This is a genomic window from Aeromicrobium piscarium, assembly GCF_007421815.1.
In the GTDB taxonomy this organism is placed as follows: domain Bacteria; phylum Actinomycetota; class Actinomycetes; order Propionibacteriales; family Nocardioidaceae; genus Aeromicrobium; species Aeromicrobium piscarium.
Genome location: NZ_VLNT01000008.1, coordinates 1 through 46,943 on the forward strand (window position 1 = coordinate 1; position 46,943 = coordinate 46,943).

Sequence of the window (46,943 nt, forward strand, 5' to 3'; positions counted from 1 at the left end):
TCGTCTGGTGAGTGCACACGAGCCCCGCAGCGGATCGACCGACAGATCCCGTTAAAGACCCTCAGTCAGTCAGTCGCTGAGTCAGGACGACCGCTGCGGGGCTCACCCACATCATCACTGTCAGTCGTCGAGGTCGGTGGTGTCGGTGTCGGCGAAACGATGACCGGACAGGACGGCCGAGCGGGCGATCGCCACGCCGCCCACCACCGACGTGGCCAGCTGCAGCCCGATCGCGATGATCACCTTGATGAGATCGTCCAGGCTCGGGTCCACCAGAGCAGTGCCGCCCACGACGAACGCGACACCGAGGCCCGCCGCCGTCGCCACCGCCGAGATCCGCATGTACACATCACGCAGCCGCAGCAGCCCCACCCCGGCGATCACGAAGATGACGGCGCCGATCACCACCAAGCTCTGCCCGAGCCACTCGTACCAGCTCATCGCCGCCCCCTGACCATCACACGCGCCAGCGACACCGCCGACAGGAACGCCACCAGCGTGGCCACGAGCACGAGATCGTAGGTGCCCATCCGGCCGAGCCGGGTGCCCAGCAAGGCCAGTTCGGCGATGAGTCCGAAGCTCAGCAGGTCGGCTCCCACCGCTCGGTCCGCCGGGGTCGGCCCGATGACGATACGCACGATCGACAGCGCGATCGCGACCGCGACGCCCACCATGGCGATCTCGATTCCGGTCATGCCGTCACCGCCTGGACCGAGATGTGCTCGCTCATGCCGGGACCTCCCCGTGCCGGGTCAGCGCGCGCAACATGCGCGCCTCCATGTCCCGCAGGTTCTCGACGGCCGTCGGGTTGTCGGCGTCGTACATCGAATGCACCAGCAGGTCGCGCCCGCCCTCGCGCTCCACTACGCCGATCGTCAGGGTGCCGGGCGTGAGGGTGATGAGCGCGCCGATCGCCGCCACCTGGAAGTCCGTCTGCGATTGGCACGGCATCCGCACAACCCGAGGTGTCGCCTGACGGCCCGGAGTCGCGATGTCGCGCAGCACCTGACCCGCACTCACGAACACCTGGCCGACGTACCAGATCACGAACCATCCGAATCTCAACGGCCAGGTCATCGCAGCACCTCCGCCACATAAGTCGAGGTGTCGAGCAGGCCGCCCGCCGCCACCTCGGTCAGGCCGAGCAGCCCCTGGGCGCCGAGGCCGAGGACCACCGTGACCGCCGCCGTCAGCACCGCCGGGGCGGCGAGCCACCAGCCGATCCGCCGCTCGCGCCCTTCCCCCTCGGGCAGCGGCGACACGAAGACGTTGTTCCAGATCTTCAGCATCGACTGCAGGGTCACGAGGCTGACGACGATCGCGATCACGGCGACGGCGATCTGCCCCGCGTCGATCGACGCGATGATGAGCGTCAGCTTGGCGACGAAGCCGGAGAACGGCGGCAGCCCGGCCAGCGACAGCGCGGCGATCGCGAAGGCCGCCGCGACGACCGGCTCACGGCGGCCGATACCGCTCAGCTCGCCGATCCTGTTGGTGCCGTAAGTGTCCTCCACCGCCCCCGTCGACAGGAACAGCGAAGCCTTCACGACCATGTGGTGGAGCAGATAGAACAGGCCCGCCGCGAGCCCCGCGGCCGTGAACAGCCCGACGCCGACGAGGATGTAGCCGATCTGGCTGACCATGTGGAAGGCGAGGATCGATCGGGTGGTGTGCTCCCCCACGGCTCCGAGCACGCCGACCGCCATCGTCAGCGCGAAGATCGTCAACCCGATCGGGAGCCACCGCTGGTCACCGTCGAAGAGCACCGCGTACAGGCGGTAGATCGCGTAGATCGCGACCTTGGTGTGCAGCCCCGAGAACAGCGCCGTGACGGCCGGCGACGTGGAGGGGTATGCCCTCGCGAGCCACCCGTGCGTGGGGATCGTGGCGGCCTTCATCATCAGCGCCGCCAGCGCGACACCGGCTCCGACGGCGACCCGGCCGTCCTCGGCGGCGGCACCGGCCAGCTCGCCGAGGTTCACCGTCCCGGCGGTCCCGTAGATCAGTCCGACCCCGGCCAGGAACAGCGTGGAGACGAAGAGATTGAAGGTCACATACAGCCGCGATCCGGTCACCGAGCGCAGCGTGCCGCGCCCCCGCCCTGCCAGCACGAGCAGCCCGTACGAGGGCAGCAGCATGACCTCGATGAAGACGAACAGATTGAAGATGTCGGCCGTCAGCAGCGCCCCGTTGACACCCGCGGTGAGGGCGAGCACGAGCGGTGCGAACAGCCGCACTCGGCCGATCCCGGAGGCCACGGCGTACCAGGAGCACATCAGCGTGAGGAAGCCGGTGAACAGCAGCATGAGCGCCGCGAGCATGTCCCCGGCGAAGGGGATGGCGATGCCCGGCACCCACGCTCCGACGCCGTGCGCGAGGACCTCGCCGTCTCGTGTCGCAGCGACGAGGGAGCCCGCGGCCGTCAGCTGCGCGGCGAGCACGGCGAACAGCAGAACCAGGGGCCAGCGGCGCCGGTCGCCGGCGAAGGCCGTCACCCCCGCCGCCAGCAGCGGGACGCCGACGAAGAGCGGCAGAAGCTCCGGGGTCATCCGTCAGCCTCCTCGTCGTCGTCGCTCTCGCCGCGGCCGGTGACCGCCAGCGTGAGCAGGTACATCGTGATCGCGAAGGCGATGACGATGGCCGTGAGCACGAAGGCCTGTGGCAGCGGGTCGGCCGTGACGGAGCCGAGCAGGCCCGAGCCGAGCGGCTCACCGCGCCGCTCCGAGCCGCCGGCGCTGAAGAGCAGCAGGTTCACCGCGTGACTCAGCAGCACGAAGCCGAGGACCACGCGCAAGAAGGTGCGCTGGAGCATCAGGTAGACGGCACCGCCGATGAGGAGGCCGACCGAGAGCGCGAGCATCATCGGGCCTCACCCGCCGTCCCTGCACCAGCCCGGGGCACCCCGAGCTGGTTGAGCGCTCCGAGGATCACCCCGAACACCGCCAGGTAGACGCCGAGGTCGAACACCAGCGCGGTGGTGAAGTGATAGCCCAGGACATCGGCGTGCAGCGGCTTGAGGAAGGATCCCTCGGCCAGCCCGAGGAATCCGGTGATCGCCGCGACGGCGATCCCGGCGCCGGCGATCGGTAGATACGGCAACCTCGACCGCGCGGCCTCGTCGGTGGGTGCGGCGAGGTAGTGCATCGCGAGCGCCGCGGCGCCGATGAGGGCCGCGATGAACCCGCCGCCGGGCGCGTTGTGGCCACGGAGCAGCGCGTAGACCGATCCGATGAGCATGAGCGGCACCAGCACGCGGCCGAGCACCTTGATGAAGACCATGTTCGGCTCCGCGGGGACGAGCAGGCGGTTGTCCGGGGGCGTCTCCGGGCGGGTGACCTGGCGGCGCGCCTGCAGCAGCGCGGTGATCGACAGCGCCGCGATCGCGAGCACCACCAGCTCGCCGAAGGTGTCGAGGGCGCGGAAGTCGACGAGGATCGTGTTGACGACATTGCCCCCACCGGTCTCGGCCTCGGCGTTGCGGACGAACCACTCTCCGGCCGGCGACAGATCGGGCCGGCCGGTGAGTACGAGGGTCGCCATCGTCGCCACCGCGCCCGCAGCCACGGCCGGCACCGCTCGCCGCGCCCGCGAGCGCACCGGCACCCGTGGGAAGCGCTCCGGCAGGTGACGGAGGGCGAGGACCATGATGACCACCGTCAGGATCTCGACGAGCAGCTGCGTCAGCGCCACATCGGAGGCGCCCAGCGCGAAGAACCACGTGGCGACGCAGAAACCCGCGACGCCCACGCTGATCACCGCGCCGAGCGGCGTGCGCGCGGCGACCGCGGCGCCGACGCCCGCGAGCAGGAAGGCCGTCAGCACCACATCGGCGGCCTCGAAGTCCGTGGCCGCCACAGACGGGTCGAGCGCGACGAAGGCGGCGATGCCCAGGGCTCCGATGGTGGCGATGGGGACTGCCAGGTGGAACGCGGGAGCATCGGTGCGGGTGAGATCGCCGACGCGTCGGCCTGTGTCGATCGTCCACCGCTGCAGCGCATCCGCCGCAGCGACCCCGCTTCCGGGGAACAGGCGCCGGTCGAGCAACCGGTCGAGCGGCCGGCGCAGCACGATCAACAGGAGGCCCAAGCCGATGGCGAGCACCGAGAGACCGAGCGCCGGAGTGAGACCGTGCCACAACGCGAGGTGCACGGCTCCCGTCCCACCGGCAGCGGTCACGGCTCGGCCCATGATGCCGTCGAGCGTGCCTGGCACGAGGCCCAGCCCGACGGCGGCGAGGGCCGTCAGTGCCACCGCTCCGAGCATCGGGCCGGTACCTGCCGACGGTGTGAGCTCGGTGGGGCGGCCGGGCAGGGTCCACACCAGCATCCGGCCGCAGTAGGCGACCGTGATCGCCGCCGAGAGCGCCACGGCGATCGCGAGCCACCAACCGCGGCCGTCGAGCACGCCTTCGAGCACTGACTCCTTGCTCACGAACCCGAGGGTGGGCGGCAATCCGGCCATCGCCGCCGCGGCCAGCGCGATCATCGCCGAGGCGACCGGCATGCTGCGCGCGAGCCCGCTCACCTCGTGGATCTCCCGGGTCCCCGCGCGTTTCTCCAGCAGACCGACGTACATGAAACCGGCCGACTTGAAGCAGGCGTGCGCGATCACATGGACGAGGGCGGCGGTGAGCGCGGCGGTGGTGCCGATCCCGATCGTCAAGGTCAGCAGGCCCAGATGGCTCACGGTCGAGTACGCGAGCAGCGCCTTGAGGTCGGTGCGCTGCAGGGCGAAGACGGCACCCATGACCGAGGTGATCAGGCCGATCGCGATGAGCAGCACCGGCCACACGGAGGCGTGCGAGGCGGCATCGGCGAAACGCAGCAGCAGGTAGATGCCGGCCTTGACCATCGCCGCGGCGTGCAGATAGGCGCTGACCGGCGCGGGGGCCACCATCGCGTCCGGCAGCCAGGCGTGGAAGGGGAACTGCGCCGACTTGGTCATCGCCGCGACCGCGACGAGCACCGCGACGGTCGCAGCGAAGCCCGGCCGCTCGGCCCACGCGGGATCGGCGAGGGCCACGCTCAGCCGTGTGGTGCCGGTGACCACCACGATCGTCGTGACAGCTGCGAGCAGGGCGAGCCCGCCCGCCACCGTGATCAGCAGCGTGCGCGTCGCCGCCGGCGCTGCCTCCGGGCCCGAGCGCAGGATGAGCAGATACGAGCACAGCGTCGTCAGCTCCCAGCTCACGAACAGGAGCACCAGGTCGTCGGCGAGCACGAGGGTCGTCATCGCAGCGGCGAAACCGACCATCAGGGTGTAATACCCGGCGGTCGCCTTACCGCGCAGGTAGGAGGTCGAGTACGCGACCACCACCGCGCCGATGAGCAGCACCAGCAGGACGAAGACCAGCGACAGGCCGTCGAGCCGCAACCGCAACGCGACGTCGAGCGAGGGAATCCACGGGACCGACTCGACGACAGTGCCATCTCGGCCGAGGGCCATCGCGAGGGCGGCGAGGCCCAGGAGTCCGGCGGCGAGAGGCCAGCCGGCCCGTGCGCCGAGGCCACGTGCCAGCACCGGCGCCAAGGCGGTCAGCGCCCAGCCTCCGGCGAGCAGGCCGATCAGGGTCATAGGTGGACTTTCCGGGGTCGACGACACGATCGCCGACCAGACTTCCCGGCACACCTGACGAGCACCCTACCGCGCCCCCGGTGGCGCCCGTCACCCTCCCCACCGAGAGCTCGTCTGCCGTGGCCTCGCCCCAGCGCGGCTACACCCTTGATGCGCTGGCTCCATTGCGTCGGCCGCGGACGGCCTTGAGCTACTCGACCACCGAAGGTCGGGAGAACTCGGTGGTTGAGTAGCGGCCGCGAGCTCTGCGAGCCGGCCGCGTATCGAAACCACCACCCCATGCGTGGCCTCGCTCCAGCCTCGGGGCGAGTGGGCTTTCGGTCAGTCGATCCGGAGGACGACCAGGGTGGTGTCGTCGTCGAGGGTGCCCGGGACCGCCTCGACGAGGGCGTCGGCCCACTGCGGCAATGGCGCGGTCCGCGGACCGCCCTCGCTGGCCTGACGCAGGATCTCCAGGGACTCGTCGATCGGCACCTGTCGTCGCTCGACGAGGCCGTCGGTGAACATCAGGACGATGTCCTCGGAGCCCAGCTGCAACCGCGTCGACACGCCGCCGTCGACGCCGATCCCCAGCAACGGGCGCGGCTCGACATCGATCTGCCGGGCGACCCCGCCGTGGACGCGGATGGGTCCCGGATGCCCCGCGCTCGCCAACTCCAGTGTGAGGTCGCGGGCATCGAAGATCGCGATGAGTGCCGTGGCGGTGCGGCCGGGCACGAGCGATCCCATCAGCCGGTCCAGCTTGTCGAGCGCTACGGCCGGAGAACCCGCATCGTCGAGATAGGCCCGCAGCGCCGTGCGGATCTGCGCCATCGCCGTCGCGGCGGTGAAACCATGGCCCGCGACATCGCCGATGACGAATGCGGTGCGGCCGTCCCGCAAGACGATCTCGTCCCACCAGTCGCCGCCGAGCTGCTGTCCTTCAGCGGGACGGTAGCGCGCGAACACGCTCAGGCCCTCGACCTCGGGAGCCTCGTCGAGGACGATCGTGCGCTGCAGGGACTCCGCGATCGCGATCTGCTCCCTGGAGCGCCTCACGATCTTGGCCTCCAACAGCTGCCGGAGCCGGTCGGCCGTCTCGAGATGCCACGCGCTCCACGACGCGCTGCGCCCGCGCACCGCGCCGCGCCACTTCTCGAAAGACTTGCGTGGACTCAGCCGGACCTCGGGGTTCTCGGCGAGCGCGAGCTCCTTGTTGCGCGGATCGCCTCCCCAGGTGACGACCTCGACGAGCTCGTTGCGGGTGAACAGCAGCCAGCCGCCCGCCATGGTCACCAGCAGGGCGCCGGCAGGGGCGTCCTCCACCTCGGCCAGCTCCGGAGCGAGTCGCGCGAGCCGGCTGCTGGCCTGGACGAGCCCATCGTCATCGCGGCGCGTCAAGGCGACGACCCGCTTCAGCAGGGCTTCGTCGCGGGAGATGTCGCCGACCGCATGCAGACCGGAGTCGTCCCAGAGCGCCGCTCCATCGGCGCCCACGAGCTCCAACAGCGCGGGATCGTCGATCAACGCCTCCAGAGGCGGGCGCCCGTCGGCGGCCAGGCGGGCGGTGATGCCCGCGAGCACGGCCTGTAGATAGAGCTCCTCGACACGCGAATCGGATCGCTCGCGCTCGTCGATCAGCTGCGAGGCGGTCTGCCCGAGGAACTCGGCCATCGACCGGACGTCGTGGGGCACATGGTGCGGACCGGAGTAGTGGTGGCACGCCACCAGCCCCCACAGCTCGCCGTCGCGGACCATCGAGACCGACATGGAGGCCGTGACCCCCATATTGCTCAGGTACTCCAGGTGGATCGGGGAGACGCTGCGCAGCGCCGAGAAGCTCAGGTCCAGGGGCGCGCCGGTACCGGGATCCAGCACCGGATCGAGAGCGACCGGCGCGTAGCCGATATCGGCGATGAGCCGCGTCCAGTTGGCTGTATAGAGGCGCCGGGCCTGCGCGGGGATGTCCGTGGCCGGATAGTGCAGGCCGAGGAAGGTGTTGAGATCATCGCGCTTCTGCTCCGCGACGACCTCGCCGTTCCACTCCTCGTCGAACCGATAGACCATCACGCGATCGAATCCGGTGAGCTCGCGCACCTCGATCGCGAGCCGGTCGCAGAGCTCAGCGATGGTCTGAGTCTCCGTCAGTCGGCTCATCGCGGCACGCGCCGAGCGGTAGGTGACGCGCCGTTGCGTCACGAAGTCCTCGGGCTCGATCTCCACGACGATCCGCTCGCCGGAACGGTGCAGGACGAGGTCGACGAGCACGCCGAGCAGGGTGCCGCGACGGACATCGTCCGGCAGCACCAGGTGGATCGGCTCGGTGAGATCCTCCTCGTCGATGGCGGCGACCACGGAGGCGGCGGCGACGGTGCCGATCGCGTGGGCAAGCTCGCGGCCGATCAGCTCCTCGACGGGCACACCGAGGGCGGACTGGACATTCTGGGAAGCCACGACGATCCGGAAGTCGAGATCGAGCGCGAGGAGCACGCCGTGCGGCTGGATGGCACCGGGGATGTGGATCGGCTCGCGGTCACAGGTGGTCAGCGTCGCCGTCTCGTAGGCCGGAGTGTGAGCAGCGGGTGGTTGTTCGGGCACCACGACGTACAGTCCTCAACTTTCATCGTCGGAAACCGCCTGACTGCTCAACCGGTCCCGACGATGGTATCGCCTGGTACCGACACATGGACGCGTTGACCCTCGGCGTCGAACAGGGCGAGGATCTCGACCGGTTCGCGATCGGCCGCGGAAAACCAGTGCGGAGTGCGGGTGTCGAACTCCGCCGGCTCACCGGGCTCGAGGATCATGTCGCGGTCGCCCAGCACGAGCCGGAGCCGTCCGCTGAGGACGTAGAGCCATTCGTAGCCGGGGTGTGCCCGCGGCTGCGGAGTGGCGGGAACGTCTCGTCCCTGGATGATCTGCTTGTAGGCCATGACCCCGGTCGCCCCGCGGCTGAGCGGGAGGATGATCCGCCCGTCGCGGCGGATGGGGCGCACGTGCACGCGTGGGTCACCCGTCGCGGGAGCACCTACCAGCTCGTCGAGGGGGATCGCGTACTCGCTCGACAACGGGAGCAGCAGTTCCAGGGTCGGCTTGCGCTGCCCCGATTCCAGCCGGGAGAGGGTGCTGACGGAGATGCCGGTGGCGTCGGCGACATCAGCCAGGGTTCGATGCCTGCCCCGACGCACCGCCCGGAGGCGCTCACCCACCCCGGAAAGGGCCGCATCGATGGAGTCCATGCCCTCAGTTTGCCACAACGGCAAACACGCTTGCTGGAAGTCGTCGGGGGGAGCAGGGTGGTGCCATGACTGATTCCTATGACGTCGCCGTCATCGGCGGCGGCCCCGCCGGTATCGGTGCCGCGACCGCCCTCGGACGTTCCCGACGCTCCGTCCTCGTGATCGACGCCGGCCACCCCCGCAACGCGCCCGCCGAGCACGCCCACAATGTCTTCACCCGCGAGGGCACTCCCCCTCGCGAGCTTCTCGCCCTCGGCCGCCAGGACACCGCTCCCTACGACGTGACCTATGTCGACGGCAGTGTCACCGCGGCGCGCCCTGTCGACGACGGCCTGTCGATCACCGTCGCCTCGGGCGAGGAGTTCATCGTGCGCCGGCTGATTCTCGCGACCGGCGTCACCGACGAGCTCCCGGCCGTTCCGGGGCTCGCCGACCACTGGGGCACCCAGGTGCTCCATTGCCCGTACTGCCACGGCTGGGAGGTCCGCGACCAACGCATCGTGGTGCTGGCCACCACCCCCATGGCCGCACACCAGGCCTTCCTCTTCGGCCATCTCGCCGGCGAGCTCACCGTCGTGGGTCCGTCGGTGGACGAGATCGAGGCGGACACCCGGCGGCAGCTGGAGGCGCTCGGATATCGCCTGGTCTCGACCCCCGTCGACCACATCGAGTCCGAGAACGGACGACTGGTGGGGGTCGCGCTGACGGACGGGAGCGTCCTGCCTGCCGATGCCGTCACGGTCGCACCCCGATCGGTGGCACGAGCCGATGTCTTCATCGGTCTCGGCGGCGAGCTGGAGGAGCACCCGATGGGCGGGTTGATCATCCCGAGCGACCCGCTGACGGGCCGTACCCCGGTGGATCGCGTCTGGGTCGCGGGCAATGCCCGGGATCTCTCCGCGATCGTCGGGCAGTCGCACAACGACGGCGTACGCGTGGGAGCCGGGGTCAACGCGGACCTGGTGATGGCGGACGCTGCCCGCGCCGCCGGATAGTCCGGCGCCAGGAATCGGTCGCCCCGCGGGAGCGGTACGTGGTCAACCTCGAACGGCAGCGATGAGGTTCACCACGTACCGCCGCCGAGAGTGAGACGTTGATGGCCTACCGCCACGGTGGGAGAGAGGTCTCACCTGGACTCTTTTCACCGGAGTGGGAGAATCGGTGACCATGGGGACTCAGCAGCCGACATCGACACCCGCCGGTGAGGCCGGCGGGGGTGTCGCCGCGCTGCTGCGACGTGCCCAGGAGGTCGCCGATCAGCTGCGCCGCGACGCCGAGGCCGAGGCCGAACGCGCCACCGAGGAGGCGCACCGCCTCGAAGCCGAGGCCCAGCAGCTGCACGCCGCCGCGCAGGAGGCCCACGACGAGGCCGCAAGCGCGCTCAATCGCGCCCGCGGCCAGTGGGACGAAGCATCCAAGGACGCTCACGAGCTCCTGCTCGAAGCCAGCGACCAAGCCAGCGTGATGATCAGCACGGCCGAACAGCAACGCGATGAGCTGCTCGGCGAGGCCCGGGCGGCCGCCGAGACCGAAAGGGCCGAAGCACGCGCCCTCCTCGACCGTCACAGCGAAGAGGCCCGCACCACCCTCGAATCCGCGCGCGCCGAAGCCGAACGACTCCTCACCGAGGCCACCGACCGGGCTGCCGAGCAGGACACGGCCACCGAGAACCTCGTCGCCACCCGCGAGGCGGAGGCCCAGGCCGCCGCGGACACCATCACCGACGAGGCCACGCGGCGAGCCACCGAACTCGTCGAGCAGGCCACCGCCGAGGCGACGCAGCTGCGCGAGACCGCCCAGGCCGATACCGAGAAGCAACGAGCCCAGGCCGCCCAGGAGCTCGCCGACGCACGCGACCAGGCGACCACTCTCGTCGACGAGGCCCGCGCGGAGGCCGACCGGCTCGTCACAGAGGCCGGGGAGCAGATGACCTGGGCGCGCGAGACCGTCGCCTCGCTCCTGCAGACCGCCGAGCTCGAGGTGCAGCGGATCCGGCTGAGCGGCCACCGCGACGCCGCGGCGGTCGTCCGACGCACCCGCGCGCAGACGCTCGAGGTCGTCCGGCGGCTGCGCCTGCGCCTCGCCGGCCAGATCGCCGATGCCGACCATCAGGCCCAGGAGCTCGCGGACGCCGGCCTCGCGGTGCAGCGCGAGGCCGAGCAGCGCGCCGCCTCACTGACCGCCGAGGCGGAACGCCACGCCGCCACGGTGCGACGCGAGGCCGATGACTACGCCGCCGCCTCCCGGGAGCGCGCCGACCGCCGGCTCGGCGAGGCCGAGTCGGGAGCCAAGATGCTGCGGACCCGGGTCGCCGAAGAGGTCGTCCGCAAGCAGCGCGAGGCACACGACGAAGTACAGACACGCCGCGAGGAGGCCCATCGCCTGCTCGCATCGGCCCGCCAGGAGGCCGACGAGCTGCGCAGCGCCGCCCGCACGATGCTCGACGAGGCCCGTGACGAGGTCACCAGCCTGCGCCAGCGTCGCGATCAGATCACGTCCGAGCTCGGTCAGCTGTCCGGTGTCATCACCGCGCTGAGCGTGCCGGAGCATCCCACCACGACCCCTGAGGAAGACGCCCATGACGCCTGATTCCCCTTCCGACTTCCGCATGGTCCTGCGCGGCTACGAGCCTTCGCAGGTCGACGCCCGGCTCCAGTCGCTCGCCGACGAGGCCGCGATCGCTCGCCGGCGGATCAACGAGCTCACCGCCTATCTGGAGAAGCTCGAGGCGGAGCGGGAGTCCGAGCGCACCGCCAGCGAGCTGCCCCAGGAACCGCCGAGCTTCGAGCACCTGGGCGCTCGCGTGGGCCAGATCCTCGCCCTCGCCGAGGAGGAGGCGAGTGAGCTGAAGGAACGCGTCGGCAGCGAGCTCGACGCGCGCCAGGCCGAGATCGAGGGCTCCGCGCAGCAGATCCGCGACGAGGCCGATCTCTACGCCGAGAAGCGCCGGGCCGATGTGGACGCCGAGGTGGCCCGACTCCTCGAGGACGCCCGCCGCACCGCCGACGACCGGATCGATGCCGCCGACCGCGAGGCCGCCGGACGCCTCCAGGAGGCCGAGGCGATCTACGAGAGCCAGCGCGCCAAGGCAGCCAAGGCGGCGGCCGACTTCGAGAAGACCCTCGCTGAGCGCCGCGAGGCCGTCGAGGCGGACTTCCAGCAGCAGATGGCCGAGGCCGAGCGTCGCAGCGCGGAGCTGGAGTCGCGGCTGGAGAAGCGCCAGGCCGAGGCCGATGCCGAGTACCAGGATCGGCTCCGCGAGGCCAACCGGCTCCTCACCGAGGCTCAGCAGCGCGCCGAGCAGATCGTCGGCGAGGCGAAGACGACGGCCGCCAAGGTGCGGTCGGAGTCCGAGCGCGAGCTGGCGGCGGCATCGCAGCGCCGGGATGCCATCAACGCTCAGCTGTCCAATGTGCGGCAGATGCTCGCGACCCTGACCGGCGGCAATGTCCAGTTCGCCGACCCGTTCGCGGACGCGGAGGAGGTCGAGACCGAGGGAGTCGTCGACGGCGAGACCGACTCCGCGGAGTCCGACGAGACCTCGCAGATCGAGCCGGTCGAGGACGAGGACGCGACCGAGCGCACGCGCGTCATCGACCTCGGCGGCGACGACAAGTCCTGAGCCGCCGAGCGGTGACTTACGCACGTCTCAGCCCCGGGAGCGGTGACTTACGCACGCCTCAACTGTCTTGAGGGGTGCGTAGGTCACCGCTCCCGCTCACGGTCGGGTCAGAGCCGCACCAAGGTCCAGATCGCCACGAGGCCGAGCACGACGATGCAGGCTCGCAGCACGGCCGGCGGGAGTCGGCGACCGACGCGCGCGCCGATCCAGCCACCGACGAGGGAGCCGGCGGCGATCAGCCCGACGGCCGTCCAGTCGATGGGGTGCCTGCCGCCGGTGGACGCCACGATGACATAGGTGGTCGCGGCGACGCTGTTGACGGCCATCACGAGGATGTTCTTGAGCGCGTTGTGACGCTGCAGCGTGTCCGGGAGCAGGAGTCCCAGGATCCCCACCAGCAGGATGCCCTGTGCGGCGGCGAAGTAGCCGCCGTAGACGCCGCAGAGGGCGATCAGCGGGAGCAGGAGCGCCGCGCGCCCCAGGCCGATCTCCCGTTCCCCTGGTGGGCGAGGACCACGGCTCCGCACATAGCGCTGGAGCATCGGCTGGGCCACGACCAGCACGAGGGCCAGGACCAGCAGCCACGGCACGATGGAGACGAACGCGTCCTCGGGCAGGTGGAGCAGCAGCCAGGCTCCGCCCAGCGCGCCGGCGAGGGAGGCCGGCAGGAACAGCGCGACGCGGCGCCCTTGTCCGGCGAGCTCACGACGGTAGCCGAACGAGCCGGAGATATTGCCCGGGATGAGGCCGACCGCATTGCTCATCGTCGCGGTGACCGGGGGGACGCCGAAGGCGACGAGCGTGGGGAAGGTGATGAGGGTCCCCGATCCGACGATCGTGTTGATGACCCCGGCGCCGACTCCCGCGAACAGGACCAGCACCATCTCCACGACGCTCACCGGACGGCACCGATGATCGTGGCGGACCTCCGCCCCTCCCCATGCGTCACCGCAACAGCGTATCTGCCGCGCTTCCTCACCCGATGAGAGCGGTGATCGCTGAGACGGCGCTCGTCGGCTCGGCATGCTCGACGACCTCGCCGGGCGGCCACGGGGACGGTGCACGGCGCACGACCACCACCGCGGCGCCGCGTTCGGCGGCGACCTCGAGTTTCGGCCACGTGTACGAGCCGCCGGAGTCCTTCGTGACGACGACATCGATGTCGTGCTCGCGCATCAACGCGCGTTCGCCGTCGAGGGTGTACGGTCCGCGGCTCGGCAGAACCGTCCAGCCGGACGGCACCTGATGGTCGGGCTCGTCAACCACGCGGACCAGCGCCGCGCGGTCGGCGAGCGGGCCGAGGAAATGGCCGAGGTGGCGGCGGCCGATCGTGAGCATCGGTCGCCGACCCAGTGATGCGGCGGTCGATGCCGCCTCGTCGTGGTCGGCGACCCAGTGCCAGGTCCCCGCCCCCGGGGCGTCGCTCCATCCGGGACGGGCGAGGCGCACATACGGCAGGTCCTCCGCACGCGCTGCCGCGTAGCCGTTGCGGGTGATCTGCTCCGCGAACGGATGGGTCGCGTCGAGGACGGCCGCGATGCTCTCAGTGCGCAGGTAGGCGCGCAGGCCGTCGACTCCCCCGAAGCCGCCGACCCGCACCGGGCCCACCGGCAGGCGAGGCCTCGCGACCCGTCCCGCGAGCGAGGAGAGGAAGGGTGTCCCGGCCTCGTCGAGCAGTCGGGCCGCCTCCCGCGCCTCACTCGTCCCGCCCAGCACCAGAACCGTCATGCCGTGCCTCGCTCACTCATGCCAGGGTCCGCATCCGTCCCGGTCCGGACGTGGCCAGATCGAGGAGGGCATCGAGGTCGAGATGGGACTCGGCGAGGTCGGCGAGCAGGTCGATGCGAGCCTCACGCGCCGTCGCGAAGGAGACGTCCGATGACGGGAGTTCGCGCCCGGCCCTGCCGGCGACCTCGGTCAGCAGCGCTCGGCGGAATCCGTCGGACTCCAGGCTGCCGTGCCACATCGTGCCCCAGGCGGATCCCGCGTGGGCGCCGCCGAGGAACTCCTCGCCGCCCTGCACGGTGACCCGCCCGTGATGGATCTCGTACCCGGACACCTCGTGACCGAGAGCCTCTCCCACCGGGAGCCGCAGGACCTTCTCGGCCTCGAACCGCGTCTCGACATCGAGCAGTCCGAGTCCCTCGACTCGTGCCCCAGGGTCGCCTTCGACACCGGCCTCGTCGGTGATCGACCGCCCGAGCATCTGGAAGCCCCCGCAGATCCCGAGCACCGCTCCCCCACGGCGAGCATGGCTGACGATGGGCGTGTCGAGGCCGCGGGCGCGGAGCCAGGCCAGGTCGCCGATGGTCGTGCGGGTGCCGGGCAGGACGATGAGGTCGGCATCGTCGAGACCCTGTGCATCGCTCACGAAACGCACGTCCACACCGGGTTCGAGGGCGAGCGCGTCGACATCGGTGAAGTTGCTGACCCGCGGGAGGCGGACGACGGCGACCCGCAAAGGATCGGAGCTGCGCTGATCGCGACGGCTCTCCAGGTCCAGGGCATCCTCGGAGTCCAGCCACAGTCCGGCGTCCCACGGCAGCGTGCCGTAGACGCGGCGGCCCGTGCGCTCCTCGATGGCGTCCAGGCCCGGGCGCAGCAGACGCTCGTCGCCGCGGAACTTGTTGACCACGAAACCGGCGACGAGGGCCTGGTCGGCGGCGTCGAGCAGCGCGACGGTGCCGTAGAAGGCCGCGAACACGCCACCGCGGTCGATATCGCCGACCACCACGACGGGCATCCGGGCGTGCTGAGCGAGGCCCATGTTGACGTAGTCGCTGGCGCGCAGGTTGATCTCGGTGGGGCTGCCCGCACCCTCGGCGATCACGAGGTCGTAGCGGCTCGCGAGGTCGTCGAAGGCATCGTGGGCGAGGGTGGCCAGGTGGCGCCGGCCCCGGGCGAAGTCCATCGAGGAGATGGTGCCGGCGGGCTTGCCCATCGCCACAACATGGCTGCGGCGGTCGCTGCCGGGTTTGAGCAGCACGGGATTCATGGCGGGCTCGGGGCGGGCCCGGGCGGCGAGCGCCTGGATCCACTGCGCGCGGCCGATCTCGGCGGTCGTGCCCGCCTCGTCGGCGCACACCATCGAGTTATTGGACATGTTCTGCGCCTTGTACGGCGCAACCCGGATGCCGCGCCGGGCATAGGCGCGGCAGAGTGCGGTGGTGACGACCGACTTGCCCGCGTCCGAGGTCGTCCCCGCGACCAGCAGTCGCGCGCTCATCGCATTCCACCCCCTCCCGCAAGGAACGGAAGATGTGATTCCGCGGTTGCCAGAGCGACCACCGAATCACATCCTCCGTTGCCCGCGTCTAACCTCATGAGGGTTTCCGCAGGAGGGCGAGGTCCATGATCCAGCCGGCCTCGTCCTTGACCCGGTCGCGGGCAGCGCGGATGTCGGGAAGCACCTCGGCGACCGTCCCGTGGGCGAGCGCCTCGTGAGCGGTTCCGAGGTTGGCGCCCCACCAGACCGTCCAGTCGCTCAGCGCGGCGAAGGAGTCGATCGAGGACAGCAGCATCGCGGCGATATTGCCCTCGCCGCGTTCGACGGCCTCGGACAGCTTGCGGCCGGTGGTCAGGTGCAGCGGCCGGCCGATCTCGTGCAGCACGATGGCGTGCCGGGCGGCGAGCAGTTGCAGACTCGAGACGCCGGGGATCACGTCGACATCGAGGGATCGGTCCGCCGCCACGCGATCGAGGATACGCAGAGTGGAGTCGTAGAAGGCGGGGTCGCCCCAGACGAGGATCGCGACATCGCCATCGGCCTCATCGAGAGCGATGGCGAAGCGCTCGGCTCGTGCGGCGTGCCAGTCAGCGACGGCTCGCTGGTAGGCGGCCTCGTCGCCGGCCACCCGAGCGCTGCGGTCCCGTTCAGGGTCTCGGACGGTGAGCATCGGCGGCGGGTCGGGGACGTGGCGCGCGATGATCGCCTCACGGGCGGCGACGAGCGGGTCGTCCTCGCGTTTCTCGACGACGAGATAGGCCGAGACCGATCGCAGCGTTTCAACCGCCTCGACCGTCAGCTGATCGACGCCCCCCGGCCCGATCCCCACGACCCGCACCCTCATCGCACACCCCCGGTCGCGACGGACGCGAGATGTGCTTCGGTGGTCGTCATAGCAACCACAGAGTCACATCCTGCGTCTCGTCCCCGCGCTTCGGTCACTGGCGGTCCTCGAGCTCACCCTCGACCTCGAGGTAGACGGACTGGAGGGCGGCGAGGGTGTCCGGATCGGGCTCAGCCCACAGACCCCGATCAGCGGCCTCGTGCAGGCGCTCGACGATGCCGCGCAGGGCCCACGGATTCGACTGCCGCATGAACTCCTGGGTCTGCTCGTCCAGCACATAGGACTGCGCGAGCTGCTCGTACATCCAGTCGTGCACCACACCGGTGGTCGCATCGAAGCCGTAGAGATAGTCGACGGTCGCCGCGAGCTCGAAGGCGCCCTTATAGCCGTGCCGCTGCATCGCGCCGATCCACCGCGGATTGACCACGCGCGAGCGGAACACCCGACTGGTCTCTTCCGACAGCGTACGAGTCTTGACCGCATCAGGCGTGGTCGAGTCGCCCACATAGGCCTTGGGGTCCTTGCCCGTCAGCGCGCGCACCGTGGCGACCATGCCGCCGTGGTACTGGAAGTAATCGTCGGAGTCGGCGATGTCGTGCTCGCGCGTATCGATGTTCTTGGCCGCGACCTGGATGCGCCGGTAGTTGGCGCGCATGTCATCCGCAGCGGGGGCCCCGTCGAGGTCGCGGCCGTAGGCGAAGCCGCCCCAGGCGGTGTAGACCTCGGCGAGATCGTTGTCATCGCGCCAGTTGCCCGCCTCGATGGTCTGCAGGATGCCCGCACCATAGGACCCCGGCTTGGAGCCGAAGATGCGGGTGCGGGCGCGGCGCTCGTCGCCGTGCTCGATCAGATCGGCCGCGGTGTGGGCGCGGACGTAGTTCTGATCGGCGGGCTCGTCGAGCTCGGCGACGAGGGCGACCGCGTCGTCGAGCATCGCGATGACATGCGGGAAGGCGTCGCGGAAGAAGCCCGAGATCCGCACGGTCACGTCGATGCGCGGACGTCCCAGCTCCTCCAGCGGCACGATGTCGAGGCCGTTGACGCGGCGCGAGGCCCCGTCCCAGGACGGGCGCACGCCGAGCAACGCCAGCACCTCGGCGATATCGTCGCCGCTCGTGCGCATCGCCGACGTGCCCCACACCGACAAACCGACCGAGGTGGGGTACTCCCCCGTCTCGTCGAGGTGTCGCTGGACCAGCGAGTCGGCCATCGCCACGCCGGTCTCGTAGGCGAGTCGCGAGGGCACGGCGCGCGGGTCGACGGTGTAGAAATTGCGTCCGGTCGGCAGCACGTTGACGAGACCGCGCAGCGGCGATCCCGACGGGCCGGCGGGGATGAACCCGCCGTCGAGGGCGTGCAGGACCGCGTCGAGCTCGTCGGTGGTCTTGGCCAGCCGCGGCACGACCTGCGTGGCGGCGAACTCCAGCACGCGCACCACCTCGGGATCATCGTGCAGTCCGGTGGCCGCCGAGGCATCCCAGCCCGCCTCCTCCATCGCAAGGACGAGCTCACGGGCGCGTTGCTCGATCTCGTCGACAGCCCCCAGCTCGTCGGCACCTTCCTTCAGCCCGAGTGCGGCACGGAGCCCGGGGACAGCACCGGTCTCACCACCCCAGACCTGTGAGGCGCGCAGGATGGCCAGCACGAGGTTGACACGCGCTTCGCCGCCGGGGGCCTGGCCGAGCACGTGCAGACCGTCGCGGATCTGCGCGTCCTTGACCTCGCACAGCCAACCGTCGACGTGCAGCAGGAAGTCGTCGAACTCCTCGTCACCCGGCCGTTCGTCCAGACCGAGGTCGCGGTGCATCTCGGCCGCGTGCATGAGGGTCCAGATCTCGGCGCGGATGGCAGGCAGCTTGGCGGGGTCCATCGCCTGGATATTGGCGTACTCGTCGAGCAGCTGCTCCAGCCGGGCGATATCACCATAGGACTCGGCGCGCGCCATCGGCGGGATCAGATGGTCGACGATCGTGGCGTGGGCGCGGCGCTTGGCCTGCGCGCCCTCGCCCGGATCGTTGACGAGGAAGGGGTAGATGAGCGGCATGCTGCCGATCGCGGCATCCGTGGCGCACGAGGCCGAGAGCGCGGCGTTCTTGCCCGGCAGCCACTCCATCGACCCGTGCTTGCCCAGGTGGACCACCGCGTGCGCACCGAAGCCGCGCTCGAGCCAGCGGTAGGCGGCGAGATAGTGGTGGCTCGGCGCGAGATCGGGGTCGTGGTAGATCGCGACCGGGTTCTCTCCGAAGCCGCGGGGCGGCTGGATGAGGATGACGATATTGCCACTGGTGATCGTGGCCAGCACGATCTCCTGACGATCGTTGACGAAGAGCGTGCCCGGTGCGGCACCCCACGCCTCGGTGACCTCGTCGACCAGTTCGGCAGGCAGGTCGGCGATCCACTGCTCATAGTCGGCGGCCGGGATGCGCACGTGGCTCTCGGTGAGCTGACCCGAGGTCAACCACTCCTCGTCCTGGCCGCCCGCGTCGATGAGCGCGTGGATGAGGGTGTCGCCCGCCTCGGTGTCATCGTCCATGTCGAGCACGCGAGTGATGGTCGGGTCGTCGCCCAGGTCGTAGCCGGCGTCGCGCAGACGCCGCAGCAACCGCACCGTCGAGACCGGGGTGTCGAGGCCGACGGCGTTGCCGACGCGGCTGTGCTTGGTCGGGTACGCCGACAGCATCAGCGCGAGCTTGCGCTCGGCGGGCGGGGTGCGGCGCAGGCGCGCGTGATTGACGGCGATGCCGGCGACGCGGCGGCAGCGCTCCTCGTCGGCGACGTAGCGCGGCAGGCCGTCGGCGTCGATCTCCTTGAAGGAGAACGGCGCGGTGATGATGCGGCCGTCGAACTCGGGGATGGCGACCTGGTTGGCCGAGTCCAGCGGGGTCACGCCGTCGTCATTGGCCTCCCATTCAGCGCGGCTGGAGGTGAGGCACAGGCCCTGTAGGACCGGGATGTCGAGGGCAGCGATGCGCTCGACATCCCAGGTCTCATCGTCGCCGCCCGCACTCACGGCGCCGGGCACCTGGCCACCCGCCGCGAGGACGGTCACGATGAGCGCATCGAGGGTGCCGAGCGCCGCATAGAGGTCATCGGGGGCCGAACGCAGCGAGGAGGAGAAGACCGGCCTGCCCACGGCCTCGCCGGTGGCGTCGATCGCATCGGCGAGCACATGGGCGAACTCCGTATTGCCGCTCGCCTCGTGCGCGCGGTAGTAGAGGATGCCGATGCGCGGGAGGTCCGCGGGACGTTCGGGGCGCTCGCTCCACCCCCACGTCGGCAGGACGGCGGGCGGCTCGAAGCCCTCGCCGGTCAGCAGGATCGTGTCGGAGAGAAAGGCGTGGAGCTGGGCGAGGTTGGCCGGACCGCCCTCGGCGAGGTAGCGATGTGCCTCGGCGGCCACACCCATCGGGACGGTGGAGTGCTCCATGAGCTCGGCGCTCGGCTGCTGCTCGCCGCCGAGGACGACGATCGGGACGGTGGCCTCGCGCACCGCCGTCGGCACGTCGTCGGGCGATCCGAGGATGCGGGCGACGACGAGATCGGCCTCGCCCACGAGCGCCGCGATCTGCTCGTCGGTCAACCGCACCGGGTTGGCGAAGCGGTAGTCGGCACCACTTGCGCGCGCGGAGAGCAGATCGGTGTCGGATGTGGACAGCAACGCGATGCGCGTCATGCTTCCTCCTCGGGGTTCTCGCCCCTATCAGTCGGAATCGTCGCGTTCAGTGTCTGGCTCGGCCTCGCGGACGATGCCCGCGCGGCCTCACAGTGGCGGAACCGCCCCGGTCTCGCACCGGGTTCCTGAGATCGCGTCGACGTGAGTGCGCCCAGCGTATCCGGGCGGCGCGCGCCCCGGTCCGAGGGGCGGCCCGCGTGCTGAGCGAGGGTGTGGATAACGATCTCGACACGACGTAGAATGCAATTAATGTTGCATTCGTGAGGATCACGGCCAGCGCACGACGGCACGACATCGCCGATGAGGACATCCTTCACGCCCTTCGTCACCTCCTTCGGGTATACGAGGGCAGAGACGAGGTCCTGTTGGTGATCGGTGCCGCCCGCGATGGTCGGATCATCGAGGTGGGGATCGCGGACTCGATCCGCGAGCGGTTCACGCGATGCGAGCACGGCCGAAGTTCTGGCCCTGAGACGACCGAAGGGAGCATGACCATGACGGCACGGATACGGCTCAGTGACCAGGAAGCCCTCGACAGGATCGAGGAGATCGATCCTGCCACCGCCCCGATGCGCGATATCTCGGCGACGGAACCGATCAGAGCAGCGGTCGCGGGCCGCGCCGCGGCCGAGCGAGCGGTCACCGATGCAGTGCACGATGCCCGGGCCCGAGGGGTCACCTGGGTGGAGATCGCCGCCGCCCTCGGCGTCAGCCACCAAGGTGCCCGCCAACGGTACGGAACTCGCTGATCCCCTCCTGGGACCTGGGGGCGGTGGATTATCACGCACCGCCGCACCTCGAGTGCGGGATGGTTCACGGCTCGGGGCCGGTCAATGGTCGGGCGCGGTCTCGCGGGCGAGGTCGATGATGTGTGCGGCGCTGACCGCGGCCCCGTCGAGATCTCGGATGCGGTCCGCGAGGACCCGTGCCGCCTGCCGCATCCCCTCGTCGTGCAGGCGGCGTTCGACGAGCCCGGGCAGACGCCGACGGCGCACATCGGAGGTCGAGAACCGCAGGGCATTGCCGAAGCGGGCGCACTCGTCGAGGTTGAAGCGCTGCTCCGGCTGCAGACCGATCCCGGCGAACGGAGCTCCCGACGCGCAGGCGGTCTGTACCGTCCCCTCCCCGCCGTGGATCACCGAGGCGTCGATCAACCCGACGAGCTGATGCGCGGGCAGGAAGTCGTACACCCGGATGTTGGCAGGCAGCGACGCACGATCGTCGTCGGTGAGATAGCGGCCGGCGGTCGTGACGATGTCGATGTCCATCGGCGCGAGCCGGCCGAGGATGGACCGCGCCGAGGACCGGCGCGCCGACGAGCCCAGACCGACATAGACGACCGGCCGGCGGCGGTCCTCGAACTCCAGCAGCTCGGCGGGCAGCTCGCCGTCGGTCCGCGCATAGACGGGCCCGACCAGGTGCTCATTGTCCGCCAGCTTCGAGGACGGGACGGGCCAGGCCGAGACGATCAGGTTCACGTCCGCGTCCAGAGCGTCGACCGTGCGGTCCGGCAGCCGCACACCCCGCTCGGCCGCGACGACGCGGAAGGAGCGCGGCTTCCATCGCAGCGCCGTCGCCGCGGTACGCGTCGCCGTGCCCGCCAGCCGATTGACCGCTGAGCCGAGACCGCCCCTCGCCATGACCAGCGGGAAGGTCGTCATGCTGGTGAGATGTCCGCGGCTCATCGCCAGGGGCCGGACATAGACCAGCGGCACGTGAGCGGCGCGGGCCGAGATGAACAACGACAGCGTGGTTCCGATGACGATGACGTGCGGCTGCCATCGCTCGATGAGGGCGGGCTCGCTGCGCACGCGCTCGCGGATCATCGACGTCGTGAACGGATGACGGATCGCCCGGCCCTGGTCGACCGCGATCAACCGGTCCGCATCGGCCTCGCTCAGCTCCGGGTCGAGCAGTTCCAGGTCGAAGCCGGCCGAGGTGATGTGGTCGGCGAAACGGCGCGAATAGCCCATGAACCGCACCTCGTGCCCCGCGTCTCGCACCGCCCGCGCCACTTCTACCGCCCGTGAGGTCTCCCCCAAGTTGAATGTCTCGGGCGCGAACAGTATGCGCAGCCGCTCGGGCGTCCTCTCGGTGATCGTCACCACCGTGCCCGCTCCGTCGTCGCGCGGCAAGGCGGGGCGTCAACCGCGCACGGCGTAGGTGACGTAGTCGTCGTAGAGCTGCCAGGCGGTGCCGACCTCGGCGAAGCCGGCCTGCGACAGCGCCGCGAGCCGGAAGTCGATCGCGGTCGACGGCGTCGCCACTCGGCCCGTGAACCGGCGGTCGCGCTCGGCGACTCGCTCCGCGTGGCCGGGGCGCTCGCTCAGCGACCCCCACCACCGGTCCCAGGTCTGCGCGCCGGCGGCGAAGGCCTCCTCCTGGGTGCGACGATCGTGGTCGGCGGCCCAGCGCGCGATGTGCGGCGAGCGTCCGTCGAATCGGAAGTGGTCGCCGTCGAGGAAGACCCCTCCCGGTCGCAGGACCTCGGCGACCTCCGCGAAGAGGCGGACGAGGTCAGCAGGCCACAGCCAGTGCAGCGCCGTCGTCGACATGGCGCCGGCGAAGCCCTCCTCCGCCACGGCCCCCCGCCACTCGCCGGTCAGATCGGCGTCCACGATCCGCACCCGATCGCCATAGGGCGCCAGGTACTCCGCCGCCAGGTCCAGGAGCACCGGGTCGTAGTCGACCGCCACTACCCGGGAGTTCGGCACCGCGTCGAGGACGCGGGCGGCCAGCGAACCCGGCCCGCAGGCCAGGTCGAGGACGGTCATCGGCTCGTCGCCCGCGACCTGCCGCAGCATATCGACCATGACGGCGAACCGCTGCTCGCGTTCGGCGATGTAGGCGGCCTGCTGGTCGTCCCAGTGCCGCACGAGATCGGCGGCGGTCATCCGACGAGCCCCAGGTCCCGCAGCCCCTCGGCGATCTGCTCGATGCCGTCGACATTGCGGATCGAGGGATCCATCGTCGTCCCTCCGAGGATGATGTAGCGACGCTCCTTGACCGCCGTCAGCCGGCTCGCCACCGGATCGGACTCCAGGAAGGCGATCTTGGCCTCCGCGCTGTCACCGTCGTCGCCACGCTCCAGGTCGGCGAGCACCAGCACATCGGGGTCGCGGTCGAGGATCGACTCCCAGCCGATCTCGGGCCACAGCTGACGCTGATCCTCGAAGGCATTGGTCGCCCCGACCGCACGGGTCATCAGGCCCGGCGCCCCACAGCATCCGGCCATGTACGGGGTGCGCGTCGAGGAGTACCACCACGCGAGCGAGACATCCTCGGCACCGAGGTCCTCGGTCGCCGCCTCGGCTCGATCGCGCAGCTCGGTCGTCAGCTCGTCGCCGGCATCCTGGACATCGAAGAGCTCGGCGACATCGGCGATCTCGTCGTACAGGTCGTCGAGGCTGAGCTCGCTGGTCTGCTCGGCGTCCTGGCCGCCGCACTCGCTCGGCGACTGATACGTCGGTACGCCCAGCTCATCGAACCGCTCCTGATCTCCGATCCCCTCTGAGGTGAAGGTGTACGCGAAGGTCGAGTAGACGAGATCGGGTTCGACGTCGAGCACACGCTCCAGCGCGGGGAACTCCTCGTCGAACTTGTCGACCTTCTCGAAGTCCTCCTTGACGTCCTCGATGACCTGGGAGTCCGACACCCCCACGGCCTCGATCCGATCAGCGAGTCCGAGGCTCAGCACGAGCTCGGTCGCCGGTTGATTGATGACCACGGCGCGCTCGACCGGGGACTCGATCGTGACCTCCCGATCGCAGTTCTCCACCACGATCGGGTAGCCCTCGGCGGAGGTGCCGGCATCGGTCGTGTCGGTGGTCGAGCCGCAGGCGGCGAGCAGGCCGAGGGCGCTGACGCCCGCGACGAAGGATCGGGTTCTCATGAGGTGGTCCTTTCGGAGATGATGCGCGGTCGGCGCAGGCGGTCGACGGGGCGGCCGTCGATGAGGTGCTCGTCGACGAGCTCGCCGACATCGGCCCCCGTGACGGGCCCGTACCAGGTGTCGTCGGGGTGCACCGCCACGACCGGCGCGTGATTGCAAGGGAAGAGACAGCCCGTCTGGGTGACGAGCACGTCCTCGTCGCCCAGCTCGCGCTCGTGCAGCGCGGTGCTGAGGGCTTCGGCGGTGGTCGCGGCGCCGGATGCGGAACAGCGCGGGCCACGGCACACGAGCAGGTGATGGCGGAAGCCCGGAACGTCCTCCCAGGCGGACGACCGCAACGGCGCCTCGCGCCCGGTGACCGCGGAGGCGACCACCTCGACCCGGACTCCGGGATGCTCGCGCACCCAGTGCGCCGCCACGCGGCGCAACCAGGAACGGGCCGGGGCGGCACCGGCGGCGGGCAGCCGGACGAGTCGCACGTGAGCGACCCCGTCGTCGGCCAGCCGGCTCAACTCATCGACCAACGAGGGCTCTCCTCGCTGGAGATAGGCGACCGACGCGCCGGTGACCTCCGCGAGTTCGGCCAGGGCCGAGTGATCGTTCACCGCGTCGACCGCCATCGCGACGATCACGACGGACGCCGGCATGCGTGCTCACCTCCCGCGACCCACACGATCGTGCGGCGCTGAGCCACCGGATGCGTCTCGACGACGGCCTCGACACCGTAGACGTCGCGGATCAACTCCGCGGTGAGGACATCGTCGGTGGCACCGTGAGCGACGATGTGCCCGCCTTGCATGACGATCAACTCGTCGCAGTAGGCCGCCGCCAGGTCGAGATCGTGCAGCGCGGCGATCGCGGTCGGCGCGGTCTCGCGCACCGTGCGCAGGAAGGCGATCTGGTGGCCGAGGTCGAGGTGATTGGTGGGCTCGTCGAGCAGGAGCACCTCGGGCTCCTGGGCGAGCGCCCTCGCGAGCTGGACGCGTTGCCGTTCACCGCCGGAGAGCGTCGCCCACCGCCGGTCCCCGAGGGCGGTGACCCGGCCCCGATGCATCGCCCGCTCGATCGTCTCCGCGTCGTCGTGCACGGCACCGGGCCAACGGCTGCGGTGCGGGATGCGGCCGAGCTCCACGACATCGCGGGCCGTGAGATCCAGTCCCGTCTCGGCATGCTGCTCCAGCAGCGCCACTCGGCGGGCCCGCTCCCTGGATCGCAGGCTCGTCAGGGCCTCACCGTCGAGTGTCACGAGGCCGCTCGACGGCTGGTTGACGCCCGCGAGCAGATGCAGCAGCGAGGTCTTGCCGGAGCCGTTCGGGCCGATGATCCCGGTGAACAGACCGGGTTTGAAGGTCACGTCGATGCCATCGAGGATCGTCGTGCCGCCCGCGATCCACGTGACCCCTTGGGCCGTCAGACTGCCCATCGTCCGCTCGCTCATGCCGCCACCGCCTCAAAGAAAAGAACGCTAGGACGACGGCGGCATGAGATAGAGCCCAACCTTCGCTCGCTCCGCTCGCTCATGCCGCCACCGCCTCGAAAAAGCACACAGTAGGACGACGGCGGCATGAGATAGAGCCCAACCTTCGCTCGCTCCGCTCGCTCATGACCGGGCTCCTCTCCACAGCAGATAGCCGAACAGGGGCGCTCCCACCAGGGCGGTGGCGACACCGACCGGCAGCTCCTGACCGGGAACGATCGAACGGGCGATGAGATCCGCCCACACCAGCAGCACCGCTCCTCCAAGGGCGCTCGCCGGCAACAGGATGGTGTGCCGGGGCCCGAGGACGAGGCGCATGACGTGCGGCACCACGAGGCCGACGAAGCCGATCGCGCCGCTGAAGGCGACGAGCGAGGCGGTCACGAGTGCCGTGCCGGTGAGGGCGATCCACCGGAACACCGGCACGCTCACCCCCAACGCGCTCGCGGCGACCTCGCCGAAGGCGAAGGCATCGAGCGTGGACGAGAAGGACCAGAGCACGACCACGGTCAGCACCGCGACGACCAGCAGGAAGATCGCGGCTCCCCAGCGCACCCCCGCGACCGAGCCCAGCGTCCAGCTGAGGACACGACGCGCGGCATCGTGCTGGTCGCTCACGACGACGGTGAACGAGGTGTACGCCGCACAGACCTGCCCGACGGCGACACCCGCGAGGACGGTCCGGGCCGGCGTGAGCCGGCCACTGCGTCCTGCCGCGACGATCAGCACCACGACGAGCGCCATGAGCGCACCGGCGAAGGCCCCGACCGTCAGCGCGGTGGTCGCGGCCAGGCCGGCGCCGAAGCCGAGGACGAGCACCGAGACCGCGCCGACCGTGGCGCCCTGGGAGATGCCGAGCAGGTACGGATCGGCGAGGTCGTTGCGGGTGATCGACTGCAGGACCACTCCGACGATCGCGAGACCCGCTCCGACGGCCGCCGCACCGAGCACACGTGGCATCCGCATCTGCCACACGATCCGGTCATCGATCGGCTCGACGGGAAGATCGGCCAGCCCCATCCGGCGGACGACCACCTCGAGCACCGTCGGGAGCGGCACGTGCACGGATCCGATCGCGAGTGCGACGCCCAGCGAGCCGACGAGCGCCACCGACAGCAGGACGATCGACCAGGAGCGCACCGCCTTCGGCGTCCTCGTTCTGCCCGGAGGGGCAACGAGGGTCGTCACTGAGCGGTCAGCTGCTGGGCAACCGACGACGCGCCGTCGACGAGCCTGACTCCCGGAGTCGAGGCCGAGAACGGCACGGTCACGAATCGCTCCTCCTGGACGGCCCGCAACTGGCTCAGGGCCGGATCGTTCCGTAGGAACTCGATCTTGTCGTCGGCGGTCGACCATCCGGCATCGGCGAGCACGATCACATCGGGATCCTCGGCGACGACCTGCTCCCAGCTGACATCCGCCCAGCCACCCTCCTGGTCGCCGAAGACGTTCTCTGCGCCGATCGCGTCGAGGATCAGCTGAGGGCCGCCGTCCCCGGCACCGGCGAAGGCCGTGTCGGTACCCGAGTCGAACCAGAAGACCCGCAAGCCGTCGCCGGCGGCATCCGCCCCGAGGTCGTCGAGCGTGCTCTGCTGCTCCTCGCGGATCTCCTCGGCGCGTTCCGACACCCCGAAGGCGGCGGCGACATCGTCGACCTCGCCCCAGACGCTGTCCCAGCTGACCTCGGCCTTCTCGCCCGATGGGCAGCCGAGCGGAGAGACATAGGTCGCGATGTCGGACTCGGCCAGCTCCTCGCGGGAGCCCGCCGCCTCGGCATCGAAGGCCGACGCGTAGGAGGCGTAGATGAAGTCGGGGCGCTCGGCGAGCACCGTCTCGCTGTCGGGATAGGCGTCGGCGATCACCGGCACCGACTCATAGGCCTCGCGCCACTTCTCGGGGATCTCGTCGTCGAGATAGGCGGTGCCTGCCAGCTGGTCCTCGACACCCAGCGCGAGCGCGACCTCGGTCGCGCCCTGGTTCATGGTGATGGCGCTCTCGGGCCGATCGGCGACCTCGGAGGTCGTCCCGCAGCTGGTCAGCTCGATCGGGAAGCCGGCATCGGAGCCGTCCCCGCCGTCGCCGGAGGTGGGAGCACCGGCGCAGCCGGCGAGGAGGAGTGCCGCCGCGGCGGCAGCGAGGGTGGGAAGGGTACGGACGACCATGACAGGTCCCTTTCGTCCGAGGCTCAAACGCGAAGCCTGCAACTGGATGGATCACACACGCGAACGTGCGACCAGCAGGTCTTCGGACTCGGGATCAATCAGACGGAGCGCCTTCCCGGACAATCGTCCAGTGGCATCAAGCTCCGCCCGTCACCCTCACCGCTGCGCGTCAGTCCCGGACTCACACCGGGTTCCCTGGCTCAAACGAGCACGACTGGCGCTCGCACTCTAGCAGCGGCTCAACGGGCGGCGAGCACGCAGTCGCCGCAATAGCCGCCACCGGGCAACCGGTAGTACAGGCAGCACGAGGCGCGGACGAAGCCGCCGTCGACCGTGCCGGTGCCGCGCAGCGGGCCCTCGGCGAGGCTGCCCAGGGCGGCACCGGCGGCCCGGTCGGCACCGGCGGCGCCCAGACGGCGCAGCATCGTCACGGCTCCGAAGACCGCCGAGGCGATATTGCCGTCGAGGATCGTGCGCGAGACGGAGAAGTCGTCCCCGATGCGCTCGGCGAGCGGGCCGACGACCTCGGTGGTCACCTCATCGAGCGTGCGCGGCTCGCCGGGCTCGACCGCGATCGGCCAGGGCCCGGAGTCGACGGGCCGCCAGCGGGTCGTCGACAGGTCGATGCGCGGCGCCATCGCCCCTGCCGCGAGCGATCCGAGCACCGGGGAGACGAGACGTGCGAACAGTCCGAGGGACATGATCGAGGCGGCGACCCGGTCCTCGACGTCCGCGCGAGCGCGCTCGGCGAGAGCGTCGCGGGTGTGGGCGACCCGCTCGGCAAGGACCTCGCCGTGTAGCTGGTCCAGCGTCAGCCAGCCCTCACCCACCGTCCCGCGCTCGACCGCGAAGTACGGGCCGAGTCCGGCGAGCGGGTCCATGCCCGCAGGCTACGCGACGCGCTCCGGTCGCGAACGGCCTCCGGCTACTCGACCACCGAGGATCCGGATCGGTGATCGGGTATCGAGATGTGGCATCGCTGGGGGACCGTCGAGGGGTGGCGGTGGAGGCGGCCGTCGACGAGGGTGACGACCTGATCGCTCGCCTCCGCGGCCTCGGCATCGTGCGTGGCCTGGACCACGACCCGGCCGGAGGCCGCGACCCGGCGCAGCACATCGCTCAGCTCTCGCCGTACCCCGATGTCGAGCCCCGACATCGGCTCGTCGAGGACCATCACCGGGGCGTCGCAGACGATCGCCCGGGCCACGAGGCTCCGCTGGACCTGTCCGCCGGAGAGCTCATCGAGCCGTCGCCGCGCGAGATGGGCGATGCCGAGATCGTCCATCGCGCTCTCCACCGCCCGGCGATCATCACGGCTCACCCGGCGCCACGGGCCACGCCGTTGCCAGGCTCCCATCGTCACGACATCGCGCACCGTGAGGGGCAGGCGTGGATCGATGTGCGTGCGCTGCGGGACATAGGCCACCCCGCCGGGAGGACGGCTGACGGTGCCCCTCGCCGGGGGCCTGATCCCCGCCATGACATCGAGCAACGTCGTCTTGCCCGAGCCGTTCGAGCCGCGCAGCGCCGTCACCCGCCCGGCGGCGAAACACCAGGTCACGCCCCGCAACACCTCGTGACGCCCGTAGCCCGCGTGCACCTCGCACACGTCGATCATCCGACCCCCTAATAAGAATGGTTCTCATTGCATTGTAGAGTCCTCGCCGATGAACCTTCTGACCGACCCCTTCGCCGTGAGCTTCGTCAGCCGCGCCGCGATCGCGGGACTCCTCGTCGCCGTCGCCTGCGCCTGCGCCGGCACCTGGGTGGTGCTGCGCGGCATGGCCTTCCTCGGCGACGCGATGTCCCACGGGATGCTCCCCGGCGTCGCGCTCGCGTCCCTGGCCGGCGTGAGTCTCAGCCTCGGCGCGGGGATCGCCGCCGCCCTCATGGCCCTGGGGGTATCGACGCTGCAACGGAACCGCCGCCTCGGAACCGACACCACCATCGGCCTGCTGTTCGTCGGGATGCTCGCGGCCGGCGTGATCATCGTCTCCGCCTCGGGCTCGTTCGCCGTCGACATCACCGCCTTCCTCTTCGGCGAGGTGCTCGCCGTGCAACAGGGCGATCTCGTGACGCTGGCGGTGACGACAGCGGTCATCGTCGCGATGACCGCTCTCGGCCACCGAGCCTTCCTGGTCAGCGCCCTCGACCGCCGGATCGCCCGCACCAGCGGGCTGCGTCCCGAGATCGCCCAGCTCGCGCTGCTGACCATGCTGACCCTCGCGATCGTCGCCACGTTCAGCATCGTCGGAACGCTCCTGGTCTTCGGCATGCTCATCGCGCCTCCCGCCGCGGCGGTGCTGTGGACCTCCCGCGTATCCCTCGCCATCGCCCTCGCAGCCGCGCTCGGCGCCGTGGCCGTCGTCGTCGGGCTGCTCGTCTCCTGGCACGCGGGCACGGCGGCGGGAGCCACGATCACCGCCTGCGCCGTCGCGATCTTCGTCCTGGCACTCGGACTGCGCTCCGTCGTGCCCTCCACTGCCCGCACCCTCGAAAGGACCGCATGAGACCCCTCCGCCCCCTCCTCGCCGTCACCAGCATCGTGCTGGTCGCCGCCTGCTCGTCCTCCGGTGACGACGACACCGCCGGGGACCAGCACGGCCACGGGCACGTCGAGGGCACCGTCGAGGAGGCCGAGGCGCAGCACCGGCTCGTGGTCGCCGATGGCGAACGAGCCTCGGTCATCGATCTCCTCGACGGCAGCGCCGAGACCTTCGACCTGCCTGCCGACTCCGTGCAGACCGATGGGCGCTTCGTCTTCGGAGGCAAGGACGGCACGGCGACGGTGCTCGACGCGGGCAGCTGGACCTGGCCGCACGGCGACCACAACCACTACTACCGCCAGGACGCCGCACAGCTCGGCGACACCGAGCTGGCCGACGGCACGATCGTCGGCGCGTTCGGCTCCGACACGCTCGCCATCGATGCAGACGGCGCGGTCACGACCGTCGACCGCGACGCCCTGGAGGACGGCGAGCTGACGACAGCCGCGGACGACGACATCGACAGCTCCTGTGACGACCCCGACGGTGCCGTGCGGACCGGCGAGCAGCTCGTCATCGCGTGCGCCGACGGCGTCCTCGTGACGGAGGACGGCGAGAACGATCTCGTGCCCTATCCCGGTGAGGAGCGGGCCCACGAGCTCGGTCAGCGCCCCCGCGCCACCGAGCTCGCCGCGGTTCTCGGCGATGAGGTCGCGGTGCTCGATCTCGGCGGCCGGACCTGGACGACCATGGAGTCCCCCTCGCCCCTCGCTGCGGTCGCGCTCGGCGCCGACCTCGGCGTGCTCGTGCTCGGCGAGGACGGCACGCTGCGGCACTACGACGCCGCGGGCGAGCAGCTGGCCGAGCGCCCCCTCCTGGAGAATCCGGACCTCGAGTACCCGCCGTCCCTCGTCGCCGACACGTCACGGGCCTATGTGAACGATGCCGAGGCCTCGGTCGTCCACGAGATCGACTACGCCGACAGTCTGCGCATCGCCCGCGGGATCCAGACCGGCGACGTCACCCCGCTCCACCTGGTGGAGACGGGATGGTGACCCGGCGGCTGGCCGCGCTCGCCGGCGGCATCGCCCTGTCGGCGGCCGCGCTCACCGCCTGCTCGGGTGGCCCGTCCGACGGAGGTGTCGTCGTCACGACCAATATCCTCGGCGATGTCGTGCAGGAGGTGGCCGGCGACGATGTCGAGGTCACCGTGCTCATGCCGGCCGGGGCCGATCCGCACTCCTTCGAGATCTCCGCCCAGCAGGCGGCCGCCGTCGAGAACGCCGACCTCGTGGTCAGCAACGGACTCGGCCTCGAGGAGGGCGTCCAACACGTCGTCGACGCCGCCGAGGCCGACGGCGTGCCGGTGCTCGCCGTCGGCGACCTCGTCGACCCCCTGGAGTATCGCGAGGGAGCCTCCGCGGGCCAGCTCGATCCGCACTTCTGGACCGATCCCGCCCGCATGAACCTCGCGGTCGAGCACGTGACCGAGGCACTGGAGGAGCACGCGGGCATCGAGCCCGGCGAGGGGGCCGTGGCCTACCTCGACGAGCTCACCGACCTGGATCGGCACATGAGGGAAGCCTTCGACGCGATACCGGACGATCGCCGCAGTCTGGTCACGAATCACCACGTCCTCGGCTACCTCGCCGACCGCTACGACTTCGAGGTCGTCGGCGCCGTGATCCCGAGCGGCACCACGCTCGCGTCGCCCAGCGCCGCCGACCTCGACTCCCTCGCCACCGCGATCACCGAGAACGGCGTGCCCGCGGTCTTCGCCGACTCGTCGCAACCGGACCGTCTCGCGCAGGTCCTCGCCGACACGGCGGGCATCGACGTGCAGGTGGTCTCGCTGTACTCCGAGTCGCTCACCGCCGACGGCGAGGCGGCCACCTACCTGGGGATGATGCGCGCCAATACCGATGCCATCGCCTCCGCACTGTCCTGACACACCCACCCATCGAAGGAGAAACACCCATGACCAGACGACACGCGATCCTGCCGCTCGCGCTCGCCGCGACGCTGACGCTCGCCGCCTGCGGCAGCGACTCGGAGTCCGACGAAGCCGGCGACCACGGACACGACCACGGCAGCGGATCCATCGACCATCCGGTCGCCGTCACCTATGACGGCGGCGTCCTGCTGCTCGACGGAGAGACCCTGGAGGTAGAGAAGGACATCGAGCTCGACGGCTTCAACCGCCTCAACCCCGCCGGCACCGATGACCACATCCTGGTCTCGACTTCCGAGGGATTCCAGGTCCTCGACGCGACCGCGGGCGAGCTCACCGACCTGGTGTTCGAGGCCGATACGCCCGGCCACGTGGTCCGGCACGCGGACAAGGCCGTGCTGTTCGCCGACGGCACCGGCGAGATCACGGTCTTCGATCCACACGGCCTCGACCACGGCGAGATGCCCGAGACCGAGACCTACTCGACTCCCGAGGCGCACCACGGCGTCGCGATCGTGCTGGAGAACGGCGACCTGCTGACCTCCCTCGGCGACAGCGAGACCCGCGTGGGCGCGCGGGTGGTCGACACCGACGGCGAGGAGGTCGCCCGCTCCGAGGAGTGCCCGGGGGTGCACGGCGAGGCGACGGCACGCGACGAGGTCGTCGTGATCGGCTGCGAGGACGGCCTGCTGACGTATGCCGACGGCGAGTTCACCAAGATCGACAGCCCGACCGAGTACGGCCGCATCGGCAACCAGGCCGGCACGGACGCATCCTCGGTGGTGCTCGGCGACTACAAGCAGGACCCCGACGCCGAGCTCGAGCGTCCGACGCAGGTCTCCCTGACCGACACCGCCACGAACGAGCTGACCCTGGTGGACCTGCCGGCCAGCTACACCTTCCGTTCGCTGGCCCGCGGCCACGACGGCGAGGCACTCGTGCTCGGCACCGACGGCGCGATCCATGTGATCGACCCGGAGACCGCCGAGATCACCGACTCGATCCAGGTACTGGAGGACGAGTGGACCGAGCCGATCGACTGGCAGCAGCCGCGGCCGGCGATCTTCGTCCGCGAGCACACCGCCTATGTGAGCGATCCGGAGAACCAGCGGCTCCACGCGGTCGACCTGGACTCCGGTGAGATCACGGCCACCGTCGATCTCGACGTCGCCCCCAACGAGCTCAGTGGAGTGCTCCACTCGCACTGAGCCGCGCCCCGCCGGCGGCGGTAGGTCATCAACCTCACCTCCCCAGCGGAGGTAGCTGGTCAACCTCATGGGACGCGGATGAGGTTGACCAGCTACCGCTACGACCGAGCGATCACGGCTCCGGCGATCGGCTCCGGGCGACGTGGCACCATGAACCGGTGACCTCCCGCACCCGATCGGACCGGTGTCCCGGTGTTTTCCGGCCATGGATCGCCGACGACGGCGCGCTCGTCAGGCTCCGCCTGGCGGGCGCGCCGCTGCGTCGCCTCCATGACCTCATCGCGATCGCCGAGCGCTGGGGCGACGGTGCGGTGCATCTGACCTCGCGCGCCAATATCCAGATCCGGGGCGTCTCCCACGACGACGGATGCGTGCCGGCCGGATTCGTCGAGGCGATCACCGAGGTCGGGCTGCTGCCGTCGCCGGCGCACGAGCTGATCCGCAATATCGAGATCTCCCCGATGTCGGGTCGGGCGGCCGGCCGCGCGGATGTGCGTCCGATCGCCGCGGAGCTCGACCGGCTGCTCTGCTCCGACCCCGCCCTCGCCGCGCTTCCCGGCCGTTTCCTCTTCGTGCTCGACGACGGCCGAGGCGATGTCGCGTGGCGTCGCCTCGACCTGGGGCTCGTCGCACTCGACTCCGACGCTGTGCAGCTCAGACTCGGCAGTGAGGGATGGGGGCCGGTGGTGGACGTGAACGGCGCGGCGGCTGCCCTGGCAGGCCTCGCTCGCGAGTTCATCGGGGCACAGGGCGGCGGCCCGGACGCCCCCTGGCATGTCGATGAGCTCGATCGTCCGATCGGCGAGGCCGTCGATCGCGATCCGCGGACCCGGGTGTCGGCCGAGCCGTGGCCGCCCGGCATCATCGAGCAGCGTGACGGACGCGTGGCCCGGCACGTCCCGATCTCCGACGGACGTCTCGACCGCGCTGCCGCGCAGCCGCTGCCCGATGAGGTCCTCGTGACCCCGTGGCGCAGTGTGATCGTCCCCGACCAGGAGCCCGCATGTGCGAGCGAACAATGAGGAATCCCGTGCCGGCATCTGCCTACCATCAACGCCCCTCCTGGCAGGTGCCGGCATGAGCGAGCGGAGCGAGCGAACAATGAGGAATCCCATGCCGGCATCTGCCTACCATCAACGCCCTTCCTGGCAGGTGCCGGCATGAGTACCCGCCCGAGCCGGCATTACGACTACATCGACGACGGACCGGCGATCTACGTCGACTCCTTCGCCACGATCCGCTCCGAGTCCGATCTGTCCCGGATCCCGGCGGACGCCGAGAAGATCGCCGTGCGGATGATCCACGGCACCGGCCAGACCGATCTCACCCGGGACTTGGAGATCCATCCCCGGCTCGTCGGCGCGGCGCGAGGCGCGCTGGAGAACGGCGCACCGATCCTCACCGACGCGCACATGGTCGCCTCGGGCGTGACGCGCGCGCGTCTCCCCCGCGACAACGAGGTCGTCTGCCTGCTGCGCGATGCCTCGGTGCCCGGTCTCGCTCGCGAGTTCGGCACCACCCGCTCGGCGGCGGCCGTATCGCTGTGGGAGCCCCGTCTGGAGGGTGCCGTCGTGGCCATCGGCAACGCCCCGACCGCCCTCTTCCATCTGCTGGAGATGCTGATCGACGGTGCGCCCAGGCCCGCCGCCATCGTCGGCGTCCCCGTCGGCTTCATCGGGGCTGCCGAGTCCAAGCAGGCACTCTCGGACCTCGCGGCCGATCACGGCATCGACATCCCGTACGTGACGGTGCACGGCCGTCGCGGAGGGTCGGCCATGGCCGCCTCGGCCCTCAATGCCCTCGCCCAGGAGCGCGAATGAGCGGGCGGTTGTGGGGCGTGGGGCTCGGGCCCGGAGACCCCGAGCTCATCACCCGCAAGGCCGCGCGGCTCATCGAGGCCGCCGATGTCATCGCCTACCACCAGGGACCGGGCAAGCGCTCCAATGCCCGCCGGATCGCCGATGAGCTGATCCCCGCCGACGTCATCGAGGAGGTGCTCGAGTACCCGGTCACCACCGGTGCGACCGAGCATCCCGGCGGCTATGCCGGCGCGATGGCCGACTTCTACGAGGACTGCGCCGCACGGCTCGCGACACACCTCGAAGCCGGCCGCGATGTCGTCGTGCTCGCGGAGGGTGATCCGCTGTTCTACGGCTCCTATATGTACGTGCACGACCGGCTGTCGGATCGTTTCGCGACCGAGGTCGTGCCCGGCGTGCCGGCGTTCGCCGCGGCCACCGCGCTCGCGGCGACCCCGCTCGTGCGGCAGACCGATGTGCTCACCGTCCTGCCCGGGACCCTGCCCACCCCTGAGCTCGCCCGCCGGCTGGCCGACACCGACGGTGCGATCATCATGAAGCTCGGGCGCACCTTCGGCTCGGTCGTCGAGGCACTGCGCCAGGCCGGCCGCCTCGACGACGCCCTCTATGTCGAGCGGGCGTCGATGCCCGAGCAACGCTGGCTGCCGGTACGGGATGTCGACCCGTCCGCCGTGCCCTACTTCTCTCTCATCGTGGTGCCCGGCGATTCTGTCGGCGCCCGGTATGACGCGCCCGCGCCCGTCGAGACCTCCTCGGTACCGACGGCGGAACTGCTCGTGGTCGGGCTGGGCCCGGGCCCGGACCGCTGGATCACGCCTGAGGTCACGTCCGCACTCTCGGAGGTCGGCCATGTGGTCGGCTACGGGCCGTATGTCGAGCGAGTGCCGCAGCGCGAGGGGCTCACCCGACATGTCTCGGGCAACACGGTCGAGGTCGACCGGGCCCGGCTGGCATTGGACCTCGCCGCGAGCGGCGAACGGGTGGCCGTCGTCTCCGGTGGCGATGCCGGTGTCTTCGGCATGGCATCGGCGGTCTTCGAGGCGGCCGAGGATCCCGCCTATGCCGACGTGCCGATCCGGGTTCTGCCCGGTGTCTCGGCGGTGCAGGCGGTGGCGGCCAGGGCAGGGGCACCCGTGGGAGCGGACTTCGCGGTGGTCAGCCTCTCCGACCGGCTCAAGCCGTGGGACGTGGTGGGGGAACGTCTCGACCACATCGCCCGGGCCGATCTCGTGCTCGCGGTCTACAACCCGGCGTCGCGGTCCCGCACGACGCAGGTGAGCGAGTTACGCGACATCATGCTGCGGCACCGCGCGCCGGAGACGGTCGTGGTGGTCGGCCGCGATGTGGGGCGGGCGGAGGAGTCACTGACCGTGACCACCCTCGGAGACTTCGACCCGGCGACGATCGACATGAAGTGCCTCGTCATCGTCGGCGCCTCCGGCACTCGCGTGACCGAAGCGGGTCAGGTGTGGTCCCCCCGCTTCGTCCGCTGAGCTGAACCTTGTAGCGGTAGACCATCAACCCCACCAAACACGAATAACGTTGACCAGCTACCCCCACCCGAGGCGAAAGGTTGACCAGATTCCGCTACCCCGGACGAAGGGTTGATGGCGTACCGCCGCCGGGCGGGCGGGGTCAGCGGCGCTTGGTGGTGCGATCTCGGGTGGCGGCGTAGAGGAAGGACTCGCCGTCGCCGTGCCGGGCGAGTGCCGGACCGACGAGGATGACGGCCGCCTGCCGCAAACCGGCCGAAGCGACTCGATCGCCGATATCCGTGAGCGTGCCGCGGAGCACGAGCTCATCGGGCTGGCTCGCGCGGAAGACGACGACCACGGGGCACTCCGCCCCGTAGTACGGCGCGAGCCGGTCGGCCAGCTCGCCCGCCCGAGTGATCGCCAGATGCAGCACGAGCGTCGCACCGGTAGCCGCGAAGTTCTCCAATGCCTCGCCATCGGGCATGACGGTCGAGCGCGCCTGAGCACGGGTCAGCACGACGGACTGCACGAGCTCGGGCACCGTCAGCTCCGCACCGACGAGCGCCGCGGCCGCCGCATAGGCCGGCACACCGGGGGTCACGTCCCACGGGACACCCACGGCATCGAGACGTCGCGTCTGCTCCGCGAGAGCCGAGTACACCGAGGGGTCTCCCGAGCACAGCCGCACCACCGTGGAGCCGGCGCGGTGCGCCTCGACGATCTCGTCGATGATCTGGTCGAGATCGAGGTCCTGGGTGTCCACCCGGCGAGCATCGGCGCGGCAGTGCTCCAGGACGGCGTCGAGATAGGTGCCCGCGTACAGGCAGACATCGGCCTCCGCGAGAAGGCGAGCGGCGCGTACCGTCAGCAGGTCCGCCGCGCCCGGTCCGGCCCCGACGAAGTGAACGGTCACCGCTTGATCGCCGACCACTGGGTGACCGCCCGGGAGGGGCTCCACCCGGTGAAGCCGCCGATCGGCTCGGCGTGCTCGACGCTGATGCGGGTCAGCTCACCGCCCTCGTGGCGGTCGTGCCAGGAGGCGAGCAGCGACTCGGTCTCGATCGTGACACCGTGCGCCAGGAAGCGTCCGGCCGGCACCAGCGCCTCCCAGGCCGCGTCGAGCACGCCCTCGCGTGTCGCACCCCCGCCGACGAAGACCGCATCCGGCCGCGGCAGGTCGCCCAACGCCTCCGGAGCCGTGCCCTCGACGATCTCGAGCTCGGGTACGCCGAGACGTTCGGCATTACGGCGGATGCGGGCAGCACGCTCGGGGTGACGTTCGATCGCCACCGCCCGGTTGCGGGGGTGCGCGCGCATCCACTCGATCGCGACGGAGCCGGCGCCAGCACCGACATCCCACAGCAGCTCACCGGCACGCGGCGCGAGCCGGGCGAGGGCGCTGGCGCGCACGTCGCGCTTGGTGAGCTGGCCGTCGTTCTCGAAGGCATCGTCATCGAGTCCGGCGGTGCGGGACCACCATGGACCCGGACCGTCGCACTCGATCGCGAGCACCGTCAGCGGCGGGGTCTTGCCGTGCCACATCCGCGCGAGGGCGTCACGGCGCGACTCCTCGGCGGATCCGAGGTCCGACAGCGCGGTGATGCGGCTCTCGCCGAAGCCCGCGGCCGTGAGGATGGCGGCGACATGGGTCGCGGTCGTGGTGTCGGAGACCAGGACCAGCAGACGTGCTCCGGGCTCCAGGTGGCGCAACAGCCGGTAGGCGTCGCGACCGACGAGGCTCACCCATGAGGTGCTCTCGGCCGCCCAGCGCATCGCCGCCCGCGCGAGGGTGACCGACGAGACCGCCGGCACGACGTCCTCGATCGCGTCGGCACCGAGCACGTCGAGGAGGGTGGAGCCGATACCGGACAGGAAGGGATCGCCGGACGCGAGCACCACCGCGGGACGCGAGCCGGCTTCCTGCGCGAAGGATGCGAGCCCTTCGCGCAAGGGCGAGGGGAGCTCACGTTGCTCGGCCTCGATACCGGACGGCAGCAGCCCGAGCTGACGGGGGCTTCCCAGCACGAGCTCGGCCCGCTCCACCGCCGTCCGCGCGCGAGGCGACAATCCGTCCCATCCATCGGCTCCGATACCGACCACGGTCACAGTCATGGCCGCCACTGTAACGAGGGGGCGCAGAGTCCTCGGCCCGTGGCGGCGCGCAAGCGGGACGGATGGTGATGCATTGCGGTCGCCATAGCCGCCACTACGCATCGTCATCGGTGCGGACTGAGACCGATGATGATGCCTTCGGGTCGCCATGGCGACCGCGATGCATCGTCATCGGTCCGCACCCGCTGCCTCCGGGGGTTGCCGACTGATCGGCTACGCTGGCGCACGCAGCCCGAGGTGCCTCCACGCGAGGAGAATCTGGGAATCCGGTGCAAGTCCGGAACAGGGCCCGCTGCGGTAACCCGTCGAAGGACGGGAAGTCCGAAGACCGGCCTCGTGCTGCGGGGCGACGCGACCGCGTCGCCGACCCGAATGGCACGACGAGCGGGAGCCCCACATGCCAGCACGTTTTCCTTTCTGTGCCGTCGCCGGAGCCGACGACATGGCACTCGCCCTCACCCTCGCCGCGATCGCCCCGGACCTCGGTGGCGTCCTCGTGCGCGGAGAGAAGGGCACAGCCAAGTCCACGATGGTCCGTGCCCTCGCCGATGTCCTCCCGCCGATCGAGGTGGTCAGCGGCGACCGGTTCAGCAGCGACCCGCGCGACCCGTCGAGCCCCGACGGCCCCTTCGACCCGGATCCGGCCACCGAGCAACGGCCGGTACGGCTGGTCGAGCTGCCCGTCGGTGCGACCGATGACCGCGTCCTCGGGTCGCTCCACCTGCACACCGCGCTCGCCGAGGGACGCGCCGAGTTCGAGCCCGGCCTGCTCGCCAAGGCTCATCGCGGCATCCTCTACGTCGACGAGGTCAACCTGCTGCACGACCATCTCGTCGACCTGCTGCTCGATGCCGCCGCCATGGGCCGGGCCACCGTCGAGCGCGACGGCATGTCGGTGGAGTACGCGGCACGTTTCGTCCTCGTCGGCACGATGAACCCTGAGGAGGGCGAGCTGCGGCCGCAGCTGCTGGACCGGTTCGGCCTGACCGTCGACGTCGCCGCTCCCCGCGATCCCGGATTGCGCGCCGAGATCGTGCGCCGTCGGCTCGCCTTCGATGCCGACCCCGAGGGCTTCGCGGCGCGCTACGCCGACGACGAGCAGGAGCTCCGCGAGCGCATCACCACGGCTCAGAAGCTGCTGCCGGAGGTCGAGCTCACCGACGCGGTGCTCACCCGCATCGCGGAGATCTGCGCCGCCTTCGACGTCGACGGCATGCGCGCGGACATCGTCACCGCCAAGGCCGCCGCCACGCACGCCGCCTGGCAGGGGCGCACCACGATCGACCGCGACGACATCGCCGTGGCGGCGCGCCTCGCACTGCCCCACCGCCGTCGGCGCAATCCCTTCGACGCCCCGGGCATCGACGAGCAGGAGCTCGAGGACCTCCTCGGTGACGACGAGCCGGACGATCCGCAAGGCCCTGACGACGACACCGATCCCGGAGGAGGAGGCGGCACGCCGGATCCCGGCCAGAACGACGACGGGCCCGGCGATGATGCGGCTGCTCCCCCGCCACCGCAGAGCGGCCAGGGCGACGAGCAGGCTCCCGCACCCACGTCCCAGGTGCGCGCCGGAGAGGCCCAGCGGACCAAGACCTTCCGCGTCGGGGGTGTCGGCCGCGGTCAGGCCGGCCGCCGTTCGCGCGCCATCACCGACACCGGTCGCCGGATCGCTGCCTCCCCCGCCGCGGACGGCGGCGCCGTCGATCTCGGCGCCACCATCCGCGCTGCCATCCCCCACCAGGGCGCCCGCGGCCGCACCACCGGACGCCTGCGCCTCGCCGGTGACGATCTGCGTGTCGCCGTGAAGGAGGGCCGCGAGAGCAACCTCGTCCTGCTGTGCGTCGACGCCTCCGGCTCGATGGCCGCCCGCAAGCGCATGGCCCAGGTGAAGACCGCCGTCGTCTCCCTCCTGCTCGACGCCTACCAGCGCCGCGACAAGGTCGCGCTCGTGACCTTCCGCGGCGACGCCGGCGAGCTCGTGCTGCCCCCGACCGGCTCGGTCGACGTGGCCAAGGCCCGCCTCGACGACGTACCGGCGGGCGGTCGCACCCCGCTCGCCGAAGGCCTCACCCAGGCGGCCGAGGTGATCCGCCGCGAGCGACTCCGCGATCCACGGCGTCGTCCGCTGCTCGTCGTCGTCACCGACGGCAGGGCCACCCACGGCGCCGACGCGATCGCGCGCGCCCGCCGCGTGGCTCAGCGCCTGGCCGCCTCCGATGTCCACGCCCTGGTCGTGGACTGTGAGACCGGCCGCTTCACCCTCGGCCTCGCCCGCGAGCTCGCCGGGCACCTCGGTGCCGACTACGTTCCGCTCGGCGAGGTGACGGCCGATGGCCTCACCTCGGCCATCTCCGCCCATCTGCCCGAGAAGGTGGCCTGACATGCCCCAGGGACAGCCGCTCGTCGTGCCCGATGACGGGCTCACCACACGCCAGCGCCGCAATCGTCCGCTCGTGATCGTGCACACCGGCCCGGGCAAGGGCAAGTCCACGGCCGCCTTCGGCATCGGCATGCGCGGCTGGAACCAGGGCTGGCGCGTCGGCGTCTTCCAATTCGTCAAGTCCGCCAAATGGCGCGTCGGCGAGCAGAGTGTGCTCGAGATCCTCGACGAGGTACACCGCGAGACCGGCAAGGGCGGGCCCGTCGAGTGGCACAAGATGGGCTCGGGCTGGTCCTGGTCCCGCAAGCAGGGCACCGAGGACGACCACGCCGCGGACGCCGCCGAGGGCTGGGCCGAGATCGCGCGTCGGCTCGAACGCGAGGAGCACGACCTCTACATCCTCGACGAGTTCACCTACCCGCTGAAGTGGGGGTGGGTCGACGTCGACGAGGTGGTCGAGACGCTGCGGAACCGTCCCGGACGCCAGCACGTCGTCATCACCGGCCGCGATGCCGATCCGCGGCTGATCGAGGCCGCCGATCTGGTGACCGAGATGACCAAGGTCAAGCATCCGATGGATGCCGGCCAGAAGGGCCAGCGGGGCATCGAATGGTGACGTCCCTGCCGCGAGTCGTCATCGCCGCGCCCGCCTCGGGGCACGGCAAGACGACCGTGGCGACGGGCCTCATGGCTGCGCTGCGGCACTCGGGCCGGGTGGTCAGCGGCCACAAGGTCGGTCCCGACTACATCGATCCGGGCTACCACTCCCTCGCCACCGGCCGACCCGGACGCAATCTGGACCCCCGGATGGTCGGGGAGGAACGGATCGTGCCGCTGCTGCTGCACGGCGCCGCGGGCGCCGACCTGGCCGTGATCGAGGGTGTCATGGGCCTGTTCGACGGGCAGATCGGCGGCCAGGGCTTCGCCTCGACCGCCCACGTCGCCGCGCTGACCGACTCGCCCATCGTCCTGGTGGTCGACGCCTCGCACGCCTCCCGCTCGATCGGTGCGCTCGTCGCCGGCATGCGGGCCTTCGATCCCGCCGTCACGATCGCGGGCGTCATCGTCAACAAGGTGGGCTCTGACCGCCACGCCGGCGAAGTGGTGGACGCGATCGATGCCCCCGTGCTCGGCGTCATCTCCCGCGATGACGGGATCGTCGCGCCGTCGCGCCACCTCGGTCTCGTGCCGATGGCCGAACGAGACGACGCCGCCGCGGCCCTCGACCGGCTCAGCGAACGCATCGCGCGCACCGTCGACCTCTCGACGGTCGCCGATATCGCCCGGGCCGCTCCACCGCTGGAGGCCGAGCCCTGGACACCGCCGGTCCACACGCCGAGTCGCCGGCCTCGCATCGCTGTCGCGGGCGGCCGAGCGTTCACTTTCCGGTATGCCGAGACCGAGGAGCTGCTCGCGGCGGCGGGGGCCGAGCTCGTGGGCTTCGACCCGCTCGAGGACCGGGACCTGCCGGCGGGCATCGACGGCCTCTACCTCGGTGGCGGATTCCCCGAGGTGCACGCGGGGGCGATCGCGGCCAATGCCCCGATGCGCGCGGCCGTCCGTGCCGCGGTGCGCGACGGGGTGCCGACGGTCGCCGAGTGCGCCGGTCTGCTCTACCTGTGCCGGACGCTCGACGGCGCGCCGATGGCCGGGGCGATCGAGGCGGATGCTCAGATGACCGGTCGGCTGACCCTGGCGTACCGGCAGGCGGTCGCTCCGCACGCCTCGGTGCTGGGGCCGGCGGGCACCACGGTGATCGGCCACGAGTTCCACCGCACGCAGGTGACGCCGGGGCACGGCGAGCAGGCTGCCTGGACCTTCGACGATCGTCCCGCCGGCTTCGCCTCGACGACCCTGCACGCCTCGTATCTGCACACCCACTGGGCCGGCACCCCCGACCTCGCCCGCGCCTTCGTCACCGCCGCCGCCTCCCACACCACCCGCGAACCCGTCGAGTGGGACGTTCGGACGGCAAAAGAGCCCGTTGTGCCGTCCAAACGTTCCCCCAAGGACTCCGCTGCGCTCCGTCTCCCCCAAGCACTCCGCAGAGCTCCGTGCAGGGAGGTGCCCCCAGGGAGGTACCCCCACACTCAACGGGTGGTCGCCCCCTCCGATCCGTTACGGCATCACGGGGACGTGGAGGCGGTGGACGGGGCGATCGACTTCGCGGTCAACGTCTCAAGCGACCCGCGGCCCGAGTGGTTGACCGATGCCCTCGTCCTGGGGGTCACCCGCTCGGACCGCTATCCCGATGCGCGGCCCGCCGCCCGGGCGATCGCGCATCACCTCGCCCGGCCCGTCGAGGAGATCCTCCCCAGCGCGGGAGCGGCGGAGGTCTTCGGACTCGTCGCCCGCTTGCGGCCCTGGCGGCAGCCGGTGATCGTGCACCCCCAGTTCACCGAGCCCGATGTCGCCCTGCGGATGGCCGGCCACGAGCCGACCCACGTCCTGCTGCCCGGTCCCGACTTCGCGCTGGCGACCGATGCGGTCCCCGAGGATGCCGATCTCGTCTTCATCGGCAATCCGACCAATCCCACCGGCCGCCTGCATCGCATCGTCGATCTGGAGCGTTTGCGGCGTCCGGGACGTCTGGTGGTCGTCGACGAGGCCTTCATGGACGCGCTACCCGGTGAACCGGAGTCGCTGGCGAGTCGCTCGCTGCCCGGAGTGCTCGTCGTGCGCAGTCTCACCAAGCTGTGGGCCATGCCCGGCATCCGCGCCGGCTTCGCCACCGGCCCGGCGGAGGTCATCGCGGCCCTGCGGGACCTGCAGGCTCCGTGGTCGGTGTCCTCGCCGGCGGTGGAGGCGATGATCGCGTGTCACACGCCCGAGGCCGCGGCCGAGGCGCGCGCCCGAGCGTCGCGGATCGCTCGCGATCGCGCGGTGCTGACCGACGGGCTGAGTGAGCTCGGTGTGCCGTTCAGCCCCTCGGACGCACCGTTCGTGCTCGCCCGCGTGGGGACCGGGGTGCACGGTCGTCTCGCCGCCGCCGGTTACGCTGTCCGTCGCGCCGACACCTTCCCGGGTCTGGACGGCCAGTGGGTGCGCATCGCCGTGCGCCCACCTGCCCTCACCCGCAAACTCCTGACCGCCCTGAGGATCGAACTGTCATGACCTATGAGCTCAGCGTCGCCGAACGTCACGTGGTGATCGTCGGCGCCGGACCGCGCACGGCAGCCACGATCTCCGGCCTGCTCGGTGAACGCGCCACCGTCACCCTCGTCGCCGACCGCCTCGATGCGACGGTGGAGGACCTCGTGGCGCGTGGGCTCGTACGTCGGGCGATGGTCCTCGACGAGGCTCTCCTCGACGATGCCGACATCGTCCTGCGGGAGAACACCGCCCAGCACGCCGACCGTCCGGCATCGTCGGCGCTTGGCACCGTCACGCTCGTCGGTGGCGGGCCCGGGGATCCGGGGTTGATGTCACTCGCCGGACGCGAGGCGATCGAGAAGGCCGAGGTCATCGTGACCGACCGGCTCGTCCCCCATGCGGTGCTCTCGTGGGCCGCGCCCGACACCGAGGTCATCGATGTCGCCAAGATCCCGCACGGGCGGTTCACACCGCAGGAGGAGATCAACCGCATCCTGGTAGAGGCCGCGCAGAGCGGCCGCGCCGTCGTGCGTCTCAAGGGTGGCGACAACTTCGTCTTCGGTCGCGGTGGCGAGGAGCTCATCGCGTGCGCCGAGGCGGGCATCCCCACCCAGGTAGTGCCCGGACTCAGCTCCGCGCTCGCCGTGCCCGGCGCGGCCGGCATCCCCTTGACGCACCGGGGCCTGACCCAGGGCTTCGCCGTGGTCTCGGGCCATGTCGCTCCCGATGATCCCGCGTCCACCGTCGACTGGGAGGCGCTGGCCTCGAGCAACCTGACGATCGTGGTGCTCATGGGAGTGCGCCAGCTCGGCGCCATCGCCACCCGTCTCGTGAGCGCCGGACTGGCCTCCACGACGCCTGCGGCCGTGATCGCCGACGGCACGCTCCCCTCACAACGGGTGGTGCGCGCAACCCTCGACGACATCGCCGCGCGGGCCGCCGAGGAGGGGATCGGCGCTCCCGCGGTGACCGTCATCGGCCGCGTGGCCGGACTGGAGCTCGGATGATCGTCTGGCTCCGGCACGGCGAGTCCACCTGGAATGCCGTGGGACGGATGCAGTACGACGTGCTGCATCCCGAGCTGACCGAACGCGGGCGGGCTCAAGCCGCCACCGCCGGTGCGCTGCTCGCCGATCGGGGCATCGCCCAGGTGTGGGCGTCGCCCGCCGTCCGAGCCCAGCAGACAGGCGAGATCGTGGCCGGACAGCTCGGCCTGGACCTGCGCACCAGTCCTCTGCTGGTGGAGCAGTCGGCCGAGGAGACCGGTGACGATGTCGCCGACCGCGTGCGTCGCTTCGCGGACGAGTTCGCCGGTCGCGGGCCCGTCCTGGCGGTCAGCCACGGCGATACGATCGCCGTGGCCGCCGCGCTGCTCGCGGACCGGCGGATCGGCATCATCGCCAATACCGAATGGATCGAGACACCGTGACCGACAGCCGAACGCACTACGGCGTCCTCGGGGTGGGAACGCTCGCCGAGGCGATCGTCACCGGCCTGTGCGAGGACGTCGCGGAGCCTCCGACGATCGCGCTCTCGCCCCGCAGCGCGAGCCGGAGCGAGGCCCTCGCGGAGCGGTTCACCACCGTGCGGGTCGAGCCCGACAACCAGGCGGTCGTCGACGCCTCGGATGTCGTCATCGTGAGTGTCCGTCCGCAGGATGCCACCCAGGTGCTGGAATCCCTGAGCTTCCGGACCGAGCAGTCCGTGGTGAGCGTCATGGCCGGTCTCGCGCTCGATGACCTGGTACCGCTGGTGTCTCCCGCCGTCGATCTCGCGCGCTCAGCTCCGATGCCCGCGGTTGCCGGCCGGCAGTCCACCACGCCCGTGCACCCCCGGACCGACGCCGCCGAGGCCTTGTTCGTCCGGCTCGGCGGGGTACTGGACGTCCCGACCGAGGCGCTGCTCGAGCGCATCTTCACCGCATCGGCCACCGTCGCCGCGCACTATGCCTATCTCGCGACCATCGCCGGCTGGCTCGCCGACGAGGGCTTGTCGTCCGGTGAGGCGGATCGCTATGTGAAAGGCCTCTTCGGCGAGGTCGCGGCGAGCCTGTGGTCGCCGCAGGAGCTGACGGCGCTGGCCGACTCGCACGCGACTGCCGGTGGCATCAACGAAGCCTTCCGGGACTTCCTCACCGAGGCCGGCGTCTACACGACCGTGACCGAATCCCTGGATCGCCTCCACGCGCACGGGCGCCGACTCGGCTGACCGCTGCTGCGGGTCGGACGATGAGGTGACATGCTCTATGTGGACCACCGTCACCGACTTCGGGAAGACCATGCGTACTCGATCCCTCATCCTGGCCACCGCCGCACTCGCCTTCACCCTCACCGCCTGCAGTTCCGGTCCGCCCGAGGAGGATCCGGACAAGATCGCCGAGGTCGCCGTCGGTGCCCTCGAGGAGGAGGTCGGGCAGCGTCCTGACGACTTCGACTGCGGCGACGACCCGGTCGTCATCGAAGAGGGCAACACGGTCGACTGCCTGCTGACCGCGGGCGGCGACACCATCGACGCCACCGTCACCATCTCCGATGTGGACGGCAATGACTACAAGGTCAACGTCGAGGTCGCTCAGACCGTCAATCCCTGACGGCCGCACCGCTCCGGCGTACCTGGGCGGTGGGTGAACTATCACCCACCGCCCAGGCACACAGCTCGTTCGCCCGCGGCGGGGGGGGGGGGGGGGGGGGGGGGGGGTGAGAGGGGGATTCATGGTGAACCAGCGCG

The 46,943-nt window shown here is 70.8% G+C and carries 42 protein-coding genes, 1 pseudogene and 3 riboswitches; of the genes and pseudogenes, 19 read left to right on the forward strand and 24 right to left on the reverse strand.

Annotation, left to right across the window (positions count from 1 at the left end):
• Positions 1–120: 120 nt before the first annotated feature.
• The 8 genes from FNM00_RS10895 to FNM00_RS10930 form a co-directional block, all read right to left on the reverse strand.
• Positions 121–441, reverse strand: coding sequence for a cation:proton antiporter (locus FNM00_RS10895; protein ID WP_143913555.1), 321 nt, complete (start codon positions 439–441; stop codon positions 121–123).
• On the reverse strand, positions 438–695 hold the full coding sequence (locus tag FNM00_RS10900) for an MrpF/PhaF family protein (RefSeq protein ID WP_143913557.1): 258 nt from the start codon (positions 693–695) through the stop codon (positions 438–440). The genes FNM00_RS10895 and FNM00_RS10900 overlap by 4 nt, the downstream gene beginning before the upstream one ends.
• A gap of 31 nt (positions 696–726) precedes the next feature.
• Entirely contained in the window at positions 727–1,077 is a 351-nt protein-coding gene (locus FNM00_RS10905; protein WP_143913559.1) for a Na+/H+ antiporter subunit E, read from the reverse strand.
• The gene (locus tag FNM00_RS10910) at positions 1,074–2,549 is read right to left on the reverse strand and encodes a monovalent cation/H+ antiporter subunit D family protein (protein ID WP_143913561.1); all 1,476 of its coding nucleotides are present in this window, start codon (positions 2,547–2,549) and stop codon (positions 1,074–1,076) included. The genes FNM00_RS10905 and FNM00_RS10910 overlap by 4 nt, the downstream gene beginning before the upstream one ends.
• Complete coding sequence (locus FNM00_RS10915) at positions 2,546–2,863, reverse strand: sodium:proton antiporter (protein WP_143913563.1); 318 nt, start codon at positions 2,861–2,863, stop codon at positions 2,546–2,548. The genes FNM00_RS10910 and FNM00_RS10915 overlap by 4 nt, the downstream gene beginning before the upstream one ends.
• Positions 2,860–5,574: a hydrogen gas-evolving membrane-bound hydrogenase subunit E gene (mbhE, locus tag FNM00_RS10920; RefSeq protein WP_143913565.1), complete on the reverse strand. Its 2,715-nt coding sequence runs from the start codon at positions 5,572–5,574 to the stop codon at positions 2,860–2,862. The genes FNM00_RS10915 and mbhE overlap by 4 nt, the downstream gene beginning before the upstream one ends.
• A 321-nt stretch (positions 5,575–5,895) precedes the next feature.
• Positions 5,896–8,151: a SpoIIE family protein phosphatase gene (locus tag FNM00_RS10925; RefSeq protein ID WP_143913567.1), complete on the reverse strand. Its 2,256-nt coding sequence runs from the start codon at positions 8,149–8,151 to the stop codon at positions 5,896–5,898.
• A gap of 47 nt (positions 8,152–8,198) precedes the next feature.
• A complete protein-coding gene (locus FNM00_RS10930; RefSeq protein ID WP_143913568.1) occupies positions 8,199–8,792 on the reverse strand; it encodes a helix-turn-helix domain-containing protein in 594 nt (197 codons plus the stop codon).
• Positions 8,793–8,857: 65 nt separating this feature from the next.
• On the opposite strand from FNM00_RS10930, the gene FNM00_RS10935 reads away from it, so the two are divergent.
• From FNM00_RS10935 to FNM00_RS10945, 3 genes are all read left to right on the forward strand, one after another.
• The gene (locus FNM00_RS10935; protein ID WP_143913570.1) at positions 8,858–9,787 is read left to right on the forward strand and encodes an NAD(P)/FAD-dependent oxidoreductase; all 930 of its coding nucleotides are present in this window, start codon (positions 8,858–8,860) and stop codon (positions 9,785–9,787) included.
• 172 nt (positions 9,788–9,959) lie between these two features.
• Positions 9,960–11,381 carry a coiled-coil domain-containing protein gene (locus FNM00_RS10940; protein WP_185973097.1) on the forward strand — a complete coding sequence of 474 codons (1,422 nt, stop codon included), beginning with the start codon at positions 9,960–9,962 and terminating at the stop codon, positions 11,379–11,381.
• Complete coding sequence (locus FNM00_RS10945; protein WP_143913574.1) at positions 11,371–12,414, forward strand: coiled-coil domain-containing protein; 1,044 nt, start codon at positions 11,371–11,373, stop codon at positions 12,412–12,414. Before FNM00_RS10940 ends, FNM00_RS10945 begins: the two co-directional genes overlap by 11 nt.
• A gap of 107 nt (positions 12,415–12,521) precedes the next feature.
• On the opposite strand, the gene FNM00_RS10950 is transcribed toward FNM00_RS10945, so the two are convergent.
• From FNM00_RS10950 to cobN, 5 genes are all read right to left on the reverse strand, one after another.
• A complete protein-coding gene (locus FNM00_RS10950; protein ID WP_143913576.1) occupies positions 12,522–13,313 on the reverse strand; it encodes a sulfite exporter TauE/SafE family protein in 792 nt (263 codons plus the stop codon).
• Positions 13,314–13,389: 76 nt separating this feature from the next.
• Positions 13,390–14,142: a cobalt-precorrin-6A reductase gene (locus FNM00_RS10955; protein WP_143913578.1), complete on the reverse strand. Its 753-nt coding sequence runs from the start codon at positions 14,140–14,142 to the stop codon at positions 13,390–13,392.
• A 16-nt stretch (positions 14,143–14,158) separates the two neighbouring features.
• Positions 14,159–15,640, reverse strand: a complete 1,482-nt coding sequence (locus FNM00_RS10960; protein ID WP_143913580.1) for a cobyric acid synthase — start codon at positions 15,638–15,640, stop codon at positions 14,159–14,161.
• 94 nt (positions 15,641–15,734) lie between these two features.
• Positions 15,735–16,484: a precorrin-6A synthase (deacetylating) gene (gene cobF / locus FNM00_RS10965; protein WP_143913582.1), complete on the reverse strand. Its 750-nt coding sequence runs from the start codon at positions 16,482–16,484 to the stop codon at positions 15,735–15,737.
• A 94-nt stretch (positions 16,485–16,578) separates the two neighbouring features.
• Positions 16,579–20,157, reverse strand: coding sequence for a cobaltochelatase subunit CobN (gene cobN / locus FNM00_RS10970; RefSeq protein WP_143913584.1), 3,579 nt, complete (start codon positions 20,155–20,157; stop codon positions 16,579–16,581).
• A 47-nt stretch (positions 20,158–20,204) separates the two neighbouring features.
• Positions 20,205–20,285: riboswitch (cobalamin riboswitch) on the reverse strand.
• A 132-nt stretch (positions 20,286–20,417) separates the two neighbouring features.
• Between cobN and FNM00_RS10975 the strand changes: the two genes are divergently transcribed.
• A complete protein-coding gene (locus FNM00_RS10975; RefSeq protein WP_143913585.1) occupies positions 20,418–20,906 on the forward strand; it encodes a hypothetical protein in 489 nt (162 codons plus the stop codon).
• Between the two features lie 81 nt (positions 20,907–20,987).
• Here FNM00_RS10975 and FNM00_RS10980 read toward each other — a convergent pair whose 3' ends face one another.
• The 9 genes from FNM00_RS10980 to aztA all read right to left on the reverse strand — a co-directional run bounded on the left by FNM00_RS10980 (position 20,988) and on the right by aztA (position 29,306).
• Complete coding sequence (locus tag FNM00_RS10980; RefSeq protein ID WP_221933693.1) at positions 20,988–22,130, reverse strand: glycosyltransferase; 1,143 nt, start codon at positions 22,128–22,130, stop codon at positions 20,988–20,990.
• Between the two features lie 171 nt (positions 22,131–22,301).
• Positions 22,302–23,051: a class I SAM-dependent methyltransferase gene (locus tag FNM00_RS10985; protein WP_143913586.1), complete on the reverse strand. Its 750-nt coding sequence runs from the start codon at positions 23,049–23,051 to the stop codon at positions 22,302–22,304.
• Complete coding sequence (locus FNM00_RS10990) at positions 23,048–24,049, reverse strand: ABC transporter substrate-binding protein (RefSeq protein ID WP_143913587.1); 1,002 nt, start codon at positions 24,047–24,049, stop codon at positions 23,048–23,050. Before FNM00_RS10990 ends, FNM00_RS10985 begins: the two co-directional genes overlap by 4 nt.
• On the reverse strand, positions 24,046–24,696 hold the full coding sequence (locus FNM00_RS10995; protein ID WP_143913588.1) for a (2Fe-2S) ferredoxin domain-containing protein: 651 nt from the start codon (positions 24,694–24,696) through the stop codon (positions 24,046–24,048). The genes FNM00_RS10990 and FNM00_RS10995 overlap by 4 nt, the downstream gene beginning before the upstream one ends.
• Positions 24,678–25,487: an ABC transporter ATP-binding protein gene (locus FNM00_RS19225; RefSeq protein WP_143913589.1), complete on the reverse strand. Its 810-nt coding sequence runs from the start codon at positions 25,485–25,487 to the stop codon at positions 24,678–24,680. Before FNM00_RS19225 ends, FNM00_RS10995 begins: the two co-directional genes overlap by 19 nt.
• 162 nt (positions 25,488–25,649) lie before the next feature.
• Positions 25,650–26,666, reverse strand: a complete 1,017-nt coding sequence (locus tag FNM00_RS11005; protein ID WP_143913590.1) for a FecCD family ABC transporter permease — start codon at positions 26,664–26,666, stop codon at positions 25,650–25,652.
• Between the two features lie 44 nt (positions 26,667–26,710).
• Positions 26,711–27,688, reverse strand: coding sequence for an ABC transporter substrate-binding protein (locus tag FNM00_RS11010; RefSeq protein ID WP_143913592.1), 978 nt, complete (start codon positions 27,686–27,688; stop codon positions 26,711–26,713).
• Between the two features lie 55 nt (positions 27,689–27,743).
• Positions 27,744–27,922: riboswitch (cobalamin riboswitch) on the reverse strand.
• Positions 27,923–27,927: 5 nt separating this feature from the next.
• Positions 27,928–28,569 carry a (2Fe-2S)-binding protein gene (locus tag FNM00_RS11015; protein ID WP_143913594.1) on the reverse strand — a complete coding sequence of 214 codons (642 nt, stop codon included), beginning with the start codon at positions 28,567–28,569 and terminating at the stop codon, positions 27,928–27,930.
• 44 nt (positions 28,570–28,613) lie between these two features.
• A complete protein-coding gene (gene aztA, locus FNM00_RS11020) occupies positions 28,614–29,306 on the reverse strand; it encodes a zinc ABC transporter ATP-binding protein AztA (RefSeq protein WP_143913595.1) in 693 nt (230 codons plus the stop codon).
• A 49-nt stretch (positions 29,307–29,355) separates the two neighbouring features.
• On the opposite strand from aztA, the gene aztB reads away from it, so the two are divergent.
• From aztB to FNM00_RS11055, 7 genes are all read left to right on the forward strand, one after another.
• Positions 29,356–30,198 carry a zinc ABC transporter permease AztB gene (aztB, locus tag FNM00_RS11025; RefSeq protein ID WP_143913596.1) on the forward strand — a complete coding sequence of 281 codons (843 nt, stop codon included), beginning with the start codon at positions 29,356–29,358 and terminating at the stop codon, positions 30,196–30,198.
• Positions 30,195–31,229, forward strand: a complete 1,035-nt coding sequence (locus FNM00_RS11030) for a hypothetical protein (protein WP_143913597.1) — start codon at positions 30,195–30,197, stop codon at positions 31,227–31,229. The genes aztB and FNM00_RS11030 overlap by 4 nt, the downstream gene beginning before the upstream one ends.
• Positions 31,223–32,122 carry a zinc ABC transporter substrate-binding protein AztC gene (gene aztC, locus FNM00_RS11035; protein WP_143913598.1) on the forward strand — a complete coding sequence of 300 codons (900 nt, stop codon included), beginning with the start codon at positions 31,223–31,225 and terminating at the stop codon, positions 32,120–32,122. Before FNM00_RS11030 ends, aztC begins: the two co-directional genes overlap by 7 nt.
• 29 nt (positions 32,123–32,151) lie before the next feature.
• Positions 32,152–33,333: a zinc metallochaperone AztD gene (gene aztD / locus FNM00_RS11040; protein ID WP_143913599.1), complete on the forward strand. Its 1,182-nt coding sequence runs from the start codon at positions 32,152–32,154 to the stop codon at positions 33,331–33,333.
• Positions 33,334–33,491: 158 nt separating this feature from the next.
• Positions 33,492–34,355: a sulfite reductase subunit beta gene (locus FNM00_RS11045; RefSeq protein ID WP_143913600.1), complete on the forward strand. Its 864-nt coding sequence runs from the start codon at positions 33,492–33,494 to the stop codon at positions 34,353–34,355.
• Between the two features lie 138 nt (positions 34,356–34,493).
• Positions 34,494–35,153, forward strand: a complete 660-nt coding sequence (locus tag FNM00_RS11050; protein ID WP_143913601.1) for a precorrin-8X methylmutase — start codon at positions 34,494–34,496, stop codon at positions 35,151–35,153.
• Positions 35,150–36,646, forward strand: coding sequence for a precorrin-2 C(20)-methyltransferase (locus FNM00_RS11055; protein WP_143913602.1), 1,497 nt, complete (start codon positions 35,150–35,152; stop codon positions 36,644–36,646). The genes FNM00_RS11050 and FNM00_RS11055 overlap by 4 nt, the downstream gene beginning before the upstream one ends.
• Before the next feature lie 142 nt (positions 36,647–36,788).
• On the opposite strand, the gene FNM00_RS11060 is transcribed toward FNM00_RS11055, so the two are convergent.
• Both FNM00_RS11060 and cbiE read right to left on the reverse strand, forming a co-directional pair.
• Positions 36,789–37,541, reverse strand: a complete 753-nt coding sequence (locus FNM00_RS11060) for a cobalt-precorrin-4/precorrin-4 C(11)-methyltransferase (protein WP_143913603.1) — start codon at positions 37,539–37,541, stop codon at positions 36,789–36,791.
• On the reverse strand, positions 37,538–38,740 hold the full coding sequence (cbiE, locus tag FNM00_RS11065) for a precorrin-6y C5,15-methyltransferase (decarboxylating) subunit CbiE (RefSeq protein WP_143913604.1): 1,203 nt from the start codon (positions 38,738–38,740) through the stop codon (positions 37,538–37,540). Before cbiE ends, FNM00_RS11060 begins: the two co-directional genes overlap by 4 nt.
• A gap of 218 nt (positions 38,741–38,958) precedes the next feature.
• A riboswitch (cobalamin riboswitch) is annotated at positions 38,959–39,091 on the forward strand.
• 46 nt (positions 39,092–39,137) lie between these two features.
• On the opposite strand from cbiE, the gene FNM00_RS11070 reads away from it, so the two are divergent.
• The 8 genes and pseudogenes from FNM00_RS11070 (at position 39,138) to FNM00_RS11100 (ending at position 46,806) form a co-directional block, all read left to right on the forward strand.
• Positions 39,138–41,123 (forward strand): VWA domain-containing protein, encoded by a 1,986-nt coding sequence (locus FNM00_RS11070; protein WP_143913605.1) that lies wholly within the window; start codon positions 39,138–39,140, stop codon positions 41,121–41,123.
• A 1-nt stretch (position 41,124) separates the two neighbouring features.
• On the forward strand, positions 41,125–41,739 hold the full coding sequence (gene cobO / locus FNM00_RS11075) for a cob(I)yrinic acid a,c-diamide adenosyltransferase (protein WP_143913606.1): 615 nt from the start codon (positions 41,125–41,127) through the stop codon (positions 41,737–41,739).
• Positions 41,733–44,237 carry a bifunctional hydrogenobyrinic acid a,c-diamide synthase/histidinol phosphate aminotransferase CobBC gene (gene cobBC / locus FNM00_RS11080; RefSeq protein ID WP_143913607.1) on the forward strand — a complete coding sequence of 835 codons (2,505 nt, stop codon included), beginning with the start codon at positions 41,733–41,735 and terminating at the stop codon, positions 44,235–44,237. Before cobO ends, cobBC begins: the two co-directional genes overlap by 7 nt.
• Positions 44,234–44,440: pseudogene (locus FNM00_RS19480) on the forward strand (NAD(P)-dependent oxidoreductase); the annotation flags it as partial. The gene cobBC and the pseudogene FNM00_RS19480, both read left to right, overlap by 4 nt.
• A 9-nt stretch (positions 44,441–44,449) precedes the next feature.
• On the forward strand, positions 44,450–45,223 hold the full coding sequence (gene cobA, locus FNM00_RS11085; protein ID WP_342778543.1) for a uroporphyrinogen-III C-methyltransferase: 774 nt from the start codon (positions 44,450–44,452) through the stop codon (positions 45,221–45,223).
• Positions 45,220–45,645: a histidine phosphatase family protein gene (locus tag FNM00_RS11090; RefSeq protein ID WP_143913609.1), complete on the forward strand. Its 426-nt coding sequence runs from the start codon at positions 45,220–45,222 to the stop codon at positions 45,643–45,645. Before cobA ends, FNM00_RS11090 begins: the two co-directional genes overlap by 4 nt.
• Positions 45,642–46,424, forward strand: a complete 783-nt coding sequence (locus FNM00_RS11095) for an NAD(P)-binding domain-containing protein (RefSeq protein ID WP_185973098.1) — start codon at positions 45,642–45,644, stop codon at positions 46,422–46,424. Before FNM00_RS11090 ends, FNM00_RS11095 begins: the two co-directional genes overlap by 4 nt.
• 37 nt (positions 46,425–46,461) lie before the next feature.
• Positions 46,462–46,806 (forward strand): DUF4333 domain-containing protein, encoded by a 345-nt coding sequence (locus FNM00_RS11100; protein ID WP_143913611.1) that lies wholly within the window; start codon positions 46,462–46,464, stop codon positions 46,804–46,806.
• The last annotated feature ends 137 nt before the right edge of the window (positions 46,807–46,943 follow it).

What these genes read in the sequence shown, in the direction of transcription:
- FNM00_RS19225 (WP_143913589.1), bottom strand. Translation starts at nt 25,487, where the DNA reads ATGAGCGAGCGGACGATGGGCAGTCTGACGGCCCAAGGGGTCACGTGG.
- cbiE (WP_143913604.1), bottom strand. Translation starts at nt 38,740, where the DNA reads ATGACTGTGACCGTGGTCGGTATCGGAGCCGATGGATGGGACGGATTG.
- FNM00_RS10955 (WP_143913578.1), bottom strand. Translation starts at nt 14,142, where the DNA reads ATGACGGTTCTGGTGCTGGGCGGGACGAGTGAGGCGCGGGAGGCGGCC.
- cobBC (WP_143913607.1), top strand. Translation starts at nt 41,733, where the DNA reads ATGGTGACGTCCCTGCCGCGAGTCGTCATCGCCGCGCCCGCCTCGGGG.
- FNM00_RS10900 (WP_143913557.1), bottom strand. Translation starts at nt 695, where the DNA reads ATGACCGGAATCGAGATCGCCATGGTGGGCGTCGCGGTCGCGATCGCG.
- FNM00_RS11015 (WP_143913594.1), bottom strand. Translation starts at nt 28,569, where the DNA reads ATGGACCCGCTCGCCGGACTCGGCCCGTACTTCGCGGTCGAGCGCGGG.
- FNM00_RS10960 (WP_143913580.1), bottom strand. Translation starts at nt 15,640, where the DNA reads ATGAGCGCGCGACTGCTGGTCGCGGGGACGACCTCGGACGCGGGCAAG.
- FNM00_RS11090 (WP_143913609.1), top strand. Translation starts at nt 45,220, where the DNA reads ATGATCGTCTGGCTCCGGCACGGCGAGTCCACCTGGAATGCCGTGGGA.
- FNM00_RS11030 (WP_143913597.1), top strand. Translation starts at nt 30,195, where the DNA reads ATGAGACCCCTCCGCCCCCTCCTCGCCGTCACCAGCATCGTGCTGGTC.
- cobO (WP_143913606.1), top strand. Translation starts at nt 41,125, where the DNA reads ATGCCCCAGGGACAGCCGCTCGTCGTGCCCGATGACGGGCTCACCACA.
- FNM00_RS10990 (WP_143913587.1), bottom strand. Translation starts at nt 24,049, where the DNA reads ATGAGAACCCGATCCTTCGTCGCGGGCGTCAGCGCCCTCGGCCTGCTC.
- FNM00_RS10915 (WP_143913563.1), bottom strand. Translation starts at nt 2,863, where the DNA reads ATGATGCTCGCGCTCTCGGTCGGCCTCCTCATCGGCGGTGCCGTCTAC.
- FNM00_RS11070 (WP_143913605.1), top strand. Translation starts at nt 39,138, where the DNA reads ATGCCAGCACGTTTTCCTTTCTGTGCCGTCGCCGGAGCCGACGACATG.
- aztC (WP_143913598.1), top strand. Translation starts at nt 31,223, where the DNA reads ATGGTGACCCGGCGGCTGGCCGCGCTCGCCGGCGGCATCGCCCTGTCG.
- aztD (WP_143913599.1), top strand. Translation starts at nt 32,152, where the DNA reads ATGACCAGACGACACGCGATCCTGCCGCTCGCGCTCGCCGCGACGCTG.
- FNM00_RS11050 (WP_143913601.1), top strand. Translation starts at nt 34,494, where the DNA reads ATGAGTACCCGCCCGAGCCGGCATTACGACTACATCGACGACGGACCG.
- FNM00_RS11055 (WP_143913602.1), top strand. Translation starts at nt 35,150, where the DNA reads ATGAGCGGGCGGTTGTGGGGCGTGGGGCTCGGGCCCGGAGACCCCGAG.
- cobF (WP_143913582.1), bottom strand. Translation starts at nt 16,484, where the DNA reads ATGAGGGTGCGGGTCGTGGGGATCGGGCCGGGGGGCGTCGATCAGCTG.
- cobN (WP_143913584.1), bottom strand. Translation starts at nt 20,157, where the DNA reads ATGACGCGCATCGCGTTGCTGTCCACATCCGACACCGATCTGCTCTCC.
- mbhE (WP_143913565.1), bottom strand. Translation starts at nt 5,574, where the DNA reads ATGACCCTGATCGGCCTGCTCGCCGGAGGCTGGGCGCTGACCGCCTTG.
- FNM00_RS10980 (WP_221933693.1), bottom strand. Translation starts at nt 22,130, where the DNA reads ATGGGCTATTCGCGCCGTTTCGCCGACCACATCACCTCGGCCGGCTTC.
- FNM00_RS10895 (WP_143913555.1), bottom strand. Translation starts at nt 441, where the DNA reads ATGAGCTGGTACGAGTGGCTCGGGCAGAGCTTGGTGGTGATCGGCGCC.
- FNM00_RS10940 (WP_185973097.1), top strand. Translation starts at nt 9,960, where the DNA reads ATGGGGACTCAGCAGCCGACATCGACACCCGCCGGTGAGGCCGGCGGG.
- FNM00_RS10910 (WP_143913561.1), bottom strand. Translation starts at nt 2,549, where the DNA reads ATGACCCCGGAGCTTCTGCCGCTCTTCGTCGGCGTCCCGCTGCTGGCG.
- FNM00_RS10935 (WP_143913570.1), top strand. Translation starts at nt 8,858, where the DNA reads ATGACTGATTCCTATGACGTCGCCGTCATCGGCGGCGGCCCCGCCGGT.
- FNM00_RS11100 (WP_143913611.1), top strand. Translation starts at nt 46,462, where the DNA reads ATGTGGACCACCGTCACCGACTTCGGGAAGACCATGCGTACTCGATCC.
- FNM00_RS10945 (WP_143913574.1), top strand. Translation starts at nt 11,371, where the DNA reads ATGACGCCTGATTCCCCTTCCGACTTCCGCATGGTCCTGCGCGGCTAC.
- FNM00_RS10905 (WP_143913559.1), bottom strand. Translation starts at nt 1,077, where the DNA reads ATGACCTGGCCGTTGAGATTCGGATGGTTCGTGATCTGGTACGTCGGC.
- FNM00_RS10930 (WP_143913568.1), bottom strand. Translation starts at nt 8,792, where the DNA reads ATGGACTCCATCGATGCGGCCCTTTCCGGGGTGGGTGAGCGCCTCCGG.
- aztB (WP_143913596.1), top strand. Translation starts at nt 29,356, where the DNA reads ATGAACCTTCTGACCGACCCCTTCGCCGTGAGCTTCGTCAGCCGCGCC.
- aztA (WP_143913595.1), bottom strand. Translation starts at nt 29,306, where the DNA reads ATGATCGACGTGTGCGAGGTGCACGCGGGCTACGGGCGTCACGAGGTG.
- FNM00_RS10995 (WP_143913588.1), bottom strand. Translation starts at nt 24,696, where the DNA reads ATGCCGGCGTCCGTCGTGATCGTCGCGATGGCGGTCGACGCGGTGAAC.
- FNM00_RS11010 (WP_143913592.1), bottom strand. Translation starts at nt 27,688, where the DNA reads ATGGTCGTCCGTACCCTTCCCACCCTCGCTGCCGCCGCGGCGGCACTC.
- FNM00_RS10985 (WP_143913586.1), bottom strand. Translation starts at nt 23,051, where the DNA reads ATGACCGCCGCCGATCTCGTGCGGCACTGGGACGACCAGCAGGCCGCC.